Annotated in this window: 52 protein-coding genes (2 of these 52 only partly in view); 34 read left to right on the top strand and 18 right to left on the bottom strand. The window is 65.2% G+C overall.

Translation table 11 applies throughout. The features are described from left to right. Together AC1RNQ_RS06975 and AC1RNQ_RS06970 are read right to left on the bottom strand one after the other, a co-directional pair. On the bottom strand, positions 1-1,009 hold the 5' end (the start) of the coding sequence (locus AC1RNQ_RS06975) for a PQQ-dependent dehydrogenase, methanol/ethanol family (RefSeq protein WP_493169992.1). The gene continues 1,163 nt to the left of window position 1, outside the view; the window shows 1,009 of its 2,172 coding nt (coding positions 1-1,009); it begins with the start codon at positions 1,007-1,009; the stop codon falls past the left edge of the window. Next, on the bottom strand, positions 1,009-1,752 hold the full coding sequence (locus AC1RNQ_RS06970; RefSeq protein WP_493170594.1) for a DUF8021 domain-containing protein: 744 nt from the start codon (positions 1,750-1,752) through the stop codon (positions 1,009-1,011). Before AC1RNQ_RS06970 ends, AC1RNQ_RS06975 begins: the two co-directional genes overlap by 1 nt. Positions 1,753-1,955: 203 nt before the next feature. Between AC1RNQ_RS06970 and AC1RNQ_RS06965 the strand changes: the two genes are divergently transcribed. The 8 genes from AC1RNQ_RS06965 (at position 1,956) to AC1RNQ_RS06930 (ending at position 11,328) form a co-directional block, all read left to right on the top strand. Further along, entirely contained in the window at positions 1,956-2,345 is a 390-nt protein-coding gene (locus tag AC1RNQ_RS06965) for a nuclear transport factor 2 family protein (RefSeq protein ID WP_493169991.1), read from the top strand. 14 nt (positions 2,346-2,359) lie between these two features. Beyond that, on the top strand, positions 2,360-2,815 hold the full coding sequence (locus AC1RNQ_RS06960; protein WP_493169990.1) for a nuclear transport factor 2 family protein: 456 nt from the start codon (positions 2,360-2,362) through the stop codon (positions 2,813-2,815). A gap of 2 nt (positions 2,816-2,817) precedes the next feature. After that, positions 2,818-3,555 carry an SDR family oxidoreductase gene (locus tag AC1RNQ_RS06955; protein ID WP_493169988.1) on the top strand — a complete coding sequence of 246 codons (738 nt, stop codon included), beginning with the start codon at positions 2,818-2,820 and terminating at the stop codon, positions 3,553-3,555. Between the two features lie 173 nt (positions 3,556-3,728). Further along, entirely contained in the window at positions 3,729-4,658 is a 930-nt protein-coding gene (locus AC1RNQ_RS06950; protein ID WP_493169987.1) for a helix-turn-helix domain-containing protein, read from the top strand. 103 nt (positions 4,659-4,761) lie between these two features. After that, the gene (locus AC1RNQ_RS06945; protein WP_493169985.1) at positions 4,762-7,407 is read left to right on the top strand and encodes a TonB-dependent receptor; all 2,646 of its coding nucleotides are present in this window, start codon (positions 4,762-4,764) and stop codon (positions 7,405-7,407) included. Positions 7,408-7,479: 72 nt separating this feature from the next. Continuing rightward, entirely contained in the window at positions 7,480-8,595 is a 1,116-nt protein-coding gene (locus AC1RNQ_RS06940; protein ID WP_493169983.1) for an NAD(P)-dependent alcohol dehydrogenase, read from the top strand. Further along, positions 8,592-9,830 carry a serine hydrolase domain-containing protein gene (locus AC1RNQ_RS06935; RefSeq protein ID WP_493169981.1) on the top strand — a complete coding sequence of 413 codons (1,239 nt, stop codon included), beginning with the start codon at positions 8,592-8,594 and terminating at the stop codon, positions 9,828-9,830. Before AC1RNQ_RS06940 ends, AC1RNQ_RS06935 begins: the two co-directional genes overlap by 4 nt. After that, positions 9,811-11,328 (top strand): carboxylesterase/lipase family protein, encoded by a 1,518-nt coding sequence (locus AC1RNQ_RS06930; protein ID WP_493169979.1) that lies wholly within the window; start codon positions 9,811-9,813, stop codon positions 11,326-11,328. The genes AC1RNQ_RS06935 and AC1RNQ_RS06930 overlap by 20 nt, the downstream gene beginning before the upstream one ends. On the opposite strand, the gene folD is transcribed toward AC1RNQ_RS06930, so the two are convergent. The 5 genes from folD to AC1RNQ_RS06905 all read right to left on the bottom strand — a co-directional run bounded on the left by folD (position 11,325) and on the right by AC1RNQ_RS06905 (position 17,425). Further along, on the bottom strand, positions 11,325-12,185 hold the full coding sequence (gene folD / locus AC1RNQ_RS06925) for a bifunctional methylenetetrahydrofolate dehydrogenase/methenyltetrahydrofolate cyclohydrolase FolD (RefSeq protein WP_493169977.1): 861 nt from the start codon (positions 12,183-12,185) through the stop codon (positions 11,325-11,327). The two genes, AC1RNQ_RS06930 and folD, sit on opposite strands and share 4 nt — an antisense overlap. Before the next feature lie 96 nt (positions 12,186-12,281). Next, positions 12,282-12,632, bottom strand: a complete 351-nt coding sequence (locus AC1RNQ_RS06920; protein ID WP_493169975.1) for a hypothetical protein — start codon at positions 12,630-12,632, stop codon at positions 12,282-12,284. Continuing rightward, positions 12,629-13,057 carry a c-type cytochrome gene (locus AC1RNQ_RS06915; RefSeq protein WP_493169973.1) on the bottom strand — a complete coding sequence of 143 codons (429 nt, stop codon included), beginning with the start codon at positions 13,055-13,057 and terminating at the stop codon, positions 12,629-12,631. The genes AC1RNQ_RS06920 and AC1RNQ_RS06915 overlap by 4 nt, the downstream gene beginning before the upstream one ends. After that, the gene (locus AC1RNQ_RS06910; protein WP_493169972.1) at positions 13,054-14,631 is read right to left on the bottom strand and encodes an FAD-binding oxidoreductase; all 1,578 of its coding nucleotides are present in this window, start codon (positions 14,629-14,631) and stop codon (positions 13,054-13,056) included. Before AC1RNQ_RS06910 ends, AC1RNQ_RS06915 begins: the two co-directional genes overlap by 4 nt. A gap of 304 nt (positions 14,632-14,935) precedes the next feature. Next, entirely contained in the window at positions 14,936-17,425 is a 2,490-nt protein-coding gene (locus tag AC1RNQ_RS06905) for a TonB-dependent receptor (protein ID WP_493169970.1), read from the bottom strand. 264 nt (positions 17,426-17,689) lie between these two features. Between AC1RNQ_RS06905 and AC1RNQ_RS06900 the strand changes: the two genes are divergently transcribed. Beyond that, entirely contained in the window at positions 17,690-18,142 is a 453-nt protein-coding gene (locus AC1RNQ_RS06900; RefSeq protein ID WP_493169969.1) for a MarR family winged helix-turn-helix transcriptional regulator, read from the top strand. Positions 18,143-18,164: 22 nt separating this feature from the next. Here AC1RNQ_RS06900 and AC1RNQ_RS06895 read toward each other — a convergent pair whose 3' ends face one another. After that, positions 18,165-18,851 (bottom strand): nuclear transport factor 2 family protein, encoded by a 687-nt coding sequence (locus AC1RNQ_RS06895; RefSeq protein ID WP_493169967.1) that lies wholly within the window; start codon positions 18,849-18,851, stop codon positions 18,165-18,167. A gap of 83 nt (positions 18,852-18,934) precedes the next feature. On the opposite strand from AC1RNQ_RS06895, the gene AC1RNQ_RS06890 reads away from it, so the two are divergent. The 15 genes from AC1RNQ_RS06890 (at position 18,935) to AC1RNQ_RS06820 (ending at position 34,970) form a co-directional block, all read left to right on the top strand. Then, positions 18,935-19,837, top strand: a complete 903-nt coding sequence (locus AC1RNQ_RS06890; RefSeq protein ID WP_493169965.1) for an SDR family NAD(P)-dependent oxidoreductase — start codon at positions 18,935-18,937, stop codon at positions 19,835-19,837. A gap of 2 nt (positions 19,838-19,839) precedes the next feature. Continuing rightward, positions 19,840-20,451 (top strand): nuclear transport factor 2 family protein, encoded by a 612-nt coding sequence (locus AC1RNQ_RS06885; RefSeq protein ID WP_493169964.1) that lies wholly within the window; start codon positions 19,840-19,842, stop codon positions 20,449-20,451. Next, complete coding sequence (locus tag AC1RNQ_RS06880; RefSeq protein ID WP_493169962.1) at positions 20,448-21,917, top strand: aldehyde dehydrogenase; 1,470 nt, start codon at positions 20,448-20,450, stop codon at positions 21,915-21,917. Before AC1RNQ_RS06885 ends, AC1RNQ_RS06880 begins: the two co-directional genes overlap by 4 nt. A gap of 145 nt (positions 21,918-22,062) precedes the next feature. Continuing rightward, the gene (locus AC1RNQ_RS06875) at positions 22,063-22,833 is read left to right on the top strand and encodes a glutathione S-transferase family protein (RefSeq protein WP_493169960.1); all 771 of its coding nucleotides are present in this window, start codon (positions 22,063-22,065) and stop codon (positions 22,831-22,833) included. After that, the gene (locus AC1RNQ_RS06870) at positions 22,830-23,609 is read left to right on the top strand and encodes a glutathione S-transferase family protein (RefSeq protein WP_493169959.1); all 780 of its coding nucleotides are present in this window, start codon (positions 22,830-22,832) and stop codon (positions 23,607-23,609) included. Before AC1RNQ_RS06875 ends, AC1RNQ_RS06870 begins: the two co-directional genes overlap by 4 nt. 3 nt (positions 23,610-23,612) lie before the next feature. Beyond that, positions 23,613-25,181, top strand: coding sequence for an AMP-binding protein (locus AC1RNQ_RS06865; protein ID WP_493169957.1), 1,569 nt, complete (start codon positions 23,613-23,615; stop codon positions 25,179-25,181). A 25-nt stretch (positions 25,182-25,206) separates the two neighbouring features. Continuing rightward, entirely contained in the window at positions 25,207-27,318 is a 2,112-nt protein-coding gene (locus tag AC1RNQ_RS06860) for a PQQ-dependent dehydrogenase, methanol/ethanol family (protein ID WP_493169955.1), read from the top strand. 14 nt (positions 27,319-27,332) lie between these two features. Next, complete coding sequence (locus AC1RNQ_RS06855) at positions 27,333-27,995, top strand: glutathione S-transferase family protein (protein ID WP_493169954.1); 663 nt, start codon at positions 27,333-27,335, stop codon at positions 27,993-27,995. 200 nt (positions 27,996-28,195) lie between these two features. Then, complete coding sequence (locus tag AC1RNQ_RS06850; RefSeq protein ID WP_493169953.1) at positions 28,196-29,707, top strand: aldehyde dehydrogenase family protein; 1,512 nt, start codon at positions 28,196-28,198, stop codon at positions 29,705-29,707. A gap of 24 nt (positions 29,708-29,731) precedes the next feature. Beyond that, positions 29,732-30,784 carry an aromatic ring-hydroxylating dioxygenase subunit alpha gene (locus tag AC1RNQ_RS06845; protein WP_493169951.1) on the top strand — a complete coding sequence of 351 codons (1,053 nt, stop codon included), beginning with the start codon at positions 29,732-29,734 and terminating at the stop codon, positions 30,782-30,784. Further along, positions 30,781-31,650, top strand: a complete 870-nt coding sequence (locus AC1RNQ_RS06840) for an amidohydrolase family protein (protein ID WP_493169949.1) — start codon at positions 30,781-30,783, stop codon at positions 31,648-31,650. Before AC1RNQ_RS06845 ends, AC1RNQ_RS06840 begins: the two co-directional genes overlap by 4 nt. After that, complete coding sequence (locus tag AC1RNQ_RS06835) at positions 31,650-32,420, top strand: SDR family NAD(P)-dependent oxidoreductase (protein WP_493169947.1); 771 nt, start codon at positions 31,650-31,652, stop codon at positions 32,418-32,420. Before AC1RNQ_RS06840 ends, AC1RNQ_RS06835 begins: the two co-directional genes overlap by 1 nt. Before the next feature lie 12 nt (positions 32,421-32,432). Then, positions 32,433-33,194 (top strand): glutathione S-transferase family protein, encoded by a 762-nt coding sequence (locus tag AC1RNQ_RS06830; RefSeq protein ID WP_493169945.1) that lies wholly within the window; start codon positions 32,433-32,435, stop codon positions 33,192-33,194. A gap of 13 nt (positions 33,195-33,207) precedes the next feature. Continuing rightward, the gene (locus AC1RNQ_RS06825) at positions 33,208-34,230 is read left to right on the top strand and encodes a zinc-dependent alcohol dehydrogenase family protein (RefSeq protein WP_493169944.1); all 1,023 of its coding nucleotides are present in this window, start codon (positions 33,208-33,210) and stop codon (positions 34,228-34,230) included. Between the two features lie 2 nt (positions 34,231-34,232). Then, positions 34,233-34,970, top strand: a complete 738-nt coding sequence (locus AC1RNQ_RS06820) for an alpha/beta fold hydrolase (protein ID WP_493169942.1) — start codon at positions 34,233-34,235, stop codon at positions 34,968-34,970. Here AC1RNQ_RS06820 and purU read toward each other — a convergent pair. Continuing rightward, positions 34,960-35,820, bottom strand: coding sequence for a formyltetrahydrofolate deformylase (gene purU / locus AC1RNQ_RS06815; protein WP_493169941.1), 861 nt, complete (start codon positions 35,818-35,820; stop codon positions 34,960-34,962). The genes AC1RNQ_RS06820 and purU overlap by 11 nt on opposite strands. 93 nt (positions 35,821-35,913) lie before the next feature. Here purU and ligM point away from each other — a divergent pair, with 93 nt between their 5' ends. From ligM to AC1RNQ_RS06800, 3 genes are all read left to right on the top strand, one after another. Further along, positions 35,914-37,314 carry a vanillate/3-O-methylgallate O-demethylase gene (ligM, locus tag AC1RNQ_RS06810; protein WP_493169939.1) on the top strand — a complete coding sequence of 467 codons (1,401 nt, stop codon included), beginning with the start codon at positions 35,914-35,916 and terminating at the stop codon, positions 37,312-37,314. 75 nt (positions 37,315-37,389) lie between these two features. Next, positions 37,390-38,274, top strand: a complete 885-nt coding sequence (locus tag AC1RNQ_RS06805; protein WP_493169938.1) for a methylenetetrahydrofolate reductase — start codon at positions 37,390-37,392, stop codon at positions 38,272-38,274. Then, positions 38,267-38,941, top strand: coding sequence for an alpha/beta fold hydrolase (locus AC1RNQ_RS06800; protein WP_493169937.1), 675 nt, complete (start codon positions 38,267-38,269; stop codon positions 38,939-38,941). Before AC1RNQ_RS06805 ends, AC1RNQ_RS06800 begins: the two co-directional genes overlap by 8 nt. A gap of 9 nt (positions 38,942-38,950) precedes the next feature. Here the strand turns inward: AC1RNQ_RS06800 and AC1RNQ_RS06795 are convergent, their stop codons facing one another. From AC1RNQ_RS06795 to AC1RNQ_RS06780, 4 genes are read right to left on the bottom strand one after another with little or no spacing between them, the layout of a single operon-like run. Next, positions 38,951-39,349 (bottom strand): VOC family protein, encoded by a 399-nt coding sequence (locus AC1RNQ_RS06795; protein ID WP_493169935.1) that lies wholly within the window; start codon positions 39,347-39,349, stop codon positions 38,951-38,953. 14 nt (positions 39,350-39,363) lie between these two features. Further along, positions 39,364-40,266, bottom strand: a complete 903-nt coding sequence (locus AC1RNQ_RS06790) for an SDR family NAD(P)-dependent oxidoreductase (RefSeq protein WP_493169933.1) — start codon at positions 40,264-40,266, stop codon at positions 39,364-39,366. 15 nt (positions 40,267-40,281) lie between these two features. Further along, the gene (locus tag AC1RNQ_RS06785; protein ID WP_493169931.1) at positions 40,282-40,827 is read right to left on the bottom strand and encodes a nuclear transport factor 2 family protein; all 546 of its coding nucleotides are present in this window, start codon (positions 40,825-40,827) and stop codon (positions 40,282-40,284) included. After that, on the bottom strand, positions 40,824-41,732 hold the full coding sequence (locus AC1RNQ_RS06780; RefSeq protein WP_493169929.1) for an SDR family NAD(P)-dependent oxidoreductase: 909 nt from the start codon (positions 41,730-41,732) through the stop codon (positions 40,824-40,826). Before AC1RNQ_RS06780 ends, AC1RNQ_RS06785 begins: the two co-directional genes overlap by 4 nt. A 106-nt stretch (positions 41,733-41,838) precedes the next feature. Between AC1RNQ_RS06780 and AC1RNQ_RS06775 the strand changes: the two genes are divergently transcribed. The 5 genes from AC1RNQ_RS06775 to AC1RNQ_RS06755 are packed head-to-tail and all read left to right on the top strand — an operon-like array spanning position 41,839 to position 48,270. Then, positions 41,839-43,236: an MFS transporter gene (locus tag AC1RNQ_RS06775; protein ID WP_493169927.1), complete on the top strand. Its 1,398-nt coding sequence runs from the start codon at positions 41,839-41,841 to the stop codon at positions 43,234-43,236. Between the two features lie 31 nt (positions 43,237-43,267). After that, positions 43,268-44,698, top strand: a complete 1,431-nt coding sequence (locus AC1RNQ_RS06770; protein ID WP_493169925.1) for an NAD-dependent succinate-semialdehyde dehydrogenase — start codon at positions 43,268-43,270, stop codon at positions 44,696-44,698. A gap of 4 nt (positions 44,699-44,702) precedes the next feature. Further along, positions 44,703-45,758, top strand: a complete 1,056-nt coding sequence (locus AC1RNQ_RS06765; protein WP_493169923.1) for an amidohydrolase family protein — start codon at positions 44,703-44,705, stop codon at positions 45,756-45,758. A gap of 26 nt (positions 45,759-45,784) precedes the next feature. Beyond that, positions 45,785-46,654: an SDR family oxidoreductase gene (locus AC1RNQ_RS06760; protein ID WP_493169921.1), complete on the top strand. Its 870-nt coding sequence runs from the start codon at positions 45,785-45,787 to the stop codon at positions 46,652-46,654. Between the two features lie 32 nt (positions 46,655-46,686). Next, positions 46,687-48,270, top strand: coding sequence for an MFS transporter (locus AC1RNQ_RS06755; RefSeq protein ID WP_493169920.1), 1,584 nt, complete (start codon positions 46,687-46,689; stop codon positions 48,268-48,270). A 24-nt stretch (positions 48,271-48,294) separates the two neighbouring features. Here the strand turns inward: AC1RNQ_RS06755 and AC1RNQ_RS06750 are convergent, their stop codons facing one another. Next, entirely contained in the window at positions 48,295-49,764 is a 1,470-nt protein-coding gene (locus AC1RNQ_RS06750) for a lignostilbene-alpha,beta-dioxygenase (RefSeq protein ID WP_493169918.1), read from the bottom strand. A 58-nt stretch (positions 49,765-49,822) separates the two neighbouring features. On the opposite strand from AC1RNQ_RS06750, the gene AC1RNQ_RS06745 reads away from it, so the two are divergent. Both AC1RNQ_RS06745 and AC1RNQ_RS06740 read left to right on the top strand, forming a co-directional pair. Beyond that, positions 49,823-50,296 carry a Saro_0803 family transcriptional regulator gene (locus tag AC1RNQ_RS06745; RefSeq protein WP_493169917.1) on the top strand — a complete coding sequence of 158 codons (474 nt, stop codon included), beginning with the start codon at positions 49,823-49,825 and terminating at the stop codon, positions 50,294-50,296. A 31-nt stretch (positions 50,297-50,327) separates the two neighbouring features. Continuing rightward, positions 50,328-51,632, top strand: a complete 1,305-nt coding sequence (locus AC1RNQ_RS06740; protein ID WP_493169915.1) for an MFS transporter — start codon at positions 50,328-50,330, stop codon at positions 51,630-51,632. Between the two features lie 118 nt (positions 51,633-51,750). Here the strand turns inward: AC1RNQ_RS06740 and AC1RNQ_RS06735 are convergent, their stop codons facing one another. From AC1RNQ_RS06735 to AC1RNQ_RS06720, 4 genes are all read right to left on the bottom strand, one after another. After that, positions 51,751-53,868, bottom strand: a complete 2,118-nt coding sequence (locus tag AC1RNQ_RS06735; RefSeq protein WP_493169913.1) for an acetate--CoA ligase family protein — start codon at positions 53,866-53,868, stop codon at positions 51,751-51,753. A gap of 40 nt (positions 53,869-53,908) precedes the next feature. Then, positions 53,909-55,513, bottom strand: a complete 1,605-nt coding sequence (locus AC1RNQ_RS06730) for an acyl-CoA dehydrogenase family protein (RefSeq protein WP_493169912.1) — start codon at positions 55,511-55,513, stop codon at positions 53,909-53,911. A gap of 70 nt (positions 55,514-55,583) precedes the next feature. Continuing rightward, positions 55,584-56,426 carry a p-hydroxycinnamoyl CoA hydratase/lyase gene (locus tag AC1RNQ_RS06725; RefSeq protein ID WP_493169910.1) on the bottom strand — a complete coding sequence of 281 codons (843 nt, stop codon included), beginning with the start codon at positions 56,424-56,426 and terminating at the stop codon, positions 55,584-55,586. Between the two features lie 14 nt (positions 56,427-56,440). Next, positions 56,441-57,081, bottom strand: the end of a protein-coding gene (locus AC1RNQ_RS06720; RefSeq protein ID WP_493169908.1) for an aldehyde dehydrogenase. 757 nt of this gene lie beyond the right edge of the window; 641 of the gene's 1,398 nt are visible here — the last part of the coding sequence; its start codon lies beyond the right edge, outside the window — the gene reads right to left on this strand; its stop codon occupies positions 56,441-56,443.

The following is a 57,081-nucleotide window of genomic DNA, read 5'->3' as shown; positions in this document are numbered from 1 at the left end:
AACCGTTCTTGGGCGCGTGGAGAATGACCGGGCGTTCTTCGCCTTCGATGGTCATCCGTGTCAGGATCATCGGCTGGGTCGACGTGAAATCCCAGTCGTCGCCCGGCGTCTGCTGGTAATGCCATTTGACCCGTCCGGTCTTCGCATCGAGCGCGACGAGCGAGGCCAGATAAAGCTGGTCGCCGCCTTTCGGGCTGCGCCGCGAAGTGTGATAAGGGCCGCCGTTGCCGGTGCCGACGATGACATAGCCGGTGTCGGGATCGAAGTTGATCGCATCCCACGGCGTGCCGCCGCCGCCGATGTCCCAGCGGCTGTCGGAATCCCAGGTCTTGACCGCCGCCTCGAGGTCGGGGTGGTCCTGCGGCCCCAGCTTCGGGTCGCGCGGGACGGTGTGGAATCGCCACGCGAGCTTGCCGCTATCGAGATCGTAAGCGCTGACATAGCCGCGCACGTCATATTCGGCGCCGCCATTGCCGATGACCACGACATTACCCGCGACTTCGGGGGCGCCGGTCGAATTGATGCCGCGCTGCTTGTCGTCGACGGTGTCGGCCTGCCAGACGATCCGCCCGGTCTTCGCATCGAGCGCATAGAGCTTGGCATCGAGCGCGGCGACGAAGACCTTGCCGCGCGCGATCGCGACGCCGCGGTTCGCCATGTCGCAGCACACGGTGCGGTTGACCTGCATGTCGATCTCGGGCTCGAAGCTCCACAGCGGCTTGCCCGTCGCCGCGTCGAAGGCATAGGCGCGGCCGGCGGGGCCGCTGGTGTACATCACGCCGTCGACGACGACGGGCGTCGCCTCGAGCACCCGGTTGGTGCCAAGCTCGGCCTGCCATGCGAGCCCCAGCTCGCCGACGTTCGATGCGGCGATGTCGGTCAGCGCCGAATGGTGCGATTTGCCGACGTCGCCGCCGGGCGTCGTCCAGTCGTCGCCCGCCGCCCCGATCGGATCGGCCGACGAACAGCCCGCAAGCGCGAGCGCGAGGATCAGGATCAGTTTGCGCATCACTGGTTATTCCATGGACTTTTCATATGATAGGGAACGGTGATGAAATTGGCCTCGATCTGGCAGATCATGCCATCGTCGATCTTGAACAATTCGGCGATGTAGAAGCTGTGCGGATAGCGGACCGGCGACTGGACTGTGCGCCCGTCGGTCAGCTGATATTCCACCAGCCGTCCGCAATGATCGATGAAGCCATAGGCGAGCACCAACCCGCGTTCCTCGTCGACCAGCGGATAGCGCCGCGCGCGCAGCCGGTCGTCATAGCGGTAATTGCCCATGCGGAACTGTTCCTCGCAGCCGAGCGCGGCGACGGGGACGATCTTGGCAAAGTCGGGGTTGCGGGTCGTCTGCACGCCGTTTTCGACGCGGTTGCAGTCGGGGTGGAATTTGGTGCGGATCGTTCCGTCATTTTGCTGCAGCGTCGAAAAATAGCCGTCCGACAGCGCGATCATCGTATCGCGCGGGGTCGGCACCGCGGCGTCGGCGTTCAGGATCGGCTTGTCCCAATAGCGGGGATTCTCGAATTTGATGCCATAGTCCGACTGGCGCACGACGACCGACTCGGCCTCCTCGATTTCGCCGGCGGCGTTGACTTTCAGGCGCAGCGTAAAGCCCGATTCTTCGCGGCCTTCATGGGTGACGCCGAAATAGCCGACCTCGCCGGTGCGGGTATCGGCAAAGCGCAACCGATAGTCGCCCAGCCGATCGATCGTGCCCCACAGACCGTCGCCGGGATCCAGCATCACATTGTTTTCAGACGTTTTCGTTCCCGAAGCCCATGGCACCGCCCCCGCATTGCGGGACGACAGGGCGGCCAGATAATCGTCCAGCACAGCATATAGATTGTCGCGATCCATCCTCACCCTCATCCCGGCTCTTGCTCTTTCCGCGATCTTGCATAAACTAACAAATGTTACAATAAGAGAGTTGGGGGAGTGGGAGCGCCATGGCGCGTGCGGCCGAAGAGCAAGCCAATCTGGATCGCGTGCTCGCGATGTACCGCGAGGTTCTGATCGCGATGGACCCCGATGCGGTCGATCGGCATCTCCCGCAGCATTATGTGCAGCATAGTTCGCTTGCCGCGCCGGGCCTGGACGCGCTGAAGGCGTTTCTGGCCAAGGTCCGCATCGAAAGCCCCGACGCGCGGCAGACGATTCACCGCGCGATGGCCGACGGCGATCTGGTGATGGTCCATGTCCATGTCGAACGCTGGCCGGACGATCCCGGGCTGGCGGTGGTCGACATCTTCCGCTGCGAAGCCGGCGAAATCGTCGAGCATTGGGATGTGATCCAGGACATCCCCGCGCACAATCCGAATCCCCACGGCATGTTTTGAGCAAGGAACCGATGATGCGATATTTCCCCATGTTATGCGGCGCTGTGCTGGCAGCGGTGGCGGCTCCGGCTGCGGCCGCCGATGCGGCCTCGTGCACCCTGCCGCCCAAGGAAGTGGCGACGCGCTTCATGACCCAGCTATATATCGACAAACAGCCGCGCCAGGCGTTCGAAACGTGGGTCGATCCGGGCTATATCCAGCATAATCCGATGGCAGCGACCGGCCGCGATGCGGCGATCGCCTTTCTGGAGCCCTTCATGGCGGGCAATCCGGCGATCCGCTATTCGATCAAGCGGATCATCGCCGACGGCGATCTTGTTGCCGTCCATGCCCATGGCCAGTTCGCCCCCGACGACCGTGGGATCGCAGTGGTCGATATCCTGCGGGTCGAGGGGTGCAAGGTCGTCGAACATTGGGATGTCGTGCAACCGGTGCCCGAAAAATCCGCCAACGAAAACGGGATGTTCTGACCATGCGCTTCGACGGGCAGACGGTGCTGATCCTCGGCGGCAGCGCCGGGATCGGGCTGGCGGCGGCGAGACTTTTCCACGCCGAGGGTGCACGGCTCGCGATCACCGGCCGCAACCCCGCGAGCCTGGAGGCGGTGGCCGACGAACTCGGTGCGCTGACGCTGCGCAGCGATATGGGCGTGGTCGCCGACAGCGTCGCGGCGGTGACCGCAGCGGGCGAGACGCTCGGCGCCGTCGACGTGCTGTTCGTCAACGCGGGGGTCGGCGGCTTTTCGGCTGTCCCCGATGTGACCGAGGAATTTTGGGACGGCATCCACGACGTCAATCTGCGCGGCGCCTTTTTCGCGATCCAGGCGGCGCTGCCTTTGATGCGCGACGGCGGCAATATCGTCGTCACCGGATCGATCGGGTCGGTCATGGCGTTATCGGGCAACGTCGCCTACGCTGCCGCCAAGGCGGGGCTGCGCGCGGTTGCCCGCATATTGGCGAAGGAACTGCTGCCGCGCGGGATCCGCGTCAACATGATTTCGCCGGGGCCGACCGATACCGAAATCTTCAAGCGCGGTGCGTCCGGACAGGAGGTCGCCGATATGCGCGCGATGCTGTCGGCGGCGGTGCCGATCGGGCGCATGGGGACGTCCGAGGAAGTGGCGCGTGCGGCCCTCTTCCTGGCGAGCCGCGACGCCGTCTTCATCAACGGAATCGACCTTTATGTCGATGGCGGCTGCGTCGAGCTGTGACAGGGCAACGCGCCTTGCCAAACCCCGAAACTCCATTGCGGACAGAGGCTTGGAGCCCGCAGAACGACTGGCGTCGTGCAGCTTGAATTAATATGTAACACATACTACCATGCGCCCCATCGGCAGGCGCCAAGACCTGCGGCCCGGATGCGGACGACAAGGGAGGGTGCGAGGTGATCGAGCGTTTTTCGACGCGCGGGCTCGATATGGGCGACCGCCTGGAATTCTGGAACCAGTTGCTGGACGGCACTTATGGCGGGCTGGTCGTCGATCCGTTGCAGCCGCATTTTCATGCCCAGATGGCGCGCTGGCAACTCGGCGACATGACGATGATCTGGCCGCAATCGGCGGCGGCGGTGGTCAGCCGGCGGCGCAACGCCGGGCGCGGCGCCAACGAGCAAAAGATCGTCGCGCACCTGCTCCATTCGGGCGAATGCCAGCTGACCCAGCGCGGAAAGGTGGCCGAACTCAAGGCCGGCGACATGGTGCTCTGCAGCGACGACGATTCTTATCGTTTCGACGTCGGCCGCGATCATCAGATACTGGTCGTCGAAATGAGCCGGTCGATGCTCGCATCGCGGGTCGACAATCTCGACGACATGATCGCCACGACCATTTCCGGCAAGCAGGCGACGACGCGCTTGCTGCACAATTTCTTCCTGTCGCTGTGGCGCGAAGGAGCGTCCAACTTCGATGAATCGATGGGGCAATCCTATGCGTCGGTGCTCGTCGAAATGCTCGCGACCAGCCTGCATCCGCAGCAACAATCGGTGCCCTTTGCGCGGAACCTGCTGTTCGAACGCATGAAGGGCGTGGTCGAAGCACAGCTCGCCGATCCGGGCCTGTCGCCGACATCGCTGGCGAGCGAACTCGGGGTTTCGTTGCGCACGCTTCAGTCGGCGGTGGCGGAAGCGGGGACGACCACCGTGGGGTATATCTCCTCGCGCCGCCTGGCACGCGCGGCGCAGCGCCTGGCGATGGAACCCGCCATGTCGGTGACGCAGATCGCCTTTTCGGTGGGCTTTACCGACAGCGCCTATTTTTCCCGCCGTTTTCACGACCAGTTCGGCCTGTCGCCGTCGGAATATCGACAGCGCCACTGAACGGCTGCGCAAAAGTCCAACACTTATTCGCGTTTGTCAAAGCCAGCCGGCGTCGCTGCACCCTAAGGTCGCCGCGATAAATGACATAAATGGGGAGAGTATTGTGACCTATCAGTTCCTGCACCGCGCAAGCCTTGCGGCCCTGTCGTTGGCGACGGCGACCGTGCCTGCCTTCGCACAAGAGACGTCGCCCGCGGAGACGGCGCCCGCCGAAGAGAGTCAGGGCGGCGTCGCCGAAATCGTGGTGACCGCACAGAAGCGTTCGCAGAATGTCCAGGACGTACCGATCGCCATTTCGGCCTTCGGGGGCGATACGCTCCAGGAACGGGCGGTCACCAGCGTGTCGGGGCTGTCGGGGCTGGCCCCCAACGTCAACCTCGACGGGGGCACGCCCTTTTCAGGGTCGGCGTCGGTCTTGTCGGCGACGATCCGCGGGATCGGGTCGGACGATTTCGCCTTCAACATCGACCCCGGCGTCGGCATCTATCTCGACGGCATCTATCTGGCCCGCACGGTCGGCGCGAACCAGGACCTACCCGACGTCGAGCGGATCGAAGTGTTGAAGGGGCCGCAGGGCACCTTGTTCGGGCGCAACACGATCGGCGGCGCGATCTCGATCGTCACCCATGATCCCGGCAAGGAATTCCGCTTCGTCGGTGACGTGACGACCGGCAGCTACAATCTGCTGAAGGCGCGCGGGACGGTCGATGTGCCGCTCTCCGAATCGCTGTCGTCGTCGCTCACCTTTGCCGTGACCAATCGGCAGGGGTTCCTGAAACGGCTGCCCTATACGGGCGCCGGGGCGCAGTTCGCATCGAACTCCGACACTTATCTCAACTTCAACCATGCCGACTATGAAACGGCGTCGCGCGAAGGCGGGGACAACAGCTTCAGCCTGCGTGGCAAGCTGAAATGGGACGACGGCGGCGCCTTTACCGCTACCTTGACCGGCGATTATACGCGCCAGGATTCGTCGGCGCAGGCGACCAAGCTGGTCGCCGCGGCGAATGTGCCGGGCAATTTCGCCGGATCCTTCGTCCTCCCCGGCACGGCGTTCGATCCGACGGGCGCGACCGGCTTTCTCTTTTCGGGCCTCTATAACTTCTGCATCGGTTCGACGGGGGCGGAAATCGCGGCGCGCGGCGCCCAGGCGCTCTGCGGCGTACGCGGGACGCAGTTCCTGCCGGGCCGCAGGCTCAGCCCGCTGGCCAGCGTCAATGTCGATGGCGACCCGACCAACGACCGCATTCCCTGGGACAACCGCTTCCTGCTCGCCGATCCCGACAGCAGCTATGCCACCGGGCCCAGCTTTTCGAAGCTGACGACCTGGGGTCTGGCGGGAACGCTGGCCTATGAGGTGAGCGATGGCCTGACTATCAAGTCGATCACCGGCTATCGCAAGAGCGGCTGGAAATCGGGGAGCGATCTCGACGGATCGCCGCTGTCGATGCTCGAACTGAGCTTCGAGCAGAACCAGTCGCAGTTCAGCCAGGAATTGCAGCTGCTCGGGCAGGGACTCGACGACCGGCTCAACTATGTACTCGGCGCCTATTATTTCCAGGAAAAGGGCGACCTGCACGACTATGTGACCTTTGCCGAGGGGCTGTTGCAGGTTGACGGACCGAACCGGTTCGACACCAAGAACCATGCCTTTTTCGGACAGGTCGATTTCCGCCCCGTGGAATGGGTGGGGATCACCGTCGGCGCGCGCTATACCAAGGAACGCAAGCTGTTCGAAGGCGGCCAGCAGGATCTCAACGGCTTCAACTATAAATTGTTCGGCTGTTCGGACGCCAACGGCAATATCCGTCCCCTGGGCGATTTCCCGCTCGCGCCGCCGGTCGCCGCCGGCGGTCCGCCCTGCTTTGCGGCGTTGAGCTTCCCCGATCCGTCCGCGCCGACCCAGCTGTATGTGCCCGGCGTCAACCGCAAATCCTTCAGCAATTTCTCGCCGAAACTGGGTCTGCAACTCCATCCCAGCGAGGATGTCATGATCTATGGCAGCTGGTCGAAGGGTTACAAGACCGGCGGCTGGACGACGCGCCTGTCGAACCCGCAGGGAACGCTGGCGCCCGACTTCGACGAGGAAAAGGCGACGACCTGGGAAGTCGGGGTCAAGTCGACCTGGCTCGACCGCCGCCTCCAGATCAATGCCGCGGCCTTCACGACCGCCTATCGCGGGCTGCAGCTGAACATCCAGATCGGCACCTCGCCGACGATCGACAATGCCGGCGATGCGCGCATCAAGGGGCTCGAGCTGGAGGTCGTCGCGGTTCCGGTCGACGGGCTGACGCTCAATGCCTCGATGGGCTATATCGACGCCCGGTTCACCCGGCTCGATGCCGCTGCGCTGGTCAATGCCGGCCCCATTGCGGGCGTGCAGGCCGGCATTTTCGTCGGCGCGCCGCTGCCCAAGACGCCCGATTTCAAGTTCAATTTCAGCCCGCGCTACGAGGCAAAGCTGGGCAACGGCGGCTCGCTCGTCTTCCTGGCCGACTGGACGCACAGCAGTTCGCTGTGGAACGATATCGCGCGCACTTTGGCGACCCGGCGATCATCCTATGACATGATCAATGCGGCCATCACCTACAATGAACCGTCGGAGCATTGGTCGCTGACCCTCGGCGCGACCAACCTGACCGACAAACGCTATTATACCAGCGGCGGCGCCAACCTGGCGGCGGGGGGCATCTTCGGCACCTATAATCGCCCGCGCGAATGGTATGCGAAGATCGGCTTCAGCTTCTGATCCCGGTCGGGCCGGGCCAGGGAAGGACGATCTCCTGGCCCGGCAGTTTACGAAAAATAAGGAGGCGATCCGATGCCCATGGCTGCGATGGCTGCCGTCCAGCGGACGGTCGGCGGCGACCCCTCGATCGAACCGGTGACGGTCGGCGATCCGTTGCCGCACGAAATTCTGGTGGCGATACGCGCGGTCGGGGTTTGCCACACCGACATGGTGATGCGCGACGGGCTGTTGCCCGTGCCGCAGCCGGTGGTGCTGGGACATGAGGGCGCCGGCGTCGTGCTGGCGCTCGGCAGCGCGGTTTCGCACCTCGATGTCGGCGACCATGTCGTGCTCAGCTTCGCCCATTGCGGCGCCTGCGTGTCCTGCGACGAAATGCAGCCGGCCTATTGCCACAATTGGTTTGCGCTGAACTTTCTCGGGCAGCGTCCCGACGGCAGCACGTCGCTGGCCGACCGGGACGGCGCGCCGATCCACAGCCATGTATTCGGCCAGTCGAGCTTTGCCACCCACGCCGTCGTCCCCGCCAGCAATGCGGTCAAGGTCGACAAGGATCTGCCGCTCGAACTGCTCGGTCCGCTCGGTTGCGGGATCCAGACCGGCGCCGGCGCGGTGCTGAACGCGCTCCATGTCCGGCCCGGGACCAGCGTCGCGGTGATCGGGGTCGGCGCGGTCGGGCTGTCGGCGGTGATGGCGGCGGCGATCGCCGGCGCGACGACGATAGCCGCGCTCGACCTGAACCTGGCGCGGGTCGGCATCGCGCAGACGCTGGGCGCGACGCACGGCTTCGAGGCCGCCGCGGCCGGCGTTGTGGACCATGCCGCCGCGGCGGGTTGTCCGGCGGGTTTCGACTATATCATCGACACCACCGGTTTGACCGCCGTCTGCAACGCCGCGCTTCCGGCGCTGGCACCGCGCGGCGAACTGGCGCTGGTCGGCGCCTATGTGCCGGGGCAGGCTGTCGAGATCGACGCGACCTTTGCGATGAGCGGCGGCCGTGTCGTGCGGGGCGTGGTGGAGGGTAGCGCCGATCCTGCCGAATTCATCCCGCAGTTGATCGCGCATTATCGCGCGGGCCGTTTTCCGTTCGACCGGCTGGTCGAATATTTCGACTTCGCCGAGATCGCCGAGGCGATCGACGCAGGTGAAAGCGGGCGGGTGATCAAGCCCGTCGTGCGGATGCCGCAATGATGCGCCGCGCCCTGTTCCTGTTCGCCGCCGCGCAGCTGCTTGTTGCACCGGCACATGGTCAGCCCGCGGCGGCTGAGACGGCACCGCCCGATCCGGTGGTAACGATGCGGCAGCACTGGCTCGACGCCGACATCAATGCCTTCACCTTCCGCAATTCGGCACAGATGTTCGAAACGCGCCCCGTGCTGCGGGCCGGCCCGGTATGGGAACTGCCGCTTGGCGAGGCTTTGTCGCCACCGGCTTATGTCTTCTCCGGCCAGCACCGCAGCTACGCCGACTTTGCCGCGCGCACCTACACGAACGCCTTTCTGGTGATCCGCGATGGCAAGATCGTCTTTGAAGATTACCGCAACCGGTCGACCGAAGCCGATCATTTCATCTCCTTTTCGATGGCAAAATCGATCACGTCGCTGCTCATCGGCATCGCGCTCGACAAAGGCCATATCCGTTCGCTCGACGATCGGGCGGGCGACTATGTGCCCGAACTGAAGGCGGGCGCCTATGGCGATGTGACGATCCGCCAACTGCTGCAAATGCGCTCGGGCGTCGATTATGAGGAACGCTATGATTTCGGCGACAAGCCCAGCATGGCGGCGCTGATCCATATGAATGCCATCGTTCTCAACAAGGAACGCTTTGCCGACCGCGCGCGGACGATCGGCCGCAAGGCGCCGCCGGGCAGCCGGTTCAACTATGCGACGCTCGACACGGCGGTGCTCGGATGGATCCTCGAAAGGGCGACCAAACAGCCGGTCGCCGAATTCATGGCCTCGCATTTGTGGGGTCCGGCGGGGATGGAGGCCGACGGTTTCTGGATCGCCGACGGTCCGCCGGGGGTTGGCCGTGAGCTGACCGGGATGGGATATAATGCGCAGCTACGCGATTTCGGGCGGCTGGGGCTGTTGATGCTGAACGACGGCATGCGCGGCGACCGGCGCATCCTGCCTGCGGGATGGATGCGCCGGGCAACGGAAATGCTCCCGTTTCCCGACGACAATGCGCTCGGGCTGCGCGGCGGTTATGGCTTCCAGTTCTGGCAGCTCGACGACGAACCGGGTGCCTATGCGGCGGTCGGGCTGGCCGGGCAGTTTATTTACGTGCATCCCGAAAGCCGGACGGTGATCGTCAAGCTCAGCCATTTTCCCCAACCCGAGCCCGCCCATGTCATGCGCGAGTCTTTCGTCTACTTCCATCAGATCGTGACCGACGGGCAAGATGAGCATGGACCGAAGTGAATCCGATTTCGTGATCGAAACATCGTCGGGGACGGTCGAGGGCGGTCTTGTCGATGGCGCGCGCGCTTGGTTAGGGATTCCCTATGCTAGCGCCGACAGGTTCGAAGCGCCGCGACCGGTCGATCCTTGGCCGGGCATCCGGCCCTGCCATCGCTTTGCGGCCCAATGCCCGCAGAATATGGGCGGATCGGTGCGGGCCACCAAGATGAAGGCGCCGGGGCTCGACGAAAACTGCCTGCATCTGAACGTCTGGGCGCCCGCCTGGATCCGCAGCGAATTGCGACCGGTCCTGGTCTGGATCCACGGCGGCGCCTTTGTCGGCGGCGCGGGCGATTCTTCCCGGGGTGTCGAATTTGCCGAACACCATGATCTGGTGGTGGTGTCGATCAACTACCGGCTGGGGATATTGGGCTTCGTCAATTTTGGCGACGTGCTGGAAGGCAGCGACATTCCCTCCAATCTCGGACTGCGCGACCAGATTGCGGCGCTGCGCTGGGTGCGCGACAATATAGAGCGATTTGGCGGCGATCCTGCCCGCGTGACGATCGCGGGCGAATCGGCTGGCGCGATGTCGGTCTCCCTGTTGATGCACAGCCCGGAAGCGAACGGCCTGTTCGCCGGCGCGATCCTGCAGAGCGGGGGGTTGAATCTCGTCCATGACCAAGCGACCAGCAAGCGGCTGGCCCACCTGTACCTGGCCGAGTTGGGACACGATACGGTAACGGCGGAGGATCTCAGAACATGCGATCTGAAACGCCTGATGGATGCGCAATGCGCGGTGTTCCGCAAGGTTCGCGATGCGATTCCCGCCGCTCCATGGTTCGACGGTGAACTGGTCCCGGCCAGCCTGGACGCTGCGGTTGCCGCGCCGACTCCGCCGATCCCGGTCATGGCGGGCGCCAACCGCGATGAGATATGGCTGTTCGACGTGGTGGCAAAAAACGTCCTGCCGGTCTCCCGCGAGCGGCTGGAGGCGATCGTCGCGCGCAGTTTCGAGCCCGAGCAGGCCGCGCGGATTTTATCGGCCTATGGCAAGGACAAAGCGGGGCGGCGCCATCTGGCGTCGGATATGACCTTCAAGCTGCCAACACTGCATTTTGCCGAACGTCACGCGGGCGTGGCCGACACATTCGTCTATCGCTTCGACTATGCCCACCCGATCGCCGGGGCGACCCATGCGCTCGAACTCGCCTTTGTCTGGCCATATCGCGGCGCGCTGGCGGCGATCGCACGCGGTGGCCGAATGACCGGTCGCCGCAAGGCATTGGCCGACCGGATGAAGGCGCATTGGGCGTCTTTCGTCAAGACCGGCGCGCCACGCGACGATTGGCCCGTTTATGATGCACAGCAGCGCAAGACATTGGTGTTCAACTACGAGGACCGGGTCGTTTCGGATCCCGACGCTGCGACACGCCAGGTGTGGAACGGTATCGATGCCCCCGTGCTGAGCGCCTTGTCGGAGCTGGATGCGTCGGAGCTGGACGCGACTTCGGGCTAGGCCGCCAGCGCCGACGTCCGTTCGGCGGACTTGATCGTATTTTCGAGCAGCATCGTGACCGTCATCGGACCGACCCCGCCCGGAACGGGCGTGATCGCCGACGCCTTTTTCCGCACGCCGTCGAAATCGACGTCGCCGGTGATCCGGCCGTCGGGCAGGCGGTTGATGCCGACGTCGATCACCACCGCGCCCTGCTTGACCATCTGCGGGACGATCAGATTGGGCACCCCGGCCGCGACGACGAGGATGTCGGCGAGGATCGTAAATTGGGCCAGGTCGCGGGTCTTCGCGTGACAGATCGACACCGTCGCGTCGCGCGCCATCAGCATCAGCGCCATCGGCTTGCCGACGATGTTGCTGGCGCCGACGACGACGACATTCTGCCCTTCGATCGCGACCCCCTCATGCTCGAGCAGCTTGACGACGCCATAGGGCGTGCAGGGCGAAAACACCGTGCTGCCGGTGACGAGGCCGCCGACATTGTAGAGGTGAAAGCCGTCGACATCCTTTTCGGCGGAGATCGTCTCGAGCACCCGGTCCATGTCGATATGCGGCGGCAGCGGTAGCTGGACCAATATGCCGTGGACATGCGGATCGGCGTTGAGTTCGACGATGCGGCCGAGCAGTTCGGCGTTGCTGATCGAGGCGGGCAGATGTTCGGCAAAGGAACGGATGCCGACCGCGGCGCACGCTTTGATCTTGCGTCCGACATAGACCGCCGACGCCGGATCTTCGCCGACCAGCAGGACCGCAAGCCCGGGCGTTACCCCGTGGCCGCCGAGTTCCGCGACACGGTCGGCAAAGCCGCCGCGCATCGCCTTGGCGAGCGCCAGTCCATCGATAATCCTTGCCGGCATCCCGTCCTCCATTAGTATGTATTACATACAAAATAGAGCGTGACGCGTCAACGCCAAGAGCCAGGAAACCGCCAAAATGCGGACCGTCTTGTCGGTTCAGCCCATGGTCCATTGGAAAAGGCGGCCGGCGCGCGCCTCGCGTCGCAGCCGCTTGCCCTTTTCCTGGAGCATCCCGCGCACGAGGACCCAGTCGCTCCACCCCGTCAGCCCGACGACGGTGCCTTCGACCGCCACGCCGCGCACCGCGCGCCAGAGATTGGCGTCTTCGCGCGCGACGTCGATGCGCGGCGCGGCGATGCTCCGCGCGAAAGCCAGGCTGTCGGCGCGCCGGCTGTCATAAACGACCAGCGCCGGCGGCGCGGCGGCGGCAAGGCGCGATCCGCCGACCGCGGCCACCGTAGCTGCGGCCGCGCCCGACGCGAGGAGATTGCGGCGCGACAGAATCATTTGCCGGTCTTTCCAAGATAGGCCGCGATGGCATCGAGCTCGCTATCGGTAACCTCGGTACGTGAAAGCCGCGGCATCGCGACCTTGCCCATCCGGACCACCGATTTCACATAGTCCGCGGTCAGGTCGGTGCGGTTGGCGAGCAGGCCGCTCTGCGGCGGTTCGCCCGCGGCGATGCGTTGCTTGGTCAGCAGGTTGGTCCCCATCCCGCCGGCGAGGTGGCAGGCGCCGCAGCGGTTCGAGAACAGCGCTTCGCCGTCGCTTTGCACCGCGAGCCGGTCGCCGGCGGGAAGCTCGGCGCGCATCTGGTAGGGCGGGGGAGCGGGTGGGCCGCCTTGCGGTGGGCCGCCCGCGTCCTTCTCCGAATCCGCGGAAGAATTGCAGGCCGCGAGGAGCAGCAGCGGCAACAGCGCGATCATCTTCATGGCCGGCCTCCCTGCGGCTGATCCCGATAGACCGACGGCCAGACGCCCTGCTTGCCCGGGGCGATGATTCCATTGGGATCAAGCGCGTCCTTGACGATTTCGTTGAAGCGCCGCTGCGCGCCATCGTTGAAGTCATAGGTTGCGCTGACCGCATCCATCCAGCCCAGGTGGGTGCGATATTCGCCATAGCCGGCTTCGGCCGTGCCCTTGATCAGCGCGTCGAACATCTTGCGGATATTGGCGACCTGTTCGGGCTTGTCGCGATCGTACATCAGCATGTTGATATTGGTGGCGTAGCGGCCGCCGATCGTGAAGCTGGCATAGAAATCGACGTCGTGATCGGCGATGATCTTGCGGCTGCGCTGGAGCTGGCCAAGCACATGCTTGGAGGTTGCCGGCACCACGGGCGAAAATCCCATATGCGCGCCGCGTCCGCCCACCCAGTCGCCCATCTGCAGCGCGACTGCCGACGGGATGCCCATTGTCACATCATATTGATTGACCGGGTCGCCGCGGTTCCATTTTTCCTCGCGCGGCGCGGCGTCGAGGTGCTTTTTGAACGCCTGCTTGACGATGTCGGCGCGGGCCCGGTTGAGACGCTCGTCGCCATAGAAGCGGATCTGGACCTGCCAATATCCCAGCTTATGCTCCTTGAGCAGTTCCTGGACGCGCCATTCGGGGATCGCGCCTTCCTTGTCCCAGAAATCCTTGCGCTGGCCCATCAGCACGATCTTGCCGAGCCAGGACGGAATGAAGACATTCTGCTCGATGACCCCGGCGGTCTTCAGCGGGGTAATCGTGTCGACCACCCAGCCGATGTCCTCGGCCTCCGCTATGTCCCAGGTCAGTTGCAACGAGGCTTCGGGTTCGGGCTGCAACCACACGCCGGCCTTCGCGACCACGCCCATGTTCGACTGGGTGAACATATGCGTCCAGTCGGGACCATAGCTCAGCGGAAAGACATGCCAGCTGTGGCCGCCGTCGAGCCCCCCCATTCCGGTGCGCAGCAGTTCGCCGTCGGGCATCACGACCTCGAGCCCGCACAGGTTGCGGGCATGCTGGCCATAAGGCGTATAGCCGACGCCATGGTCGAGCGCGTTGCCGAGCACCGAGCCCCAGCCATTGCCGGGCACCGACATCCACAAGGGCGCCTTTTCCCGCTGGATATGCTCGTACAGGTCGAAAAAGCTGACCCCGGGTTCGATCACGCAATAGCCAAGCTCGCTGTTGAGCTCGTGGATCTTCATCATGCGGCTGAGGTCGAGGACGATCGAGCCGGGCATCCGCGGCGCGGCGGTGCCATAGCCCAGATTCTTGCCGCGCGAGACGGGCCACAGCGGCGTCTTGTGCTGGTTCGCCAGCCGGACGATCGCCTGGATTTCCTCGACCGTCGCCGGGGAAACGGCGGCCGACGGCGGCCATTCGCTTTCGGGGCCGGGGGCGTAGATGTCCGAATAGGCGTCGCGGTCCTCGTCGGTCGCAAGGACCCATTGCTTGCCGACTACGCCTTCATAGGCCTTTAGCGCGACGTCGAACTGCGCAGGCGAAACCCGCGGCGGTAAGGTGAGTTCCACCTGCCGTCTCCCATTTGATTATAACATTTGTTATCATTGTGTCGAGGAACGCGTTTCGCGTCAATGGATTTGTGGCGGCGCAACCCCAAAAAAAGGGCGATTATGTCCTTTGCAAACACGACAATGAATGACCGGTTCCGGGCGGAAGCGGACAAGAGCGATCCTCCCCGTGCCGGGGAGGATCGGTGATGGCCGCTACCCACACCCCAAAGCCGCCGTTCGGAGGAGAATTTGCAATCGATATAATCGCCAAAAAAAGGGCGGCTCGAGAGCCGCCCTTTCCCCCTTTTGCCGAGAGTTTCGGTCAGAATTTCTTCTTGACCGTCAGCGCCCATTCGCGCGGCCGCCCTGGCTGGCCGGTGATCGCGCCCGCGCCCGCACCGGTAAGGTCGAACTTGGACACGAAGTAATATTTGTCGAACAGGTTGGTGACCTCGAGGCTGATGTCCAGATCCTCGTCGGCATTGCGCCAGGTCAGGCGGGCGTTGGCCAGCGTATAGCTTCCCACCTGTCCGAAGAGCGCCGAGGGTGAACCGGCCGTCGGCGCAAGGTCCCCGCCCGCGATGCCGTCCTGGAAGGACACATCGAAGCGCGGGGTCAGCGAACCTGCGCTACCCAGGTCGGCGCGATACTGGATGCCGGCATTCCACTTCCACTTCATCAGCCCGCGCGGATTCTTGCTCAAGCGGCCGACGACCGCCGGATCGCTCGAGCAGGCGCCCGAAGCCAGGCCGACGACCGCCGGATTGACGCATTTCCAATTCCAGTCGATGTAGGACAGCGAGGCGTCGATCTGCAGTCCTTCGGTCGGCGTCGCGAAGAATTCGACCTCGAAACCCTTGACCTTCGCGTTGCCGGCATTCTGCGGCAGCGCGCACGGGCCGGGGCCGCCGAACTGGGGACAGGACAACAAAGTCAACTGGGCGTTTTTGAAATCATTATAGAAGACCGCCGTGTTCAACCGCACCATACGGTCGAACAGGTCGGTCTTCAGCCCGAGCTCGAACGAAGTCAGCTCCTCCGGCCCAAAGCCGATGGCCTGCGCCGCGTTGAAGGGGCGGGGGCCGACGCCGCCCGCCTTGTAGCCGGTGGAAACCGTGGCGTAAGCCAGCACCTCGGGCGAGAAACGATAGTCGGCCGAGACCCGGTAATCCCAGCGACTGCCGCGGAAGCTGGCGGTCCGGCCGGTCAGCGCGGTGACGATTTCGGTCGTGTTGCCGTCGCCATCGGTATCGAGCGTATCCGCACCTTGATAACCCGCGCCATAGGCGGCACCGATGCCGTCGAGGAACGGATTGATCGTGGACCCGTCGAGATTGTAGCGGAAGAAGGTATAATCCTTTGAATCCTTGGTGTAACGAACGCCGGCGGTGATGGTCAGATCGTCGGTCAGCTCATAGATGGCGGTTCCGAACAGCGCCTTGGACTTGGTCCGCACCGGATCGTCGCCGATGAACTGGAGCGGAAACAGCGGCAGCGGACCGCCCGGGGTCGAGACCGCGACGTAGCGGATGTCCTGCAGCGTATAATAGGTGGTCTTTTCGTCCGAATAATAGCCGCCGAGCGTGATGTTGAACTGATCGCTGATTTCGGCATTCAGCCGCAACTCCTGGCTCCAGAACCAGTGCGACAGCTCATTGTTGCCGAAACCGACATTGGCCGGCGACAGGTCGCCGTCGATGCTGAAGCTGCTGTCCCATTCGCGATAGGCGCTGATCGACGTCAGCTGCATGCTGTCGCTCAGCCCCAGCTCGACGTTGCCCGACACGCCCCAGCCCTCATAGTCCGAACTCTGCTGGCCGCGCGTCGCGGCGACGGGGAAGCCCTGCAGCGGCGGGATAACGCCCGCCACCCAGCTCGCGGCATTCTGGCCGAGCGTGGTGTAGTTGCAGAATTTGCCGCAGACGAAGCGGCTGTCGAACGGAAGGCCGTTCACCGTCCTGACGTTGGGGTTGGTGTTGCTGCCGTACAGCAGGATTTCGGCGCCATTGTTGTGGCTATCCTTGGTATAGTCGGCGCTGATCATCACATCGACGTTATCGGACGGATTATAGCGCAGGATGCCGCGCAGCGCCTTATATCCGACGTCGCCCAGTTCATATTGCGTGCACTTGCTGCCGCCGCCGAGCGCCGGAACGCCGCTCGTCGGGTTCGCGCAGCCATAATCGATGACATCGACATAGCCGCCCTGGTCGGCAAAGGTGCCCGACAAGCGCGCGAACAGATCCTTGGCTATCGTGAAGTCGGCGCTGGCGCGCAGGTTGATGCGGTTCCGGCTGCCATAGGTCGCCGAGACATAGCCGCCGCCTTCGCCGGTTGGCTTGCGCGAGATGAACTTGATCGCGCCGCCTTCGGAGTTGCGGCCCGTGAGCGTGCCCTGCGGTCCGCGCAGCACTTCGATCCGCTCGACATCCATCAGATCGAAATTGGCGCCGGTCAGGCGCGGATAATAGACATCGTCAATATAGAGGCCGACGCCCGGTTCATAGGCGGGGTTGAAATCGATCTGGCCGAAACCGCGGATCGTCGCCGTGATCGAGTTGCCGAACGCCGCCGAAGCGGGACGCAGGACGACGCTCGGCGCCGAATCGGCGATCGCATTCAAATTGGTTGCGCTGCGCTGTTCCAGCGTGTCTCCCGATACGGCGGTAATCGCGAGCGGGGTGTCCTGCAGCCGCTGTTCGCGGAATTGCGCGGTGACGACGATTTCGTTGTCGGTCGGCTGGTCGCTGGCGGCGTCCGGCGCTTCTTGCGCAAGCGCCGGAGTCGCAGCGATCAGGGCGAAAGTCGCCACACTGGTCGCAAGACAGCGATTCCTCATGGAATTATGGTGTGAAATTTTGAACACGGCCCTCTCCTCCCTCATCCTTATCCGTCGGGATTCTTCGTCCCTAACTTTGTTAGTAAAGCATACAATGATGGCCGATGGCAAGACACAATCAAATGTTAGCAATTCGCGCCGCGGCCCCGGATTTCCGGGCGTGACAACGACGGCGGGAAACGGCTATGGCGATCCAATGCGCGGAAAATGGTTATGTTGATGGAAAGAGATGCGTTAGTGGAACTGCTGGTGAGCCTGCTCAAGGTCGCGACGCGCATCGGCCGGCCGATGCGCGACGATGTCGCCGACGCGGAGGAGGTCAGCGTGACCGAATTGCGCATCGTGCTGATGCTCGGCGGCGAGGGCGAACTGGCCGGGCACGAACTCGCCGAGATGATGGCGATGCAGCCGATGAACGTCAGTCGCGCGTTGGCCAGCCTGTTGGAAATGGGTCTGATCGAATTGGTCGACAATTCGGCGAACCGCCGCCGCAAGCCCTATCGGCTGACCGCGACGGGACGAAAGAAATATGTGTCGATGCGGCGGCGCATGGGGTCGGTCGCCGATTTCCTGTTCGCCGATTTCGACGAGCAGGAACTGACGCGGGCTGCCGATTCGCTGTCGCGGATGGACCGGCGACTGATCGAATGGGAAACGCCCTCCGATTCGTACCATGTGAAGCGCGCTTGAGGTCGACGGCCAATCCGCAATTCTAGCTCGCCAGCGCCGCGCCGAATTTGGGGTGCGCGAAATGCATCGGCACATCCTGGCGGTGCGGCCAGGTCTCGCGCCGCATGCTTTCCGGAAGCAGCGCATCGGGGCCGATCGGGTTGGCGGGCCAGCACTCCATCAGCGGCTGGAGATGGGCGATCGTGTGCGCCCAGCCGGTTTCATAGTCGGCCTGCCACTGCATCATATAGTCGAGCCGCTTGATCTTCCAGCAACCGTCCTCGCGGACATAGTCGTTTTCATAAATCCCGGCCTCGTAGAACTGCAGGGGCAGACCGTCGGGCTTGTACGCGCGCGACTCGTGGCTGCCGCCGAACAGGATCGCCCGGAACCGGCCTTTTGCGGTCTGGCGGTCGGGCGCGACGGTGATGACGTCCTGCATCTGGAAATGATCGAGCAGGAAGCCGTCGGCGGGGCCTTCCTCGCCGGGCGCGAGAAAGAAATTCTTGAACCAGGTGCCATAGAGGCGGCGGACGCCCGCGCGGCCGCGGTAGATGCCGGACAGGAATATCACCTCGCCATCCTCGGCGAACAGATCGGCGACATCGTCGGCGCGATTGAAGTCGATATAATAGCCATAGGCATGGTGCAGACGGCGGATGGCGCCCACATCCTCGAGCTCGGCCACGCGATTTTCCAGCGCCGCGAGGCGCGCCTCGACATCGGTCATCTTCCACTCTCCCGCTTGACGGCTTGTTTCGATTTGTATGCATTGCTAACAAATGTTATGGATCGTGGCGAGAGGAAATCGGGATGGATGTCAGGGGCAAGACCGCCTTCATAACGGGCGGCGTGTCGGGAATCGGACTGGGAATCGCCCAAGCCTTTGCGGAGGCGGGATGCGACCTCATTCTCAGCTATCGCAACGAAGACTATCGCGCGGCGGCCGAAGCCTGGTTCGCCGGGCGGGGTTTCGCGATCCCGCGCTTCGTGAAGCTCGACGTCACCGACCGCGCGGAATTTGCCGCCGTGGCCGCCGCGGCGGGCAAGGTGCATATCCTGGTCAACAATGCCGGGGTCAGCGTCTTCGGCCCCGCCGACGAGGCGCGCCACGACGATTATGACTGGATCATGGGGGTCAATTTCGGCGGCGTCGTCAACGGGCTGGTGTCCTTCCTGCCGCATATCAAGGCGCATGGCGAGGGCGGGCACATCGTCAACGTCGCGTCGATGGCGGCCTTCCTGCCCGGACCGCAGGCGGGCCTTTATACCGCGAGCAAGTTCGCGGTGCGCGGGCTGACCGAATCGCTGCGCTACAATCTGGCGCCCCATCATATCGGCGTGACATTGATGTGCCCGGGGCTGACGCGCACCAATGCGTGGGATTCCGCGCTGAAGCGCCCCGCCGCTTTTGCCGAATCGGGTTTTGCGCCCCCCGACCGCGAGGTGCTCGCGCAGTTTGGGACGGCGTTCGATCTTGGGATGGAACCGATCGAGGTTGGCCGCAAGACGCTCGCGGGGGTCGCCGCCAATCGCGGGTTGGTGCTGACCCATCCCGAATTCGCCGAGGATTTCGAAGCCATCTATCGCGATTCGCTGGCGGCGCTGCCCGACGAGGCGGCGCCCGAGGGCCGGTTGCACATCGAAGGGCTGCGCCGCGCGGCGAACCGCGCGGCGGCCGAAGGGCGGATCGTCGAACTGGGCGATTTGACATGAGCGTGGCGGAACTCGCGGACCTGCGCGCCGAGCTGGCGCTGCTCAAGGCGGAGCGCGACATCCAGCGGCTGCAAACCGCCTATGGCTATTATGTCGACAAGGCGCAGTGGGACGAGGCGGCCGACCTGTTCGCGCGCGACGCGACGCTCGAGATCGCGGCGCGCGGACTATTTCGCGGTCAGGACCGCATCCGCGCCTATCTGCACGCGCTGCCGCCGCTCGAACATGGCACCGTGTTCAATCATATGCAGTTGCAGCCGCTGGTCACCGTTGCGCCCGACGGCGCTTCGGCGCGCGGGCGGTGGCGCGCGATCATGGAGGTCGGCTTTGCCGGGCGCGAGGAATTGTGCGGCGAGGCGGTCTATGAAAACGCCTATGCCGTCGAGGACGGCGTCTGGAAGATCGCCAGACTGCACTGCTTCGTGACCTATTATGTCCGCTGGAACGAAGGTTGGAGCCACGGCGGGGTGCCGATGGGGACGCCGCTGCCCGGCATGATCCCCGACGCGCCGCAGACGGTCGATTATGGATCCTTCCCCGACGTTTTCATTCCCCCCTATCATTATCCCAACCCGGTCACCGGCCGCGCGTGGACCAAGGAGAATCAGGCATGAGCCCCGAAGGCATTAATATTCGCCACGCCGACCGGCTGTGGATCGGCGGCCAGTGGGTGGCCGCCCATTCGGGCCGGGCGATCGAACTTGTCTCGCCCAACAGCGAGCAGGTGATCGGCAGCGTCGCCGAGGCCGACGAGAGCGATATGGATGCCGCGGTGGCGGCGGCGCGCGACGCGTTCGACCATGGCCCCTGGGGCCGCATGGCGCCCGCCGAACGCGTCGCGATCCTCAAGGCGATGGCGTCGCACCTGCACGCCCGCAACGACGAGATCGCGCGCGCCTGGACCTTGCAGATGGGCGGGCTGGCCAGCTTTGCCGGGCCGATGTCGGCGGGATCGACGATGACCCTCGACGGCATCATCGCGATGGCGGAAAATTTCGCCTTCGTCGAACAGCGGCCCTCGCACGCGGTGCATACGGCGCTTATCGCTTATGAACCGGTGGGGGTGGTCGCGGCGATCGCGCCGTGGAACGGTCCTTATGGGATCATGCTCAACAAGGTCGCCTATGCGCTCGCGACCGGTTGCACGGTCATCATGAAGCCCTCGCCCGAAACGCCGCTCGAAGCCTATATCATCGCCGAGGCGGCCGAGGCGGCGGGGGTTCCCGCCGGGGTGGTCAACCTCGTGTGCGGACACCGCGAGGCGAGCGACCACCTGGTCTGCAACCCGGGCGTCGACAAGGTCAGCTTTACCGGGTCGACGGTGGCGGGCAAGCGCATCGCCAGCGTGTGCGGCGAACGCATTGCGCGCTGCACGCTCGAACTGGGCGGCAAGTCGGCGGCGATCCTGCGCGACGATTTCCCGATCGAGGCGGCGGCGAAGATGCTCACCGGCACGATCACGCTGATGAGCGGGCAGGTGTGTGCGATGCTGAGCCGGGTGATCGTGCCGCAATCGCGCCACGACGAACTCGCCGACGCCATCGCCGCCGAAATGCGCCAGGTCGTGATCGGCTATTCCGACGACCCTGCAACGCAGCTCGGCCCGCTCGCGATGAAGCGCCAGCTCGAACGCGTCGAAATGTATATCGACGAGGGCAAGCAGAGCGCCGACCTCGTCACCGGCGGCCAGCGCCCGAGCCACCTCAATCGCGGCTATTTCATCGAGCCGACGCTGTTCGCCAATGTCGGAAACGACAGCCGGATCGCGCAGGAGGAGATTTTCGGACCGGTGCTCAGCCTGATACCCTGCGCCGACGAAGAGGATGCGATCCGTATCGCCAACGACAGCCATTACGGCCTGAACGGGTCGGTGCTGACCCACGACGCCGATGCCGCCTATCGCATCGCGCGCCGTATCCGCACCGGCGGTGTCGGGCAGAACGGGCTGCGCATGGACTTCGGCTTGCCCTTCGGCGGTTTCAAGCAATCGGGCCTCGGCCGCGAAGGCGGCCCGGAGGGGCTGCTCGGCTATGTCGAGACGAAGACCATCCTGCTCGATGGGGCCCCGACCCTGGCGTAAACGGATGAATTTCGCATCGCCCGCCCTCGCAGGATGGCGGGCGATGCGTGCGCTTCGTTAACATCCGTTGGCTTTTCGCTTGACCGCTCCTTTTTCTAAAATGTATGCATGACATACAAAACAAGGATATGGGAGAGGTCGTAATATGGCCGACGTCACGCTCTATCACTGGGAGCCGAACGCCAACTCGGGAAAGCCGATGCTGGCGCTCATGGAAAAGGGCGTACCCTTTGCCAGCCACTATCTCGACCTGCTCAAGTTCGATCAGCACCAGCCCGATTATCTGGCGATCAATCCGCAAGGCACGATCCCGGCGATGATCCACGATGGCCGCGTGCTGACCGAATCGACCGCGATCATGGAATATGTCGACGAGGCGTTCGACGGCCCGCCGCTGATGCCGGGCGATGCGCGCGACCAGTGGCGGATCCGTTGGTGGATGAAGTTCATGGACCAGTGGCTGGCGCCCAGTTTCAGCATGTTCGGCTGGAGCATCTTTGTCGGGCCGGCGGCGCGGCAGAAGGATCCCGCGGTGCTCGAAGCGGCGATCGAGCGCATCCCGCTGCCCGAACGCCGCGTCGCGTGGCGCAAGGCGATCTATGGCCTGTTCAGCGAAGAGGAAATGGCTGAATCGCAGCGCCGCATCGCGCTGGGGATCGGGATGCTGGAACAGGCGCTGTCCGAACGCGAATGGCTCGCGAGCGATCATTATAGCCTGGCCGACATCAATGGCTTCAATCTCGCCTTCGCGCTGCCGCTGTCGCAGCCCGACCATGCCAACGACACGCTGACCCCCCATATCATGCGCTGGCTGCGGGCGATTTATGCGCGTCCCGCGACCAAGGCTTGCTGGGCGATGGGCAAGACCGATCTCGCCAGGCGCGTCGCGATCCTCGAGCAGGAGCAGGCCGCATGACGATGACGCTTTATCACGGCGAACCCAACGGCCCGTCGCTGACGGTGCTCGCCATGCTCGAAGAAAAGGGGCTGGCCGCCGATCTGGTCCGTATCGACCTCGCGCGGCTGGGGCGTCATGCGGCGGAATGTCCGCGCAACGTCATGGTCGAGATGAGCGTCGAGGGCGAAGGGCCGGTGCTGGTCGTCGATGGCGAGGCGATGTCGGACAGCCTGTTCATCGCCTGCTATCTCGACGATATCGGCGACGGTCCGGCGCTGCGGCCCGCCGATCCCTATGCGCGCTGGGAAATGATGATGTGGTGCCGCCAGATCATCGAGCGGCTGGCGCCCGCCGCTGCCTATCTGGGATGCCGGGCATATCTGCATGACGGGCTCGCAGCGATGGCCGACGCCGACTATGCGGCGCTGGCTGCGCCGATCGCGAGCGAGGACCTGCTGGCCCGCTGGAACGATGTGCGCCGCGGCAATTTCACACCCGAAAAGCTTGCCGACAGCCGCGCCAAGATAGCGCAGGCGGCCGAGCGTTGCGAGGCGCGGCTCGCCGATCGCGAATGGCTGATGGGTGATTTCTCGATCGCCGACCTCGAAACCTATGCCTGGCTTTCGGGCATGTCGGCGCTGGTGCCGGAGGCATTCGAAAATGCGCCGCAGACACGTATCTGGCTGTGGCGCGTTCGTTCGCGCCGGTCGGTGGCGCAGTCGCTGGCCCTGGCAACGGCGATCGGACCCGAAACGAGCTGGGCGCCCGGTCCCGAAATCAACCGCTGGGGATAAGCGATGCGCGCGATAGACTATTTCGATCGCGGGCATGACCGCGACCCGGCCCGTGCGGCGCTGGTCGACGCGGACAGCGGCGAGGCGCACAGCTTTGCCGAAACGAAACGGCGGACCGAACAGATCGCCGCGGCGTTGCAGGCGAACGGCTTCGCCAACCAGCAGCCTGTCGCGCTCTATGCGCCGAACAGCGCGCAACTGATGATCGCCCTGCTGGCGATCTGGCGCGCCAATGGCGTCTGGGTGCCGGTCAACACGCGCAACGCCATCGACGCCAACGCCGCCTATCTGAATTATGTCCGCTGCGAATGGCTCTTCTATCATTCGAGCCTCGCCGACGAGGTGGCGGATATCCGGGCGCTTTGCCCAGCGCTCACCCGGCTGGTTTGCATCGACCGCCCCTATGGCGGCGATCCGTCGCTCGCCGAATTCATCGGAAACACGGCCGCCGACGATTTCGTCGAGCCCGCGACCGATGCCTTCGGCAACATGTCCGACCTTGTCGGAATCTTTCCGACCGGCGGCACCACGGGTCCGTCGAAGGGCGCGAATGTCACCAACCTCGGCTGGGGGACGATGATCGAGACCGCCGCCGATGCGATGGGCGGGCGCACCGACGATCCCGTGGCTCTGGTGTCGGCACCGATCACCCATGCCGCGGGTCCGATCGCGCTCGCGACGCTCAGCCTGGGGGCGACGCAGGTGATCCTGCCGGGCTTCGACGCCGACCGCGTATTGCGCACGATCGAAGAGCGCCGGGTCAGCCATATGTATCTGCCGCCGACCGCGCTTTACCAGTGCCTGGCCTCGTCGCGGATCGATGCCCACGACTATGCGTCGCTGCGCATCTTCATCCTCGTCGGCTCGCCCTGTTCGCCCGAGAAATTGCGCATCGCGGTCGACAAATTCGGGCCGTGCATGTGCCAGTCCTATGGCCAGGTCGAATGCCCGATGATCGTCGCCTGGCTGCCGCCCGAAATCGTCGCGGCGGCGGCGGCGGGCGATCATCCCGAGCGGCTGGCGAGTTGCGGGCGGCCCACGCGCTCGATCAAGGTCGCGATCATGGACGACGACGGCCGGCTGCTGCCGACGGGCGCGGCGGACGAAATCGTCGTGCGCGGCGTGCTGGTGTCCGACAGCTATTTCGAAATGCCCGAAGCGACGGCGGAAATCCGCCAGTTCGGCTGGCACCATACCGGCGACATCGGCAAGTTCGATGCCGACGGTTTCCTCTATATCGTCGACCGCAAGAAGGACATGGTGGTGTCGGGCGGCTTCAACGTCTTCACCGCCGAGGTCGAGGCGGCGATCACCGAATTGCCCGAGATCCGCGAGTGCGCCGTGTTCGGCATCCCGCACGAAAAATGGGGCGAACAGGTTCATGCCGTCGTCGTCGCCGGGGACATCGCCGCCGATGCCATCATCGCGCATGCCAAGGCGCGGCTCGGCGGGGTCAAGGCGCCCAAATCGGTCGAATTCGTCGATGCCATTCCGCGCACCGCGGCGGGGAAAATGGACAAGAAGCTGCTGCGCCGCGCCCATTGGGGCGACGCCGCGCGGATGGTGAATTAGCGGGATGGGCGGGGAGAGACGGCGGATGGGCAGGATCGGGTTTCGCAAGGGCGTCTTCCTGTGCCTGCTGGCACTTGCCGGCTGTTCGGGCGGCGGCGATGCCGGCGAAGCCGGGGGCATCGACGCGAAGCGCCTGGTCGAAGCCGGCGCCGACGCCGCCAACTGGCTGTCCTATGGCCGCACCTATGACGAGCAGCGCTTTTCGCCGCTCGACCAGATCGGCGCCGCCAATGTGAAGGATCTCGGACTCGCCTGGTATGCCGACATGGACAGCGCGCGCGGGCAGGAAGCGACGCCGATCGTCATCGACGGCAAGATCTACATCACCACCGCCTGGTCGCGCGTGAAGGCCTATGACGGCCAAACCGGCAAGCTGCTTTGGGAATATGACCCCAAGGTGCCAGGCGAAACGGCGGTCAAGGCGTGCTGCGACGTCGTCAACCGCGGCCTTGCCGCCTGGGGCAACCGGCTCTATCTCGGCACGCTCGACGGCCGGCTCGTCGCGCTCGATCGCGACACTGGCAGGGAAGTCTGGTCCAAGGTCACCGTCGACCAGTCGAAGCCCTATACGATCACCGGCGCCCCGCGCGTCATCGACGGCAAGGTCATCATCGGCAACGGCGGCGCCGAAATGGGTGTGCGCGGCTATGTCGCCGCCTATGACGCCGACGACGGCGACGAGCTTTGGCGCTTTTACACGGTGCCCGACGCGCCGGGCAAGAACAGCGAGCCGCATCTGCAGACGGCCGAGGCGACGTGGAAGGGCGAATGGTGGGCCTTGGGCGGCGGCGGCACCGTCTGGGACGCCATGGCCTATGATCCCGAACTCGACCTGCTCTATATCGGCGTCGGCAACGGCAGCCCCTGGAACCAGGCCTATCGCTCGCCGGGTGGCGGCGACAATCTCTACCTCTCGTCGATCGTCGCGCTGCGCCCCGGAACGGGCGAATATGTCTGGCATTACCAGACGACGCCGGGCGAGACCTGGGACTTCACCGCGACCCAGCATATCATGCTCGCCGACCTGGTGATCGGCGGCAAGCCGCGAAAAGTGCTGATGCAGGCGCCTAAGAATGGCTTTTTCTATGTGCTCGACCGCGCGACCGGCAAGCTGATCTCGGCGAAAAACTATGCGCCGGTGAACTGGGCGAGCGGGATCGACCTCAAGACGGGGCGGCCGATCGAAAATCCCGCCGCGCGGATCGACCGGACGGGCAAGCCCTTCGTCGTGACGCCCGGACCGGGGGGCGCGCATAATTGGCAGCCGATGGCCTTCGACCCCAAAACGGGTCTCGTCTATATCCCCGTCCAGCAGGGCGCCTTCCCCTATATCCCCGAGGCGGGGTGGAAAAGCGCAAAGCAAGGTTTCAACACCGGAATGGACTTCGCGGCCGGCGCGATGCCCGCCGACCCCAAGGTCCGCGCCGCCGCGCTTGCGGCGACCACCGGGGCGCTCGTCGCCTGGGATCCGGTGGCGCAGAAGGAACGCTGGCGCGTCCCGTTCAAGGGGCCGTGGAACGGCGGCGTGCTGGCGACCGCCGGCGGGCTGGTGTTCCAGGGCAATGCCGCAAAGCAGTTCGCGGCCTATGATGCCGCGACGGGCAAACGGCTGTGGTCCGCCGATGTCCAGACCGGGATCATGGCGGCGCCCATCACCTATCGCATCGGCAGCGATCAATATGTCGCGGTGCTCGCCGGCTGGGGCGGATCGTGGGCGCTGTCGCCCGGCATCCTCTCCGAGGTCGCGGGACCGGTGCGCAACATTTCGCGCCTGCTGGTCTACAAGCTGGGCGGGCAGGCCAAGCTGCCGCCCGAACCGCCGCTCAGCCAGCTGCCGCTCGATCCGCCGCCGGTGACCGGCACGCCGGCACAGATTGCGGCGGGGGGCGCCAGCTTCGGCCGCTTCTGCGGCGTGTGCCACGGCGATGCCGCCTTTGGTGGCGGCGTGTTGCCCGACCTTCGGCGCAGCGGCCTGCTGGGGGATGCCAAGGGCTGGGCGGTGGTCGTCCACGACGGCGCGTTGAAGGACAATGGCATGGTGTCCTTTGCCAATGTCCTGTCGCGCGAGCAGATCGAGGCGATCCGCCACTATGTCATCCATCGCGCCAATGAAGACAAGAAATTGGGCCTCAAATAGGATCGGAACCGAATATGGCTATCACTCTCTACACTGCCGCAACCCCCAATGGCTGGAAGGTTTCGATCGCGCTCGAGGAAATGGGGCTGCCCTATGACTGGAAACTGATCGATTTTGCGACCAACGAGCAAAAGGCCGACTGGTACACCGCGATCAACCCCAACGGGCGAATCCCGGCGCTCGACGACGACGGCTTTACCCTGTTCGAATCGGGCGCGATCCTGATGTATCTGGCGGAAAAAACGGGCCAGTTCCTGCCCGCCGACGTCCAGGGCCGCAGCCGCGTCGTCCAGTGGCTGATGTTCCAGATGTCGGCGGTGGGCCCGATGATGGGCCAGGCCAATGTCTTCCTTCGCTATTTTCCCGAAAAGATCCAGCCGGCGATCGACCGTTACCAGCGCGAAGTGACGCGGCTGTTCGGCGTCATGGACAAGCAGCTCGCGACCCATGAATATATCGCCGGCGACTATTCGATCGCCGACATGGCGCTGTGGCCGTGGGTTTCGGGATATGACTGGTCGGGCGTGACGATCGACGGCTTCGACCATCTGCAGCGCTGGCTGACGCTGGTCGGCGACCGCCCCGCCGTGCAGGCGGGGCGCGACATTCCGATCAAGCGCGACCGCGCGGCAGAGATCGAGCAGGCCAAGAACACCGGTCCGCAGATGCTGGCCTAGAGTATGTCCTGTTCAAGCTAAGCCGACATAAGCCCCTCCCCTTCAGGGGAGGGGCTTATTTGGAGACAAGGGCCCACACCGGCCCCGCCCTACAATTCTTGCGTCCGGGCGACGGATATGTTTGTATGTTACACAAACTAAATCGCCATCGATTCGGAACCCCAGCGGATCGGCCGGACGCCATATGAGAGGATAGACAAGTGAACGACCTGACCCCCATCAACTATCAGCAGGCGGCCTATTCGATGGCGGCGAAAAGCTTCCTGTCGCGCGCGCCGAAACTGTTCATCAACAATGAATGGGTCGCCTCGTCGCACGACGCGACGATCGCGGTCGAGGATCCCTCTTCGGGCAAGGAAATCTGCCGTATCGTCGATGCTTCCGACAAGGATGTCGACCGCGCGGTGGCCGCCGCGCGCACCGCGTTCGACGACGGCCGCTGGACCGGCCTGCCGCCGATGCAGCGCGAGCGGATCATCAACCGCCTTGCCGACCTGCTCGAAGCCCATGCCGACGAATTCGCCGAGATCGAGGCGATCGACAATGGCAAGCCCAAGGGGATGGCGGCGGCGGTCGACGTGCCCGGCGCGATCAGCCAGCTGCGCTTCATGGCCGGCTGGGCGTCGAAGCTGAACGGCGAGGTCATCCAGCCTTATACGATGCCCACAGGCGCGGTGTTCGGCTATACGCTGCGCGAACCGGTCGGCGTCGCTGCGCAGATCGTGCCGTGGAACTTCCCGCTGTTGATGGCGTGCCTCAAGATCGCGCCCGCGCTCGCCGCCGGCTGCACGCTGGTGCTCAAGCCCGCCGAACAGACGCCGCTCACCGCGCTGCGCCTCGCCGATCTGGTGGCGGAGGCGGGCTTCCCCGCCGGCGTCGTCAACATCATCACCGGCAATGGCCACACCGCGGGCGACCGGATGGTCAAGCATCCCGACGTCGACAAGGTCGCCTTCACCGGATCGACCGAGATCGGCAAGCTCATCAACCGCAACGCCACCGACACGCTGAAGCATGTGACGCTCGAACTGGGCGGCAAGTCGCCCGTCGTCATCATGCCCGACGTCGATGTCGCGCAGGTCGCGCCGGGCGCCGCGGGGGCGATCTTTTTCAATTCGGGCCAGGTCTGCGTCGCGGGGTCGCGGCTGTTCGCGCACCGTTCGATCTTCGACCAGGTGATCGAGGGGGTCGCCGCGACCGCGCCCTTCTGGGCCCCGCGCCCGTCGCTCGATCCGCAGGCGCATGCGGGGCCGCTGGTGTCGAAGGAACAGTTCGAGCGCGTGATGGGCTATATCGAGGCGGGCAAGCGCGACGGCGCCAGCGTCGCCATGGGCGGCGATGCGCCGACCGCGGACGGCTATTATGTCAATCCGACGGTGCTGGTCGATGTGAACCCGCAAATGAGCGTGGTGCGCGAGGAGATTTTCGGCCCCGTCGTCGTCGCGCAGCGCTTCGACGATCTCGATGAAGTCGCCAAGGCCGCGAACGACACCTGCTTCGGCCTCGGCGCCGGCGTGTGGACCAAGGATGTGGCGACGATGCACAAGCTGGCGGCGAAGATCAAATCGGGCACGGTGTGGGGCAATTGCCACGCGGTGATCGATGCCGCGCTGCCCTTTGGCGGATATAAGGAATCGGGGATCGGCCGCGAACAGGGCCGCCAGGGTGTCGAGGCCTATCTGGAGACCAAGTCGGTTATCATCCAGCTGTAGGCTGTGCGGGATAGGGGAGCGCCGATGGTTTATGTCCGGGATGCCTGGTATGTGGCCGGGTGGAGCCGCGATCTCGGCTCGGCGCAACCCTTTGCCCTGTCGATCCTGGGCGATCCGATCGTCCTCTATCGCAGCGAAAGCGGCCGGCTGGTCGCGCTGGAGGATCGCTGCGTCCACCGGCTGGCGCCGCTGTCGCTGGGCCGCTGCGAGGGCGAGCGTCTGCGCTGCATGTATCATGGCCTGCTGTTCGATCCCGACGGCCGCGTCGCCGAGATACCGGGGCAGGATCTGGTTCCGGCGCAGGCGCGGGTCCGATCCTATCCGGTGGTCGATCGCCACGACTGGATCTGGGTGTGGATGGGCGATGCCGCCGCGGCCGATGAAGCGCTGATCCCGTCCGCGGTGGGATTGTCCGATCCCGATTGGGTGCTGGGCCACGGCCAGATGGACTATGCGGCAGAGGCGCGGCTGATCTGCGACAATCTGTGCGATTTTTCGCATCTCAGCTTTGTCCACGCCAACAGCTTCGGCGCCAGCGAGATCTGGGCGCGCAGCCGGCCGCGCGTCATCCCGCTCGACCGCGGGGTGCGGTTCGAACGCTGGATCGTCGGCGAACCGCGCATGTCGGGTAACCGCGCGAGCAAGGCGGATGTCTGGCAATGGTATGATTTCATGGTCCCCGGTATTTTGCTGATGTCGAGCGCCGCCTATCCCGAAGGCACCGCGGCGGCGTGCGGGATGAACGCCCCCGCGCCCGACCGCGCGCTGACGGGCGAGGGCGTCACGTTCACCAGCCAGGCGGTCACCCCGCTGACCGACCGGACGGCGCGCTATTTCTTCAGCTGGGGGCCGCGACGCGACCAGGGCGACGCGGCGCTGCGCGACATGCTGATGGGCATCGCCGACCAGGCCTTTACCGAAGATCGCCTGATGATCGAGGCGCAGCAGCGGGTCATCGATGCGACCCCGAACCCGCGGATCATGCCGACCAGCGCCGACAAGGGTGTCACGCTGTATAACGGCCTGGTCCAGAAACTCGCCCGCGCGCCGGGCATGGCAATCGAGAGTGCAGCATGATCGACCTCAGCAAGATCAGGGCGATCGACGTGCATGTGCACGCCGAAGTGTCCTGTCACGATCCCGAAGATCCGGTGATGGGCAAATATTTCGACGCGGCATCGGCCTATTTCAAGGCACCGCGCGAGCGTCCGAAGATTCCCGAAATCATCGACATCTACCGCGAACAGCAGATCGCCTTATGTCTGTTCACGGTCGATTGCGAAAGCGGCATCGGGGCAAAGCGCGTCTCCAACTACGAGATTGCCGACTATGCCGCGAAGAACAGCGACATCTGCATGGCCTTCGCGTCGATCGATCCGCACAAGGGCAAAATGGGCGCACGCGAAGCACGCGACCTGATCGAGAATTTCGGGGTCAAGGGGTTCAAGTTCCACGGCATCATGCAGGATGCGCATCCCGCCGACCGCATGGCCTATCCGATCTATGAGGTGATCGCCGAATATGGCCTGCCGGCGATCTTCCACACCGGCCATTCGGGGATGGGGACGGGAATGCGCGGCGGCGGCGGGGTGCGCCTGAAATGGGGCCAGCCGATCCTGATCGACGATGTCGCGGTCGATTTTCCCGACATGAAGATCATCCTCGCGCACCCGAGCTGGCCGTGGGTCGACGAAAGCCTGTCGATGGCGCTGCACAAGGATAATGTGTTCATCGACCTGTCGGGCTGGTCGCCGAAATATTTCGCGCCGCAGATCATCCAATATGCCAACACCCAGCTCCGCAAGAAAATGCTGTTCGGCAGCGATTTTCCGCTGATCCACCCGCAAAAGTGGATCGACGCCGCGCTGCAGGTCGGCTTCAAGGAAGAGGTTCTGCCCGGCATCATGAAGGATAATGCGGCGCGGCTGCTGGGCCTCGCCTGATGGATTTCGGCGGCCGCCATATCCTCGTGACGGGGGCCTCGACGGGCATCGGGCGCGCGACGGCGCTGCTGCTGGCCAGCCGGGGCGCGCGGCTGTCGCTCGTTGCGCGCGGTGCCGACAAGCTGGCCGACGTTGCCGCCGACATCCGGGCGCAGGGCGGGGAGGCGGTGCATTTCGCGGCCGACGTCGGCGATCCGGCGGCGTTCGCTGCCGCCTTCGACGCGGCGGAGGCCGCCTTCGGCCCCGCCCTCGGGCTGTTCGCCAATGCGGGGACCGGCGGGGCGTTCGGCCCGGTCGCCGCGTGCCCCGATACGCTGTTCGACGATGTGATCCGCGTCAACCTGACCAGCGTCTTCTGGGCGATGAAGCGCGTGCTCCCGGCGATGGTCGAGCAGCGCTCGGGCGCGATCGTCGTCACCGGCAGCCTCGCCAGCGAGCGTGGCATGCCGGGTAACGCCGCCTATGTCGCCTCGAAGCACGGCCTGCTCGGCCTGGCCCGTGCCGTCGCCGCCGAGGCTGCGCCGCACGGCGTGCGCGTCAACTGCGTGATCCCGGGGCTCATCGAAACGCCGATGCTGGCATCGCTCGACAGCGATGCGACGGCGGAGCAGTTGCGCGACCGGCTGGGGCCATCGGTGCCCCAGGGACGCATCGGTTCGCCGGAGGAGGTCGCCGCGCTGGTGTGCTTCCTGTTGTCGGACGCCGCCAGCCACATCACCGCCCAGTCCATCGCCGTCGACGGCGGCATGCTGGGCACAATTTTGCCATAGGACAGGAACATCATGGCCCTTCGCTATTATCACGCCGAACCGGTTGCCAATTCGCTGAAATCGATGATCCCGCTCAAGGAAAAGGGGCTCGAATTCGAAAGCGTCTATGTCGATCTGCACAAGTTCGAACAGCATTCGGACTGGTTCGTGAAGATCAATCCGGAGGGCCAGGTTCCGGTGCTCGACCATGATGGGCACATCATCACCCACACCACGGTCATCAACGAATATCTGGAAGATGTGTTTCCCGACATCCCGCTTCGGCCGCGCGATCCGGTCGGTGCGGCGCGGATGCGCTATTGGAACAAGTTCATCGACGAACATGTGATGAACCATGTCTCGATGCACGGCTGGCACCGCATGGTCGGCGTCATTGCCCGCAACATCGAAAGCGGCGAGTTCGAAAAGCTGCTGGAAAACATCCCCCTGCCCGATCAGCGCAAAAAATGGCTGACCGCCCGTTCGGGGTTCAGCGAAACCGATCTGGCGAACGCCACCGACAAGATCGTCTATGCGGTCGACAAGGTCGAAACGCAGCTGGGCGAAACCCGGTGGATCGCGGGGAATGACTTCACGCTCGCCGACATCAATTTCTATTCGCATTGCGGCATGATGGTCGAACGCATGTTCCCCGACCTCGACATCGCGCAGCGCGCGCCGCGGCTGGTCGAATGGCGCGACCGGATGAGCGCGCGCGACGGCGTGGCCGCGGCGTTGGCGATGCCCGATCACACCAATCCGGCGCTGCGAACCTTCACCGGCCACGCTCGCTAGGGGAGACATCATCATGCGCGCCTGGCAAATTCCGGCGGGTTGCACCGCTCCGGACCAGATCGAAATGATCACCGCCGACAAGCCCGTACCCGGGGCGGGCGAGGTGCTGATCCGGGTCAAGGCCTGTTCGCTGAATTTCCGTGACCAGCTGATTCCCAAGGGCCGTTACTTCGGCGGACCGGTCGCGATGGCGGGCACGCCGCTGTCCGACGGCGCGGGGGTGATCGAGGCGCTGGGTGCCGGGGTCGATGGGTTGGCGGTCGGCGACCGCGTTGCCGGCACCTTCTTTCAGGATTGGCTCGACGGGCCGCCGAACCCCGCGACGGGCGACGCGCTGGGGGCGCCGCCTGCCAGGGGCATGCTGGCCGATTATGTCGTGCTGCCCGCACGCGGCGTCGTGCCGCTGGCCGCCAGCCTGTCGTTCGAGGAAGCCGCGACCTTGCCTTGCGCGGGCGTCACCGCCTGGAATGCGCTGTTCTGCGGGCTCCGGCCGCTCAAGGCCGGCGACAGCGTCTTGTTGATCGGCAGCGGCGGGGTGTCGTTGCTCGCGCTGCGCCTTGCCAAGGCGGCCGGCGCGCGGGTCATCGCGACTTCGTCGAGCGATGCCAAGCTGGACCGGCTGCGCGCGCTCGGTGCCGACGATGTCATCAACTACCGCGCCGAACCGAACTGGGGCGCCAAAGCGGCCGCACTCGTCGGCGGTGGCGTTGATCATGTTGTCGAGGTGGGCGGGCCGGGGACGCTGGCGCAATCGATGCAGGCGGTGGGTTTTGGCGGCGAGATCGCGCTGATCGGCGTATTGTCGCTCGACGGCGATACCAATCCGATGCCGCTGATGGTCAAGGGCGCCAGCGTGCGCGGCATATTTGTCGGATCGGCGCAAATGGCGTGCGACCTCAACGCCTTTATCGACCGGCACCAGGTAAAGCCGGTGATCGACCGCCAGTTCGACTTTGCCGACGCCCACGCCGCTTATACCTGGCAGGCATCGCCGGAGCTGTTCGGCAAGGTCGTCATCGCCAATCCCGGCGCCTGAGCGTGGCGACCTTCGTCCTGATCCACGGATCGTGGCACGGCGGCTGGTGCTTCGATCCGGTGCGCGCAATCCTTGAAGGCGCGGGCCATGATGTGATCGCGCCCGACCTGCCCGGCATGGGCGGCGACGAAGCCGCCTTGCGCGCGGTGACGTTGCAGGGTTGGGCCGATTTCGTGGCCGATCTGTGCGGCGGGGCGGGGCAGCGCCCGGTCGTGCTGGCGGGGCATAGCCGCGGCGGACTGGTCGTCAGCCAGGCGGCCGAAACGGCGCCCGACGCGATCGATGCGCTGGTCTATATCTGCGCGATGATGCTGCCCGACGGCATGTCGCGCGCGATATTCAAGGATATGGAGGGGCCGAACCCGCCGTTCGACGCCATCATCGCGCCGGTGCATGGCGGGGCGGGGACCGCTGTCGATCCCGGCGGCGCGCGCGACATATTCGCGCAACTTTCGCCGCCCGACCTCGTCACGGCGGCGATGGCGCGGCTGGTCGCCGAACCGCACGGCCCGCGCGCGGCGCCGCTGCGCCTGACGGCGCAGCGTTTCGGTTCGCTGCCGCGCACCTATGTCGAATGCACCGCGGACCGGACGATCCCGATCGCCAGCCAGCGCCGGATGCAGGAACTGGTGCCGGGTGCGGGCATCGTCACGCTGGACGCCGACCATTCGCCCTATCTGTCGCGGCCGGCCGAGCTGGCGGCGGCGCTGATCGCCGCCGCCGAGCGCGTCAGTCCCTGAACACGACGGTCTTGCCGCCGTTGAGGAGCACCCGGTCCTCCAGGTGATAATGCACGGCGCGGGCAAGGACGCGGCGTTCGATGTCGCGGCCCTTGCGCACCAGGTCGTCGGGCGAATCGGCGTGGCTGATCGCCTCGACGTCCTGATGGATGATCGGCCCCTCGTCGAGGTCGGCGGTGACATAATGGCCGGTCGCACCGATCATCTTCACCCCGCGTTCGAACGCCTGGTGATAGGGCTTGGCGCCCTTGAAACCCGGCAGGAAGCTGTGGTGGATATTGATGCAGCGCCCCGACAGGAAGGCGGCGAGGTCGTCCGACAGGATCTGCATATAGCGCGCGAGGACGACCAGTTCGGCTCCGGTCTCGGTGACCAGCGCCTTGATCTGCGCCTCCTGCTGCGCTTTTGTCTCCTTGGTGACAGGCAGATGGTGAAACGGCACGTCGCCGATCAGCGAGATTTTCAGGGCCTCGCGCGGGTGGTTGCAGATGATGCCGACGACATCCATCGGCAGCTCGCCGATCCGCTGCCGATAGAGAAGGTCGCCCAGGCAATGGTCGAACTTCGACACCATCAGCATCACCCTGCGGCGGTCGGCGGCGCCGCGGAGCGTCCAGGTCAGCGCATTGGCTTCGGCAAAATAGGCAAAGGCCGCGCGCAGGCGTCCGGCACCGGCGCTATCGGCCAGCGAAAAGACGACGCGCATGAAAAAGCGATGCGATTCGGCGTCGTTGAACTGCTGCGATTCGTCGATGTTCCCGCCATTGTCGGCCAGAATGCGGGTGACGCCCGCGACCAGGCCGGGGCGGTCCTCGCAGGAAAGGGTCAGAATATGGCGATTTGACGACATGGTGTGTCCATTCTCCCAAAAATATTGTTTGTGTTGCATACAAACTTTGATATGCCTTGCCTATAAATTTCTTGAGATAGGGAGAGAGGACAAGTGTCGGCGAAGAATCTGGAACAGGTCTTGGGAGCAGCCGGGAATCCTGTGGAAATGCTGCGCAACTCGCAGCTTGGCGCCTATGTCTACCCGGTGGTGGCGCCCGAGTTTCACAACTGGCGCGACGAGCAGTGGGCGTGGCAGCACAGTGCCGTGCTGTTCGATCAGTCGCACCACATGGTCAATCTCTACATCCGCGGCAAGGACGCGCTCCGGCTGCTGACCGAGACGATGATCAACTCGCCCAAGGGGTGGGCGGTGAACAAGGCCAAGCAATATGTGCCGACGACGCCCTATGGCCATGTCATCGGCGACGGCATCATCTTCTGGCTCGCCGAAGAGGAGTTCGTTTATGTCGGCCGCGCGCCGGCGTCGAACTGGCTGCGTTTCCATGCGGCGACGGGCGGCTATGACGTCGAGCTCGAACTCGACGACCGTTCGCCGATGCGCCCGATGGGCAAGCCCGTCACCCGTTCGTGCTGGCGCTTCCAGATCCAGGGACCGAATGCGTGGGCGATCATCGAGAAGCTGCATGGCGGCCCGCTCGAGCAGCTCAAATTCTTCAACATGTCGACGATGAACATCGCCGGCAAGACGATCCGCACGCTGCGCCACGGCATGTCGGGCGCCCCGGGGCTCGAAATCTGGGGTCCGTATGAGGAGCAGGAGGAGGTTCGCGCCGCGATCCTCGAGGCGGGCAAGGAATTCGGCATCGTCCCGTGCGGCAGCCGCGCCTATCCGTCGAATACGCTCGAATCGGGCTGGATCCCGTCGCCGCTCCCCGCGATCTACACCGGCGACAAGCTGAAGACCTATCGCGAATGGCTGGGCGCCGACAGCTATGAGGCGACCGGATCGATCGGCGGCAGCTTCGTGTCGGACAATATCGAGGATTATTACCTCAACCCGTGGGAACTGGGTTACGGCCCGTTCGTCAAATTCGACCATGATTTCCACGGCCGCGAAGCGCTCGAGGCGATGAACCCGGCCGAGCAGCGGGCCAAGGTGACGCTGGCCTGGCATCCCGAAGACATGGCGAAGATCATGGCCTCGCTGTTCGATCCCGACGGCGACCAGTATAAATTCTTCGACGTGCCCTTGGCCAACTATGCCTCGTCCAACTATGACCGCGTCGTCGATGCGGGCGGGCGGGTGGTCGGCCTGTCGATGTTCACCGGCTTCAGCTACAATGAAAAACAGGCGCTCAGCCTTGCGACGATCGACCATGAAATCCCCGTCGGCACCGAACTTCGCGTCGTGTGGGGCGAGGAGAATGGCGGCACCCGCAAGACCACCGTCGAGCGGCACAAGCAGATCGAAGTGCGCGCGGTCGTGAGTCCGGTTCCCTACAGCCGGGTCGCGCGCGAAAATTATGCCGAAGGCTGGCGCACCCAGCGCTGATCCGGTTGTCGCAGCCTACGCCGCGCCGGTTATCGGCACGGCGCGGGCTGCGCACCGCCTGACATGGAGGGCCGGATGGTCGTACCCCTGATCCATCCCAATTGGGCGCACGCGCCCGTCGGCATGACCGACGGCTATTCGTTGGAAATCACCGCAAAGGACGTCGCCGCATTGCGCGAGGCGGCCCCGCTGGTCCCGGCCGAAACGCCCGTCGCGATCACCTTTCTGCCCGGGGAAGAGGCGCAGGCCCGGGTCGCCGCCGCGGTCGCGGTGCGCGAGCTCGGCTTTGAACCCATGCCGCATTTCTCGGCGCGGCGGATCGTCTCGCACGACGAATTCGAGACCTATCTGGCCGCCGTCGCGCAGGATGCCGGAGTGCGGCGCTGTTTCATCGTCGCGGGCGATCCGCCCGAGCCGCAGGGGCCATTTTTCGATACGTCGGCGCTGATCGCTACCGGCGCCTTCGAACGCGCGGGTATCAAGGCGATCGGTGTCGGCGGCCATCCCGAGGGCCATCCGGTGATGTCGCCCACCGAGTGCTGGGCGGTACTGGAGCGTAAGGTCGGCGAGATCGAACGGCGCGGCATGTCGCCGCTGGTCGTGACGCAGTTCGGCTTCGATCCGAATGCCTTTCTCGGCTGGCTGAAAGAGGCGCGGCGGCGCGGGATCGACACGCCGATCCGCATCGGCATCCCCGGACCCGCCAGCATCAAGACACTGCTGCGTTTCGCCGCGCGCTGCGGCGTCGGCGCATCGACCAGCGTGATGAAGAAATATGGCATCTCGCTGACCAGTTTGATCGGAAGCGCCGGACCCGACCGGTTGGTCGATGAATTTGCCGACCGGCTGGGCGACGAACACGGCCGCGTGCGGCTGCATTTCTACCCCTTTGGCGGGGTGAAGAGCACGGTCGAATGGATCGCGAAATATCGGGACCGGGAGGAGGGCGGACTTGGCTGATTTCGTATTGGTACACGGCGCCTGGGGCGGCGGCTTCTATTATCGCGGGCTCGCCGATGCGCTGCGTGCCGCAGGCCACGGTGTGGTGATCGCCGAACTGACGGGTCTGGGCGTTCGCAGGCACCTCTCATCGCCGGCGATCGATCTCGACACGCATATCGAGGATGTGGTGGCGCAGATCGATTTGCACGGCCTGCAGGACTTCGTGCTGGTCGGGCATAGCTATGGGGGCATGGTCATCACCGGCGTCCAGGCACGGCTGGGCGGACGAATCGCGCACGCGGTCTATATCGACGCCTTTCTGCCCGGCGATGGCGAAGCGCTGTGGGACATCGTCGGCGACTGGGAACATCGATATTATATCGCCGGCCAGCGCGAGACGCCGGGGCTGGTGGCGCCGCTGCCGGGGATCGACGCCCCCGAAGGCACGTTCAGCCACCAGCCACTGCTCACCCTCCTGCAGCCGGTTCGGTTGACGGGCCGGGAAAAGGAAGTGCGTCGCCGCACCTATATCTTCGCCAGCGACTGGCAACCGACGCCCTTCACCCGTTTCCACGACCAGGTGAAGGACGATCCCGCATGGGACGTTCACATCATTCCGTGCGGTCACGCGGTGATGATCGACGCGCCGGATCAATTGCTCGAAATCCTGCTCGCAGCGGCATGACATGTCGGTTCAGTCGCCGAAGAAATTCAACTCGAGCAAGACCCCGTTGGGGTCCATCGTGAAAATCTGGCGCAGCCGGATCGCGGCTACCAGGTTCAGCTGATACTCGGCGCCGCGCGCGTCGAGCCGGGCAATGGTCTCGTCATAACCTTCGCAGCGTAGCGCGATATGGTGGATCGAACCGGTGGGACCCGGCGCCACGTCCCGCGCATAGGTGCGGACGCAGTCGAGGCTATTGATGTGCAGGATCGCCCGGCCCGCCGCGTCATGCATCCATTGCGCCGTTGCAGGCGTCAGCGGCGGCGGTGCATCGCGCCGTTCGAGACCGAGCAGATCGGCATAAAAGATACAGGTCGCGTCGAGGTCGGCGGCGATGATGTTGACATGGTCGAGCGCTTCTACGCGCATGACACCGCCTCCTTTCAGGTTGCGTTCCGGGCCGCGTCGCGCGCATCCTTGTAACTCTTGCGGCGAAACGCTTCGAACCCGACCCGCTGATCATAGCCGGGATCTTCGGGATAGTCGCGGTAGTCGGCCAGATATTCGGCGAACAATTCGGCGACCTCTTCGCGGTGTTCGGGGTGCGAAAAGATATAGGCGCGGTTCTCGCGCATCGCGTCCAGTACCCGCGCCGCGATGACGTCGGGCTCCATGCCGAATTCATGCACCCCGGCGAGCCGTTCGACATGCGCGGTATCGACGGGCTTCGCGCCCGCCATCAGTTCGGGCGGGCGCACCTCGTCGCTGGCAAAGATATGCGATTTGACCAGGCCCGGGCACAGGATCGATACGCCGATGCCGTGCGGGGCCAGGCTGGAACGCAGGCTTTCGCTCATCCCGCGCACCGCGAATTTGGTCGTATTATATATCCCCGGCGACCCGCTGGCGAGCCAGCCCGCCATCGATGCGGTGTTGACGATATAGCCGCCATTGCCCGCCGCGATCATCCGCGGGACAAAGGTCATCACGCCGTTGATCGGGCCGTGCAGATTGACCCCCATCACCCAGTCCCAGTCCGAATAGCTCGATTCTTCGATCGGCTGGAACAGGTTGATGCCGGCGTTGTTGAACAGCAGGCTGACCGGTCCGAAGCGTTCCTCGACCGCGTCGGCCGCCGCCGCCATGCCGTCGCGCGACGACACATCGACCTGCACCCCCATCACCATCTGGTTGTCGAGCGACTTCAGCGCGACGTCGATCGCGTCCTGGCGAATGTCGGCCATCGCGACCTTGCATCCTTCGGCGAGCAATGCGCGGACCAGCCCGATGCCGATGCCGTTGGCGCCGCCGGTGACAAAGGCCGTGCGTCCCGAGAAATTGATCATGTCACAATCCTGCTTCTACTTCACCGGATTTTCGGGTGCGGCGGACCGTCCCTCCAGCTGCTGGTTAAAGATTTTGCGGCTGGCAAACAGCCAGCGGCCATCGACCCGGCGCAATTCATCCTCATAATGGCCAAAGCCGCCGATCTTCGGGGTATGGCCCGGGCCGTTATTGGCGACTTCGAACCAATAGGACCGCCCGGTCGCGGTATCGCCGTCCACGCTGATCGAAATATTGGTGATGAAATGGCGCAGCGTGACCGGCTTGCCCGATCCGTCGTCGCCGTAATAGGGCGCAAGTTGGGCGCGCATCCCGCGCACTTCCTCGCGGATGGCGTCGCGTCCCGTCACCGTGCCGCGCGCCCAGTCGAGCGTGCCGTCTTCGGTGAAGGTGGCGGCATAGGCATCGGCGTCGAACCAGTCGAGCGCGAACATGTAGCGTGCCTGCAGATCCTCGATTTCGGCCCGGTCGCGGGCATAGTTCGTGTCATAAGCGGGGTCGGCCAGCGCCGGAACGGCCAAAAGCGCAGCCGCGAGGGCCAGGACAAGACGATGCAGCTTCATGGCTTCAACCCTTCCTGCCGGGCGATTTCCGCGGCGTGGATGGGGTTTTCGAACAGCATCGCGAACGTCTGTTTATATTCCGCATTCTCGGGCAGATGCGCCGGAACGGCGGCGGTGGTCGCGTCTCCTCGCCGGCGCACGCCTTGCAGGAATTCGCTGTGGGTCAGGATATAGAGCTCGTCGTTCAAAATGCCGCGCAGCACCCGCTCGCCGACCTCTTCCTTGGTCTGGTAGAGGTGGAAGAAGTTGCCGCCCTCGCGCCGCCTTTTGTCGGCCTCGGCATAGCCGCTGTCGGCAAGGTCCGCCGGCCGCGTCTCGCCCGCCTCGGCGATGTTCGACTGGACCGCTCCGGGACAGAAGGCCGAACAGATGATGCCTTGCGGCTCCAGTTCGGACCGCATGCATTCGATCATCGAAATGACGGCGGCCTTGCCGGTGGAATAGATGGTTGTGCCGCCGACCGGGACCAGCCCCGACATCGACGCGGTGTTGACGATATGGCCGCCTTCGCCATGGTGCTGGATGCGCGGCAGGATCGTGACGATCCCGTTGATCGTGCCGCCCAGATTGACCCCCATCACCCAGTCCCAGTCGGCGAATGTGGCGATCGCGGTCGGGCCGACGACGGCGACCCCGGCATTGTTGCAGAGCAGGTGGATCTTGCCGAACCGCGCCTCGGCGGCATCGGCGGCGGCGGCGAACCCGGCCCGGTCGGTGACGTCGAGCTTGACGGTCAGCACCCGTTCGGGGTGGCCCAGTTCGCTCGCCGCATCGGCCAGATGGTCGTCGCGGATGTCGGCGACGACGATATTCATGCCGGCACCGAGCAACGCCTTGGCGATTCCCAGCCCGATGCCCGAGGCACCGCCCGTTATGAAGGCGGTTTTCCTTTCGAGATTCTGCATTTTTTCCTCTCCCGTCACAAAGCGCTGGACAAGTGCTCGCGAACAGGATTGTATCTAACACATACAAAATGATCGTTGTAAAGCGATTGTGAGAGAGGAGAGGTTGATGGCAGGTGGGTCTCCCGTTGCCACGTGCGCGAACCCGGCCATCGCCAGCGGCGAGCGGGTCTGGCCGTCGTCGGGCGCGGCCTATTGGGCCTTGTTCGTCATCGTGCTGGCGACTTTCCTGACCTTTTTCGATGCCGTGCTGTTCGGGATGCTCGCCGAACGCATCAAGGCCGATTTCGGATTGAACGACGCGCAATTGGGGTTCCTGGCCGGGCCGGCGAGCATCATCTGCTATTTCTTCATCGGCATCCCGATGGCGCGCCTGGCCGACATCTATCCGCGCAAATATGTGCTGGCGGCAGGGGCGGGGATCGTCGGGGTCATCATTTCGCTGGGCGGACTGGCGCAGAATTTCGGCCAGTTCGTCGCCAGCCGCGTCTTCCTGGCGGCGGGCGGATCGGCGCACGCCCCCGCCTCATACTCATTGCTCGCCGACGCCTTTCCGCCGCAAAAACTGACGCGCGCCTTTGCGCTGCTGCAATTCGGCTTCATCGGCGGCACGACGTTGGGGCCGGTGATCGGCGGCATGCTGGTCGTCGCGGCGGCGGGCTGGAGCGCGAGCGAGGTGATGGGGCTGCGCATCCTGGGCTGGCAATGGATCCTACTCTTCCTCGGGCTGCCCTCGCTGCTCGTGGCGGGCCTGTTCCTGACCATCCGCGAACCCGGTCGGCTTGCTCCCGCAGCCGACGCGCCGCAGCCCCCGACCGGCGTCTCGCTTGGCCGCCAGATCGTCACCTTCATGGGGTGGGACGCGGCGAAGGCGATCCATGCCAACGGGCGCGTCTACTACCCGCTGTTCGGCGCGCTGGCGCTCAGCGCGGTCGAAGTTTTCGGGCTGCAATTCTGGCGCGTACCGTTCCTGATTCGCACCTTCGGCTGGAACGAAGCGCAAATCGGCGCGGCGCTCAGCCTGACGGTGCTGGTCGCGTCGCTGTCCGGATTGGCGCTGGGCGGGGTCTTCGTCGAATGGCTGGCAAAGCGGTACAAGGATGCCAATGTCCGCGCCGCGTGCCTCTTCTTCGCCGGTACGACGGTCAGCACGATTACCGCGGTGCTGATGCCCAGCGCGTGGGGGTCGCTCATCGCTTTCGGCTTTGCCGGGATGTTCGGCATGGCGGGGGCGGTGCCGCAGAATGCCGCGATCCAGCGCGTCGCGCCCAATGCGATGCGCGGGCAGGTGACCGCCTTCTATCTGTTCATGTTCACCTTTTTCGGCGCGATGGGCAGCTTCGTCATCGGCCTTGTCGCCGAATATGTCGTCGGCGATCCGGCGCAGCTGTGGCGCGCGCTGCTGATGACTGCGGGGACGCTGCTGCCGCTCGCTACTTTCCTGATGTTCAAGGCGATCCGCCCCTATGGCGAGGAAGTCGCCAGGCTCGAAGCGCTGGGCCAATGACCCGCCCCGATGATTTGAAACGGAACCGAATATGACCGATTATCCCTCGCTCCACATGCTGATCGACGGCGAGCGCGTTGCTGCCGGCGACCGCCGCGTCCATCGCGTCGTCAACCCGGCGACCGAGGAGATAATCGGCGAACTGCCGCTTGCCGGCGCGGCCGACCTCGATCGTGCGCTCGCGGCGGCGCAGCGCGGTTTCGTCCGTTGGCAGCGCACCCCCGCCGCCGAACGCGCCGCCGTGCTGACCCGCGCGGCGCAGTTGATGCTCGAACGCAAGGAGGCGATCGCGCGCATCGCCACGCTGGAGCAGGGCAAGACGCTGGCCGAAACGCGCATCGAGGTGATGATGAACGTCGGCCTGTTCCAATTCTACGCCGGCGAGTGCCAGCGCGTATATGGGCGTCAGCTCGTTCGCCCCGCCGGGATGCGATCGACCGTCACCTATGAACCCGTCGGCCCCGTCGCGGCCTTCGCACCGTGGAATTTCCCGATCGGCAATCCCGGGCGCAAGCTCGGCGCACCGATTGCCGCGGGCTGTTCGGTGATCCTGAAGCCGCCCGAAGAGGCGCCCGCGTCGGCGCTCGCGGTCCTGCAATGCCTGCTCGACGCCGGGCTGCCGGGCGATGTCGGCCAGATCGTGTTCGGCGTCCCCGACGAAGTATCGCGTCACCTGCTCGCCTCGCCGATCATCCGCAAGCTCAGCTTCACCGGCTCGACGACGGTCGGCAAGCATCTCGCCAAGCTGGCGGCGGACGATTGCAAGCGCACGACGATGGAGCTGGGCGGGCACGGACCGGTGCTGGTGTTCGACGATGTCGATGTCGATCGGGTGCTCGATACGGTCGTGCCGCACAAATATCGCAACGCGGGGCAGGTGTGCGTGTCGCCGACGCGTTTTCTGGTCGAAGCGGGAATTTTCGAGCGCTTCCGCGACGGCTTCGTCGCGCGCGCATCGAAAATTCCCGTGGGCAACGGCCTGGAAGACGGGGTCCAGATGGGGCCGATGGCCAATCCGCGGCGGCCCGAGACGATGGACCGGCTGGTCGGCGAAGCGGTCGCGAACGGCGCCGCGCTGGGTTGCGGCGGCCAGCGGACAGGCAACCGCGGCTTTTTCTATGCCCCGACGGTGCTGTCCGATGTGCCCCTCGATTGCGCGATCATGACCGAGGAACCCTTCGGCCCGGTCGCGCTGATCAACGCCTTTGCCGACGAGGCGGCGATGGTCGCCGAGGCCAACCGGCTGCCCTACGGGCTCGCCGCCTATATCTGGACGACGGATGCCGAACGGCAGCGCCGCGTCGCGCGCGCGGTCGAGGCCGGCATGGTCGGCGTCAACACGACGATGATCGGCGGCGCCGATGCCCCCTTCGGCGGGGTCAAATGGTCGGGCCACGGGCATGAGGACGGCACCGAAGGGCTGATGGCGTGCATGGTGCTCAAAGCGATTCATGAGGGATGACGATATGACCCACGAACTGAAAACCGGCGGAGATCGGGGCTATCTGCGGATCGCGACCGAAGAAGCCTTTGCCACGCAGGAACAGATCGACGTCTTCCTGCGGATGGTCCGCGACGGCACCGCCGACAAGGGCATGGTGTCGCTGTGGGGCTTTTACGCGACCTCGCCGTCGGAGCGCGCGACGCAGATCATGGACCGGCTGCTCGATCTTGGCGACCAGCGGCTGCGCCACATGGACGAAACCGGGATCGACCGGGCGGTGCTCGCGCTGACCTCGCCGGGGGTGCAGCCGATGCTCGATTTGGCCGAGGCAAAACGGATCGCGGCGAACGCCAACGACCGGCTCGCCGACGCCTGCGCCGCGCATCCCGACCGCTTTATCGGCATGACCGCGGTGGCGCCGCAGGATCCCGACTGGTCGGCCGCCGAAATCCGGCGCGGCGCAGCCGAACTCGGCTTCAAGGGCGTCCAGATCAACAGCCATACGCAGGGCGAATATCTCGACGATCCCAAATATGACCCGATCTTCCGCGCCCTCGCCGATACCGGCCAGCCGCTTTATATCCATCCTTCGACGCCGCCCGACAGCATGATCGACCCGATGCTCGAGGCGGGGCTCGACGGCGCGATTTTCGGCTTCGGCGTCGAGACGGGCATGCATTTGCTGCGGCTCATCACCATCGGCATCTTCGACCGCTATCCCGATCTGCAGATCATGGTGGGTCATATGGGCGAGGCCTTGCCCTATTGGCTCTACCGGCTCGATTTCATGCACCAGGCCGGGGTGCGCGCGAACCGCTATGCGCGGATGAAGCCGCTAAACAAGACGATCGCGGGGTATATGCGCTCGAACGTCCTGGTCACCAATTCGGGCATGGCGTGGGAGCCCGCGATCAAGTTCGCGCAGCAGGTCGTTGGCGAAGACCGGGTCATGTACGCGATGGATTATCCCTATCAATATGTCGCCGACGAGGTCCGGGCGATGGACGATATGGACATGGCCCCCGATCTCAAAAAGAAGTTTTTCCAGACCAACGCCGAACGCTGGTTCGGATTGTGAACCGCGACGAACCAGGGAGAGAGACGATGGGGACGAACATGATCGGCATTACCGGAGCGACCGGCCAATTGGGGCGCCTTGTCATCGGCCAACTGGTCGAACAAGGGTTGGGCTCGCGGATCGTCGCATTGGTGCGCGACCCGGCGAACGCGGCCGATCTCGCGGCCTTGGGCGTCGCGGTCCGTGCGGCCGACTATGATGCACCCGAAGGTCTTGTCCCCGCACTGGCCGGCGTCGATCGGTTGCTGTTGATCTCGGGCAACGCGGTGGGCCAGCGGGTGGCCCAGCACCGCGCTGTCATCGATGCCGCGCGCGAAGCCGGGGTCGGCTTCGTCGCCTATACGAGCGTGCTGCATGCCGATACGAGCCCCATCGGCCTGGCCGAGGAGCATCGCCAGACCGAGGCTGCGCTGCGCGCCAGCGGACTGGCCTTCGCGCTGCTCCGCAACAGTTGGTATATGGAAAATTATGTGGGCGGCATCGCACCCGCGCTGCAGTTCGGCGTCATGATGGGCAGTTCCGGCGCGGGCCGGATCGCGGCGGCAACCCGCGCCGATCTGGCAGCAGCGGCTGCGGCGGTGCTCGCGGGCGGCGGCGAACATGACGGCAAAACTTATGAACTGGCGGGCGACACCGCCTTCACCATGGCCGATTTCGCCGCCGAGATCGCCAGGCAGTCGGGCAAGCCCGTCGTCTATCGGGACATGGCCGAAGCCGATTATGCCGCGGCGCTCGAAGGCGCCGGCCTGCCGCCCCCGGTCGCGGCGATGATCGCGCAATCGAGCGCATCGGCGGCGAGCGAGGCCCTGTTCGACGACAGCCGGACGATCGGTCGCCTGACGGGTCGGCCGACCACCAGCTATTCGGCCGCCATCGCCGCGGCGCTGGCCGCTTGATGGCGGCGGTGGATCCGCAGCAACCTGTCGGCATGCGCGTTCCGGCCGGCGCGAAATATGCGCTTGCCCTCGTCGCGCTGACAAACGCGCTCAGCTTGCTCGATCGCAACATATTGGCGATTTTGGCGCCGCAGATCAAAGACGATCTGGCGATCGGCAACGCCGAAATGGGGCTGCTCTACGGCACCGTCTTTGCGCTATTCTATGCGCTCTTCTCGCTGCCGCTCGGGCGGCTGGCCGATGGCTGGTTCCGCAACCGGTTGCTCGCGATCAGCCTGGCTTTCTGGTCGCTGGCGACGGGCTTTGCCGCCTTTGCCAACGGCTTTGCCATGCTGGCCCTGTCGCGGCTTGGCGTGGGGATCGGCGAGGCGGCGACCCAGCCGGCAGGAACCTCGCTGGTCTATGATTATTGGCCGCGCGAGCGGCGCGGCTTCGTCATGGCGGTGCTCGCCGCCGCGATCGCCGTCGGGCTGGGCGGATCGTCGATCCTCGGCGGCTATGCCGCCGACTGGTGGAACCAGACCCAGCCGGGTTCCAGTCTGCGCGGCTGGCAGTTCGCCTTTCTGGTCGCCGCCGCACCGGGTTTCCTGCTCGCGATCTTGCTGTGGCGGTTGCGCGAGCCGGAACGCGGCGTGATGGACGGCATCCCGACGGCGCACGATCGGGCGCCTTTTCGCGCCAGCGCCGCCATCCTGGGGTCGGTGACGCCGGGGCTCAACTGGATCAGCCTCTACGGCCGCAAGGCGACGCCGCGTCAGTGGCTGCTCAACATCGCGGTATTGCTGCTGATCGTCGCTGCAATGGTTGCCGCCATCTCGGCGGCGCAGCGTTTTTCGCCACGTCCGCCGCTCGAGATCGGCGGACTGGCGCTCGATCCGCACGTGCTTCAGTGGAGCGTCGTCGGCTTTGGCCTGTTCGTGATCTTCAACCTGCTGCAGGGATTGAGCCTCGCCGACAAACCGGCCTTTGCGGTTATTTCGCGCTCGCCGGCGCTGATCATGGCGATGGGCATCGGCGCCCTTCAGACGATGATCAATTATGGCGTGATGGGTTTCACGCCGTCCTTCCTGATGAAGGAATTTTCGCTGTCGCCGACCGAGGTCGGGCTGAAATTCGGGCTGCTCTCGGCCGGTATCGGCATTGCCGGGCCGATGATCGCCGGGCCATTGTCGGACCGCATCAACCGCCGCTTTCCGGGCAGCGGACGCATCTGGGTGACGCTCTTCTCGCTCGGCCTGTCGCCGCTGATCGCGCTATGGGTCTATGCGGCGGAGGATGCGGCCAGCTTTTACGGCCGCTTCCTGCTCTACAGCATCGTGCTGACCGGTTGGCTGCCGCCGCTTTATGCGGTGATGTACGATCAGGTGCTGCCGCGGATGCGCGGGGTGATGACCAGCCTTTACCTGATGCTGACGACGATCCTCGGCCTTGGCATCGGGCCCTATCTGGTCGGCATGATCGCCGATGCCAGGGGCGGCCGCCTGGCGCCCGCGATCCTCTCGATCAATTGGGTGGCGCCGGTCATCGTCGTGCTGCTGATCCTGCTGGCGCGCCGGGTGCGCCGCGACGAAGCGGGACTGCTCGACCGCGCACGCGCGGCAGGCGAGCCGATATAGCGGCGCATTGCGGGGGGAGCGGCGTCAGGCCGCCAACCCGATCGCGTCGGCGTCGGCCCAGTTGCCGTGCAGGCCGAAGCGCAGCCGGATGGGGATGTTGATCGTCGCGATCGGTCCTTTTTCGACGGCGAGCGCGTCGAACAGCAACAGGTCGCTGCGCGCTTCCTCCAGCCGGTTGCAGACCTGCACGATCCAGCCGTCGCCCTCGGGCGCGTCCTTCGCGCGCGGGATGAAGCAGGGCTCCTGCAGCGACGAGACCGGCCCGCACCACCAATGCTGCTCCGCACCCGTCTTATGGTCTTTCAGGAACAGGCAGTTCATCAGCATCCCCGCCGCGCTGCCGCCGCGCAGCTCGCAGGGGCGGCGCATGTCCATCTCGAGCATCCAGCCATAGCGATAGGGCAGGCCGGCGAAGCGGTCGTCGATGCGCGGAAATTCGCCGACCGTCTCGGTCAGCCGGGTGATCGCGGCAAAACCGTCGCCGTTCGACGCCATGTCGACGGTCCAGCGCGTGAGATAGCTCGACGCCGCGACCGGATCGAAGGGCGCGCCATCGACGTCGGGGAAGAAGGGAAACATATTGTTCTTCGCCTCGGGCGTGTCGAAGTGGATTTTCGACCCTTCCTGAAAGGCGTTCATCACATGGCTGGCAAAGCAATTGTCGCGCTTGAACCAGCGGATGTCGTCGGCGCTCGCGCCGGCCCGGCGCGGCAGCACGCCCAGATATACGGGCAAACTTGTGTCGAACCCGAAATGCGGCAGCCCCTTTTCCAGCCGGTCCCAGCTGCCGATCGACGGGACGATGTGGAACAGCGCATAATCCTCGGTGATCGCGAAATCATGCATCATGTTGTAATAGGGCGCCTTGAACCAGATTTCGTGGATCAACTCGCCCTCGGGCGTGACCTCGTAATAGGTGCAATCGTCGCTGCACAGGCCCGACGCGGCATAACCAAAGGCGATCATATTGCCGGTCGCCGGGTCGATTTTCGGATGCGCGGTAAAGGTCTGGCCGGTCATCTTGCCGTTGAACCAGGTATAGCCCAGCGTCTCCATCGTCGCGGGGTCCATGACCAGCGCCGGGCTGTCTTCCTTCAGCGCATAGAGCTTGCCGCCATGGATCCAGGCGTTGGTGTTGGCGGTGCCGCGGATCTTGCCCTGCACCCTGTCGTCGTCGGTCAGCGGGTTGCGATAGGCGCCGAACAGCCCGGCGCCCGCGTCATGCTCCAGTTTCCATTTGTCGGTCTTTGCCCAGCGCTGCCGGAAATCGCACTGGCCGTCATGAAAATGGAACCGCGTGATCATGCCGTCGCCGTTGAAGGCGATGTCGTCGCCCAGCCGCGGCGGATATTGCGGATCGGGCTGGACGCGAAAAAAGGCCCCGTCGAGCTCGGGCGGAATGCTTCCCTGATGCGCCAGATCGGATATATCCGCTTCGATCCGCGACGGCGTGTTGAAACCAGTAAAGCTCGGCGTTGCCGGAAAATGTGCCATGATGCAGCCTCTCGACATAACTTGTATGTTCTACTAACAATCACCGCAAGGGGAGCCGATGACAAGGAAAAAAGAAACGCTGGTGCCAACGACGCCGCATGTCGAAGGCGACGAGGATATCGGTGAGATCCGCAATATCGTCGGCTTTCATATCCGGCTCGCGCACGGCGCCGTGTATCGGCATTTCACCGAGACGTTCGAACATGTCGAGCTGACCCAGAAACAGGTATCGGTGCTGTGGCTGATCGACGACCATCCCGACATCGCCCAGACCGATCTGGCGCAGCGCATGCGCATGGACCGCGCCACGACGATGGCAATCGTCAACCGGCTGCAGGCGCGATCCTATCTGGTGCGCGGCAAATCGCCGCACGACGGGCGCAAGCAGACGCTGAACCTGACCGACGAAGGACGCGCGGCGCTGCGGCAAGCGAAGTCCGCGATCCAGGATCATGAGAGCTGGCTGAAAGGCCGGTTCACCGACAAGGAAGTCGGCCAGTTGATCGAGATGCTGAGCCGCATTCACGAGTGAACGAAAAAGAAGAACGAACGGGAGAGATGTGATGGCCGGGGCCAATCCGAAATCGGCGATCGACGATGGTCCGATGCACGCCTGGCAATGGCTGGCGGTCGCGATCACGGTCGGGCTCAACGGCCTCGATGGTTTCGACGTGCTGTCGATCAGCTTTGCGTCCCCCGGCATCGCCAGGGAATGGGGCGTCGATCAAAGCATCCTCGGCTGGATCCTGTCGATGGAACTGCTCGGCATGGCGGTGGGATCGGTGCTGCTCGGCGGGGTTGCCGACAAGGTCGGTCGCCGTCCGACGATGCTGGGGTGCCTCGTCGCGATGACGATCGGCATGCATTTCGCGGGCGTCGCGGCCAGTGTGAACGAGCTGCTGGGCTGGCGGCTGCTGACGGGGCTCGGCATCGGCGGCATGCTCGCGGCGATCAACGCCGCGGCGGCGGAATTCTCGAACAACCGCTATCGCAGTCTTGCCATGTCGCTGATGGTGATCGGCTACCCGCTCGGCGGCGTGATCGGCGGGTTGGTGGTGCAGCAACTGCTCGCCACCGGCAGTTGGCGGGACGTCTTCTCGTTCGGCGCGTGGGCGACCGCGGCCTTCATTCCGCTCGTCTGGTTCTTCGTCCCCGAAACCCCGGCCTTCCTCGATCGCAGGCGGCCCGAGGGCGCGTTGCAGCGCGTCAACAAGACGCTGCTCCGCTTTGGCCATGCGGCGGTCGCGGCGCTGTCGGACGAAGTCGAGGGCGCGCCGAAAAAGTCGATCGCCGACATTTTCAAACCGGCGCTGATTGCGACGACGTTGCTCATCACCTTTGCCTATTTCGCGCATATCACCAGCTTCTATTTCATCCTGAAATGGGTGCCCAAGATCGTCGTCGATATGGGGTTCGAGCCGAGAGCCGCGGCCGGCGTGCTGACCTGGGCGAATGTCGGCGGCGCGACAGGCGGCGCGATTTTCGGGATGCTGGCGATCCGTTTCGGCCTGAAGCCGCTGACGATGATCGCGCTGGTCGTCTCGTCGGGCATGATCTTCTGGTTCGGTTCGGGCGCCGACGATCTGGCGCGCCTGTCGATGATGGTCGCGGCGACCGGCTTCTTCACCAACAGCGCGATCGTCGGCCTCTATTCGCTGTTCGCCAAGGTCTTCCCCACCCATGTCCGCGCGACGGGGACCGGCTTTGCGATCGGGGTCGGGCGCGGCGGCGCGGCGCTCGCGCCGGTGCTTGCGGGCTATTTGTTCGCGGCGGGGTTCGGCTTGCAGACCGTCGCGCTGTGCATGGGCTTCGGCTCGCTGCTCGCCGCGATCGCGCTGCTGATGCTGAAGGAGCGCGCCGCCGATTAGAGCGGTTTCCGATCCGGTTGCACCGGATCAACCGCTCTAAGTTTTTGCTTTGTCCCGTTTTCTGAGTCATCAGGTGATTCCACCTGATTAAAAAACGCTCCAGCGGCGGCGCCGAAGCTCAGCCGATCAACATCAGCGCATCGAGCGCGACCGCGCCTTCGCCGTCGGGATAGACGACGACGGGGTTGAGGTCGATCTCGCGGATCGCGGGACCGGCCGCCAGCACGGCGCCGAGTGCCAGCACGATGTCCGCCACGGCTCCCACGTCCATCGCGGGCGATCCGCGAAAGCCCTGGAGCAGCGCCCCGCTCTTGAGCGCGTGAAGCTCGTCGATGATCGCGCCGCGCGTCAGGTCGGTCGGCAGCAGGCGCACATCCTTCAATATCTCGGCCTGAACCCCGCCAAAACCGGCGAGGATGATCGGTCCCCAATCGGGATCATTCTTCGCTCCGATGATGAGCTCCAGCCCGCGTGCCCCCATCGCCTCAACCAAGATGCCGTCGAGCACAAGCCCAGGGCTATATGCGGCAACGCTCGCCTGCATCCTTGCCCAGCCCGCCGCGATCGCATCCTCGTCTCCGACGCCGACGATCACCCCGCCGGCGTCGCTCTTGTGCGAGAGGGCGGGCGACTGCGCCTTGAGCACCACGGGATAGCCAAGCTCGGCCGCGATCGCCTGCGCCTCAGCGACCGTGCGCGCGAGGCGTGCGGAGGGGAAGGGGATGGCCAGGGGCGCGAGCAGTTCCTTCGCACGATATTCGGGAACCACACCGGCCGCAGGCAGCGCGATCGACACGGCGGCAGGCGCCGCAATATCGGAATCGCGCGCGGCGAAACGGTCCAGTTGTGCCAGCGCACGGAACACCCGGTCGGGGGTCGGGAAATAGGGAACATTGAGCGCGCGCAGCGCCGCGATATAGCCCTCCGGAACCGGCGCGCCATCGTCCATCCCGGCAAAGACGACGGGCTTTGCGGGCTGCAATGTCCGGATCGCCTCGATGATCGGCGGGAATTTGAGGTCGCAGGTTGCCGTGTCTGTCTGGATGATCGCAAAGACGACGCTGCCGAAGCGGTCGTCGCCGAGCAGCGCCGCGAGCGCGCGGCGATACAGATCGGGATCGACCAGCGCCTGCGCGGTCAGGTCGACCGGGTTCGACACCGGCACGAACGGCGGCAGCGCCGCGCGCAGCGCCGGGGCATCGTGATCGCCGACGACGGGCAGCGGCAGGCCCACCTCTTCGCACAGGTCGAGCGTGAGCGCCTTGAACGCCCCCGACTCGGTCAACACCGCGGCGCCGCCCGTGGGCACGGCGCCGCAGGTCGCGATGATGTCGACGGTATCGCCCAGCTCCTCCAGCGTGTCGGCCACGAGCACGCCGGCGCGCTCGACCTTCACCCGCATCAGCGCATAATCGCCCGCCATCGCGCCGGTGTGGGTGGCGGCGGATTCGCGCGCCGCGCTGCTCTTGCCGGGGTGCAGCAGCACGATCGGCTTGCCCGCCGCGCGCGCCTTTTTCGCCAGCGCCAGAAAGCGCTGCGGCTGACGGAATTGTTCGACGATCATCGCGATGACCTTGGTCCGGGCATCGGCGATCAGATAGTCGACATAATCCTCGACCCCGCTCGCGGCCTCGTTGCCGGTCGAGATCGAATAGGAAACGCCGATCCCGCGCGAAAAGAGCGTCCCGGCGAGCACGGCGGCCATCGCGCCGCTCTGCGATACGATCGCGACGCCCTGACGATCGCCGAGCGGCGCCGACGGGGTTTCGACGAAGGTCAGCGGGATCATGTCGATATAATTGACGAGGCCGAGGCAATTCGGTCCTTCGATCACCATGCCATGCTGGTCGGCGATGCGCGCGATCTCGCGCTGTTCGGCCAGACCCTCTTCGCCGCCCTCGGCAAAGCCCGCCGAAAAGATGATCGCCGACCCGACGCCGCGCGCCGCGAGCGCGCGGATGCTGCCCAGCACCGCGGCGCGGGGTATGGCGAGCACCGCCACATCGACGCCGCCGGGCAGTTCGTCGATGGCGCCGAGCGCCTGGCGCGACCCGATCGTCGGGCGCTTCGGGTTGATGAGGTGGATGTCGCCGGCAAAGCCCTGCCGTTCGAGATTGGCCAGCACCGTCGATCCCAGCGCGCCCGGCGTCGCCGATGCGCCGACGATCGCGACCGATGTCGGGCGGAGCAGGCGATCGATCGATTTGGCGGGCAGGCTGTTGGTCGGGTCGGTCATGGCTTTGGTTTTTCCTCTGTTCGCGGGCGGGACCGCGGGGTCATATCAGCGCGTCGAACCGCGCCGGATCGGGGGCATCGGCAAGGGCGGCCTGCTCCAGATAGGGCAATCGGCGCAGCATATCGTCGATCATGTCGGCGCCCGCGGCGCGCAAATGCCGCGCCGCAGCATCGTCGCCGGCCGTCCGCAACAGCGCCGCCGCGATCCAGCCGGCCGCGACTGCGGACGCGAGCGCCAGATAGCCGGTTGCGCTCCACTCGGCCGCGCGCGCGTCATGGCCGGGGTGCGTCAACCGCGCGGTCGTCTGTTCCAGGCAATCGAGTGCCTCGGCAAGCGGCGGGCAATTCTCCGCCTCGCAGCGCGCTTCGGTCAGAAAGGCGCGATAGGGCGCGCCGCCGTCCCTGCGCAGCTGCCGGAACAGCAGGTCCTGCGCCTGGATGCCGGTCGTGCCTTCGAAGATCGTCAAAACGCGGGCGTCGCGCAGGCCCTGTTCGACCGGCCATTCCTTTGTGTAGCCCGCGCCGCCCAAGATCTGGATCGCATCGCTGGCGACGCCAAAGCCGGTTTCGCCGCCCATCGTCTTGACGATCGGAAGCAGCCACGCGGTGAGCGCGGCCGAATGGGCGCGCTGTTCGGGGTCGTCGGTGCGGTCGGCGCGGTCAATATGCTTGGCTGCGATCTGGATCAGGCCGCGCAGGCATTCGAGCCGCGCCGCCATCGACAGCAATTGCCGCTGAATGTCGGCATGGGCTTCGATGGGGACGGGCTGCGGGCCGCTGCCGCCCTGACGGCGCTCGGCGGCATAGGCTTTCGCGGCCCTATAGCTTTGCGCCGCGATGCCCGCGCCCTGCACCGCGGTCGCCAGCCGCATGTGGCGGATCATCACGAACAATTGCTGCAGCCCGCGCCCCTCCTCGCCGAGCAGGAAGCCCGTCGCGCCCTCGAAACCCAGCGCGCAGGTTGGCGAGAGGTGGAGGCCCAGCTTCTCCTCGACGCGGCGCACGACGATGCGGTTGCGTGTCGCGCCGAAGCGGTCGGGAACGAGGAACAGGCTGATCCGGTCGGCGCCGGTCTTGGCGAGCAGGAAATGGCCGATACGATCGGTCAGATCCTGGTCGCCAAAGCTGATCCAGCATTTCTCACCCTCGATCGACCAGCGTCCGTCGGCGGAGGGCCGCGCCGATGTGCGGATGCGGCGCACGTCGGACCCGGCGTCGGGTTCGGAGATGCAGATCGTCGCGCCCCAGTCGCCGCTCGCGAGCCTGGGCAGCCATTCGGCCTGCTGTTCGGCGCTGCCAAAAGCGGCGAGCAGCCGCGATCCGGCGCGGATCGGCACCGGCATCATCCCGAAGGCGGGGCAGGCTCGGTCGAAGATTTCCTGCACCGCCGACGCCACGCCTGTCGGCAGGCCCATGCCGCCATGCGCCGGATCGGCGTCGATCAACAGCCAGCCGTCGTCGCGGTAAGCCCGCCACGCCGGCTTGTGGCTGGCCGGCGTCGTCACCCGCCCATTTACCAGCCGGCTGCCGATCCGGTCGCCCTCGGCGTTGAGCGGCACCAGCCAGCGCTGTGCGAACGCCTCCGCCGAACGCAGCATCTCTTCGATCTCGCCGGCGGAGGGATCGGTGCCACGGAGCGCGTCCACCGACCCGCTCCGGGTCAGCGCCACCACATGGTGGGAAAGCGTGGCGGTCACCATGGCGGCGTCTGTCCTGTCAGCGCTTGATCTTGCTGGTGTCGAAAGTGCCGAGACCGGGCTTGAAGGATTTTTCGTCGAGGAACTGGCGGGTCGCTTCGTGGCGCGCCTCGACCCCGCCGAAATTGTGCAGCGCCTCCTGCGCGCGGATCAGATAATCCTCGGCATTGTCATAGGTCATTTCGGTCATCCGGCGCACCGCCCATTTGGTCGCGCGCAGCGCGTGGCCGTCCTTCTTGGCCAGCGCCTCGGCGATTTCCAGCACGCGCGCCCGCAACCGGTCGGCGGGGACCGCCTCGGTCACCAGCCCCTGTTCGGCGGCCTGGATGCCGGTCAGATTTTCGCCCATCATCGCATGATAGATCGCCTTGCGCAGCGGCATCAGGTCGGCGACGACCTTCGACGCGCCGCCGCCGGGCAGGATGCCCCAGTTGATTTCGGACAGGCCGAACTGCGCATCCTCCGCCGCGACCGCGATGTCGCATGCGAAGAGCGGACCATAGCCGCCGCCGAAGCACCAGCCGCCCACCATCGCGATCGTCGGCTTTTCATACCAGCGCAGCCGTTCCCACCAGCTGTACGCCTCGCGCTGGGCCTTGCGGATGGCGCTCAGGCCCTGCTGCTCGGTCTCGCGGAAATATTCCTTGAGGTCCATGCCCGCCGACCAGGCTTCGCCTTCGCCGGCCAGCACAAGCACCTTCACATCGTCGCGGAATTCCAGGTCCTCGATCACGCGCTTCATCTGGCGGTTGAGCTTGGGGCTCATGCAATTGCGCTTTTCGGGCCGGTTGAAACGGACCCAGGCGATGCCGTTTTCGACGGTGAAGGCGACGGTTTCTTCTTCGGTGCGTTCGCTGGTCATGGATTGTCCTTCGATTAGATGGGGAAATGGCCCGGCTGGGTCTCGATCGTGATCCAGCGGGTTTCGGTGAAGCTGTCGATGCCCTGCCGGCCGCCAAAGCGGCCGTATCCCGATGCGCCGACACCGCCGAAGGGCATCTGCGCCTCGTCGTGCACGGTGGGGCCGTTGACATGGCAGATGCCCGACCGGATCTGCCGCGCGACGCCCAGGCCGCGCGCGGTATCGCGGGTGAAGACCGCGGCCGACAGGCCATAGGCGCTGTCGTTGGCGATACGGATCGCATCGTCTTCGTCGCGGGCGCGGATCATTGCGACGACAGGGCCAAAGCTTTCGTCGCGATAGATCGCCATCGCGTCGGTCACGCCGTCGACCACCGTCGCGGGCATCAGCACGCTGTCGGCCGGGCCGCCGCTCAGCAGCGCCGCGCCTTTGGCCAGCGCGTCGGCGATCAGGCTGTTGACGTGATCGACCGTCTTTCGGTCGACGACCGCACCGAGCGGCGTCCTGCCCTCGCGCGGGTCCCCGGTCGCCAGCGACTGTGCCTTGGCGGCGAATTTCCCGGCAAAGGCGTCGGCGATCGCATCGACGACGATGATCCGTTCGGTCGACATGCAGATCTGGCCCTGGTTCATGAAGGCGCCGAAGGCGGCGGCTT

This window comes from Sphingopyxis sp. GW821-FHT12F08, from assembly GCF_058806755.1.
This window is presented reverse-complemented; position numbering and strand designations above follow the sequence as displayed.

What these genes read in the sequence shown, in the direction of transcription:
- AC1RNQ_RS06970 (WP_493170594.1), bottom strand. Translation starts at nt 1,752, where the DNA reads ATGCTGGATCCCGGCGACGGTCTGTGGGGCACGATCGATCGGCTGGGC.
- AC1RNQ_RS06965 (WP_493169991.1), top strand. Translation starts at nt 1,956, where the DNA reads ATGGCGCGTGCGGCCGAAGAGCAAGCCAATCTGGATCGCGTGCTCGCG.
- AC1RNQ_RS06960 (WP_493169990.1), top strand. Translation starts at nt 2,360, where the DNA reads ATGCGATATTTCCCCATGTTATGCGGCGCTGTGCTGGCAGCGGTGGCG.
- AC1RNQ_RS06955 (WP_493169988.1), top strand. Translation starts at nt 2,818, where the DNA reads ATGCGCTTCGACGGGCAGACGGTGCTGATCCTCGGCGGCAGCGCCGGG.
- AC1RNQ_RS06940 (WP_493169983.1), top strand. Translation starts at nt 7,480, where the DNA reads ATGCCCATGGCTGCGATGGCTGCCGTCCAGCGGACGGTCGGCGGCGAC.
- AC1RNQ_RS06935 (WP_493169981.1), top strand. Translation starts at nt 8,592, where the DNA reads ATGATGCGCCGCGCCCTGTTCCTGTTCGCCGCCGCGCAGCTGCTTGTT.
- AC1RNQ_RS06930 (WP_493169979.1), top strand. Translation starts at nt 9,811, where the DNA reads ATGAGCATGGACCGAAGTGAATCCGATTTCGTGATCGAAACATCGTCG.
- folD (WP_493169977.1), bottom strand. Translation starts at nt 12,185, where the DNA reads ATGCCGGCAAGGATTATCGATGGACTGGCGCTCGCCAAGGCGATGCGC.
- AC1RNQ_RS06920 (WP_493169975.1), bottom strand. Translation starts at nt 12,632, where the DNA reads ATGATTCTGTCGCGCCGCAATCTCCTCGCGTCGGGCGCGGCCGCAGCT.
- AC1RNQ_RS06915 (WP_493169973.1), bottom strand. Translation starts at nt 13,057, where the DNA reads ATGAAGATGATCGCGCTGTTGCCGCTGCTGCTCCTCGCGGCCTGCAAT.
- AC1RNQ_RS06895 (WP_493169967.1), bottom strand. Translation starts at nt 18,851, where the DNA reads ATGACCGATGTCGAGGCGCGCCTCGCGGCGCTGGAAAATCGCGTGGCC.
- AC1RNQ_RS06890 (WP_493169965.1), top strand. Translation starts at nt 18,935, where the DNA reads ATGGATGTCAGGGGCAAGACCGCCTTCATAACGGGCGGCGTGTCGGGA.
- AC1RNQ_RS06880 (WP_493169962.1), top strand. Translation starts at nt 20,448, where the DNA reads ATGAGCCCCGAAGGCATTAATATTCGCCACGCCGACCGGCTGTGGATC.
- AC1RNQ_RS06875 (WP_493169960.1), top strand. Translation starts at nt 22,063, where the DNA reads ATGGCCGACGTCACGCTCTATCACTGGGAGCCGAACGCCAACTCGGGA.
- AC1RNQ_RS06870 (WP_493169959.1), top strand. Translation starts at nt 22,830, where the DNA reads ATGACGATGACGCTTTATCACGGCGAACCCAACGGCCCGTCGCTGACG.
- AC1RNQ_RS06865 (WP_493169957.1), top strand. Translation starts at nt 23,613, where the DNA reads ATGCGCGCGATAGACTATTTCGATCGCGGGCATGACCGCGACCCGGCC.
- AC1RNQ_RS06860 (WP_493169955.1), top strand. Translation starts at nt 25,207, where the DNA reads ATGGGCAGGATCGGGTTTCGCAAGGGCGTCTTCCTGTGCCTGCTGGCA.
- AC1RNQ_RS06855 (WP_493169954.1), top strand. Translation starts at nt 27,333, where the DNA reads ATGGCTATCACTCTCTACACTGCCGCAACCCCCAATGGCTGGAAGGTT.
- AC1RNQ_RS06845 (WP_493169951.1), top strand. Translation starts at nt 29,732, where the DNA reads ATGGTTTATGTCCGGGATGCCTGGTATGTGGCCGGGTGGAGCCGCGAT.
- AC1RNQ_RS06840 (WP_493169949.1), top strand. Translation starts at nt 30,781, where the DNA reads ATGATCGACCTCAGCAAGATCAGGGCGATCGACGTGCATGTGCACGCC.
- AC1RNQ_RS06835 (WP_493169947.1), top strand. Translation starts at nt 31,650, where the DNA reads ATGGATTTCGGCGGCCGCCATATCCTCGTGACGGGGGCCTCGACGGGC.
- AC1RNQ_RS06830 (WP_493169945.1), top strand. Translation starts at nt 32,433, where the DNA reads ATGGCCCTTCGCTATTATCACGCCGAACCGGTTGCCAATTCGCTGAAA.
- AC1RNQ_RS06825 (WP_493169944.1), top strand. Translation starts at nt 33,208, where the DNA reads ATGCGCGCCTGGCAAATTCCGGCGGGTTGCACCGCTCCGGACCAGATC.
- purU (WP_493169941.1), bottom strand. Translation starts at nt 35,820, where the DNA reads ATGTCGTCAAATCGCCATATTCTGACCCTTTCCTGCGAGGACCGCCCC.
- AC1RNQ_RS06805 (WP_493169938.1), top strand. Translation starts at nt 37,390, where the DNA reads ATGGTCGTACCCCTGATCCATCCCAATTGGGCGCACGCGCCCGTCGGC.
- AC1RNQ_RS06795 (WP_493169935.1), bottom strand. Translation starts at nt 39,349, where the DNA reads ATGCGCGTAGAAGCGCTCGACCATGTCAACATCATCGCCGCCGACCTC.
- AC1RNQ_RS06790 (WP_493169933.1), bottom strand. Translation starts at nt 40,266, where the DNA reads ATGATCAATTTCTCGGGACGCACGGCCTTTGTCACCGGCGGCGCCAAC.
- AC1RNQ_RS06785 (WP_493169931.1), bottom strand. Translation starts at nt 40,827, where the DNA reads ATGAAGCTGCATCGTCTTGTCCTGGCCCTCGCGGCTGCGCTTTTGGCC.
- AC1RNQ_RS06780 (WP_493169929.1), bottom strand. Translation starts at nt 41,732, where the DNA reads ATGCAGAATCTCGAAAGGAAAACCGCCTTCATAACGGGCGGTGCCTCG.
- AC1RNQ_RS06775 (WP_493169927.1), top strand. Translation starts at nt 41,839, where the DNA reads ATGGCAGGTGGGTCTCCCGTTGCCACGTGCGCGAACCCGGCCATCGCC.
- AC1RNQ_RS06770 (WP_493169925.1), top strand. Translation starts at nt 43,268, where the DNA reads ATGACCGATTATCCCTCGCTCCACATGCTGATCGACGGCGAGCGCGTT.
- AC1RNQ_RS06765 (WP_493169923.1), top strand. Translation starts at nt 44,703, where the DNA reads ATGACCCACGAACTGAAAACCGGCGGAGATCGGGGCTATCTGCGGATC.
- AC1RNQ_RS06760 (WP_493169921.1), top strand. Translation starts at nt 45,785, where the DNA reads ATGGGGACGAACATGATCGGCATTACCGGAGCGACCGGCCAATTGGGG.
- AC1RNQ_RS06755 (WP_493169920.1), top strand. Translation starts at nt 46,687, where the DNA reads ATGCGCGTTCCGGCCGGCGCGAAATATGCGCTTGCCCTCGTCGCGCTG.
- AC1RNQ_RS06750 (WP_493169918.1), bottom strand. Translation starts at nt 49,764, where the DNA reads ATGGCACATTTTCCGGCAACGCCGAGCTTTACTGGTTTCAACACGCCG.
- AC1RNQ_RS06745 (WP_493169917.1), top strand. Translation starts at nt 49,823, where the DNA reads ATGACAAGGAAAAAAGAAACGCTGGTGCCAACGACGCCGCATGTCGAA.
- AC1RNQ_RS06740 (WP_493169915.1), top strand. Translation starts at nt 50,328, where the DNA reads ATGGCCGGGGCCAATCCGAAATCGGCGATCGACGATGGTCCGATGCAC.
- AC1RNQ_RS06735 (WP_493169913.1), bottom strand. Translation starts at nt 53,868, where the DNA reads ATGACCGACCCGACCAACAGCCTGCCCGCCAAATCGATCGATCGCCTG.
- AC1RNQ_RS06725 (WP_493169910.1), bottom strand. Translation starts at nt 56,426, where the DNA reads ATGACCAGCGAACGCACCGAAGAAGAAACCGTCGCCTTCACCGTCGAA.